The organism is Mesorhizobium sp. M0768, assembly GCF_040320195.1.
Taxonomy (GTDB): Bacteria; Pseudomonadota; Alphaproteobacteria; order Rhizobiales; family Rhizobiaceae; genus Mesorhizobium.
Genome location: NZ_JAMYPD010000001.1, coordinates 1 through 57,242, shown reverse-complemented (window position 1 = coordinate 57,242; position 57,242 = coordinate 1). Strand labels below are relative to the sequence as shown.

The following is a 57,242-nucleotide window of genomic DNA, read 5'->3' as shown; positions in this document are numbered from 1 at the left end:
GAACGCCCAGTGTTTCGGGGCGCACCGAAACGCGTCACACGCACGATGACGAGGACCAGATGACGGTGAAGCCCCTCTACCGACGTGTCTTGCTGAAAGCGTCGGGCGAAGCGTTGATGGGCGAGCAGCATTTCGGCATCGACGTATCGGTGGTCGACCGCATCGCCGCCGACATCGCCGAGGCCCGCGCATTGGGCATCGAAGTCGGTGTCGTCATAGGCGGCGGCAACATCTTCCGTGGCGTCGCGGTTGCGTCAAAAGGCGGAGACCGCGTCACCGGCGACCATATGGGCATGCTTGCCACGGTTATCAATTCGCTGGCGTTGCGCACCTCGCTCAACAAGATCGGTGTCGACGCCGTGGTGCTGTCGGCGATCGCCATGCCCGAGCTTTGCGAAAGTTTTTCGCAGCGTCAGGCGACCGCCTACATGAACCAGGGCAAGGTCGTCATCTTCGCCGGCGGCACCGGTAATCCGTTCTTCACCACCGATTCGGCTGCAGCCCTTCGCGCTGCCGAGATCGGCGCCGATGCTCTATTCAAGGGCACCCAGGTCGATGGTGTCTATTCGGCTGATCCCAAGAAGGACCCGCATGCGACACGTTTCGAGCGGATCAGCCATGACGAAGTCATCAAACGCGGGCTTTCGATCATGGATACGGCGGCGATTGCACTTGCGCGCGAAAACAACATTCCGATAATCGTCTATTCGATCCACGAGAAGGGTGGCTTCGGCGATATCCTGAGGGGCGGCGGCCGTTGCACGGTTGTCGCAGACGATTGACCGGACCATGAACCCGAAAGGGACCGGTTGCGGATGAGGCTCGAACAGGGGCCTAAGCAGTGAACCCGGGTTAACGGGTCGAGGAGACGATGATGAGTGGCGAGTACGACGATCTCAAACGGCGCATGGACGGGGCGATCGCCGCGTTCAAGCATGATCTGGCTTCGCTGCGCACCGGCCGCGCGTCGAGCAACCTGCTCGATGCCGTCCAGGTGCAGGCCTATGGCACCACCATGCCGATCAACCAGGTGGCAACAGTGTCGGTGCCGGAACCGCGCATGATTTCGGTTTCGGTCTGGGACAAGTCGATGGTCAGCGCAGTCGACCGCGCCATCCGTGAAGCCAATCTCGGCTTCAATCCTATCGTCGACGGTACCAATCTCAGGATTCCGCTGCCCGAGCTCAACGAACAGCGCCGCAAGGAGCTGGTCAAGATCTCGCACGGTTATGCCGAGAATGCCCGCGTCGCCGCACGCCACGTTCGCCGGGACGGCATGGACTTTCTGAAAAAGGCGGAAAAGGACGGCGACATCAGTGAGGACGACCATCGCAAACGGGCCGACCAGGTTCAGAAACTGACCGACGAGACAATCAGCACCATCGACCACCTGCTTTCCGACAAGGAAGCGGAAATCATGCAGGTCTAGGGTCTGGCCACGCCTGGCCCGGAAGCGAGAATATGGCAACGCCCGCGCATGTCGCGATCATCATGGACGGAAACGGACGCTGGGCCAAGGCGCGCGGCTTGCCGCGGCTGGCCGGTCACCGCGCCGGCGTCGAGGCGCTGCGCAAGACAGTGCGCGCCGCCCCCGGCCTCGGCATCTCCTTCCTGACCGTCTACGCTTTTTCGTCGGAAAACTGGTCACGGCCGAAATCCGAAGTCAGCGACCTCATGGGCCTGCTTAAGCTTTTCATCCGACGTGACCTCGCCGAGCTGCACCAGAGTGGGGTGCGGATCAGGGTCATCGGTGACAGGGCAGGCCTGCAGCCCGACATAAGGGGGCTGCTCGAGGAAGCCGAAACGCTCACTCTCAGCAACGAGGCGCTGACACTGGTCATTGCCTTCAATTACGGCGGGCGCGACGAGATCGTGCGCACCGCGCGCAAGCTCGCAGCGGCGGTGGCGCGCGGTGAGATCGAGAGCGAGGCGATCACGGCCGATTCCTTTGCCAGCTCGCTCGATACAGAGGGCATTCCAGACCCGGAACTTGTCATCCGCACCAGCGGCGAGCTTCGGCTGTCCAACTTCCTGTTATGGCAGGCAGCCTATAGCGAACTCGTTTTCCTGCCTTGCTACTGGCCCGACTTCAGTCGCGAGCACCTGTCCGATGCACTGCGCGATTTCGCCGGCCGCGAGCGCCGCTTCGGCGGACTTGCCGCCCAAGATGTCGCCTCAGGCTGAGGAATGAGCAACCTCCAACTCCGGGTCATTTCGGCCGTCGTGCTTGCCATCGTCACGCTTGCCCTGACCTGGCTCGGCGGACTGTCCTTCCGGTTGCTTTGCGCTGCCATGGCGGCGGTCATCTTCTACGAGTGGACGCGGATGAGCCGCCCCGTTGCCCCGGCAGGTGCTGGTGCTACGGCAGGTCTCGGCTTTCTGCCCGAGGCGCTGATCGTGGTCTTTATTGGTGCCCTCGTCGCCGGCCTGCCTGCGTCTTTGCTGCTGCCGCTCGTCGCGGCTCTGGTTGCTGTCACTGCCGTCGCTTCTTCCATGCGCAGGGCAGGACCGTGGGAAGCATCCGGCCTTGCCTATGCGGCCGTGTCCGGCTTGTCGCTGGCCTTCCTGCGTGACGGCGACCATTCAGGGCTGCTGGCCATTCTGTTCCTATTCGCCGTGGTTTGGGCGACCGATATCTTTGCCTATTTCGTCGGCCGCTCCATCGGTGGTCCAAGGCTGGCGCCGTCGATCTCGCCGGGCAAGACGCGGAGCGGGGCGCTCGGTGGGGTGGTCGGCGGCGTAGTGGCCGGGCTGCTTCTGGCCGCCGTAGCCGGAACGGGCAACCTCGTCGTGCTTGGCGTGGTCGCACTGGTGCTTTCGATTGTCGCGCAGGCCGGCGACCTGTTCGAATCATGGGTCAAGCGACGCCACGGCCGTAAAGATTCCGGCACGCTGATACCCGGCCATGGCGGCATCATGGATCGGGTAGATGGGCTTGTCGCGGCGGCTTTCGCCCTATACGTCATCGGCTGGATTTCCGCGACCGCCGACCATCCGGCACAGGGGCTGTTTCCGGTTTGAACGGCATCGTCGGTGGGCCGGCGCGGGGCTGCGTCATGGATTCGCCTGGATTGATGTCACAGTCGCGGCGTGATCTGTGCCGTGGATGAATTTGAGGGCATGAATTGAACGAGATTTTTCACGCGGTTTTCAGCACAGAGGGCTTTGTCCTCGGCACGCTGGTGCCTTTCCTGTTCGTGCTGACCGTGGTCGTTTTTGTCCACGAAATGGGCCATTACCTCGTCGGGCGCTGGTGCGGTATCGGCGCAAAAGCCTTTTCGATCGGTTTCGGCCCAGAGATCATCGGCTTCAACGATAGCCGCGGCACGCGCTGGAAGCTTTGCGCCATACCGCTCGGGGGCTACGTCAAGTTCGTCGGCGACATGAACGCGACGTCGAGCCAGCCCAGCTCCGAGGAGATCGAGGCGCTGAGCGACGAGGAACGCAAGGTCGCCTTCCACACGCAGCCGATCTGGAAGCGGGCGGCGACCGTCGTGGCGGGGCCGCTGTTCAACTTCCTGCTGACGATCGCCGTCTTTGCCGTGCTGTTTTCCGTCCATGGCCGGCCCGTGCTGGAGCCGATGGTGGCTGAGGTCACTGTCGGCAGTCCGGCCGCCGCGGCCGGCATCATGCCCGGCGACCGATTCGTCAGCGTCGACGGCAGCAAGGTCGAGACCTTCGCCGACGTCCAGCGTCTGGTCTCTGGCCGCGCGGGCGACAGCATCACCTTCGTCATGCTACGCGCCGGCAAGGAAATCACCGTCACGGCGACGCCGCGCTTGATGGAACAACAAGACGCGCTGGGCAACAAGGTCCAGGTGGCCGTGATCGGCGTCGTCAACAACAAGGAACTCGGCCAGCCGCGGCTGATCACCTATAGTCCGGCCGGGGCGGTCGGGGCAGCGGTCCAGGAAACCGGACACGTCATCCAGCGTACCGGCCAGTTGCTGCAACGTTTCGTTGTCGGTCGCGAGGACAAGTGCCAGCTGGGCGGCCCCATCAAGATCGCCAAGATGTCGGGTCAGGCGGCAAAGCTCGGCTTTGAATGGCTCGTGCAGCTTGTTGCATTCCTGTCAGTCGGGATAGGGATTCTCAACCTTTTGCCGATTCCCCCCCTCGACGGAGGGCATCTTCTGTTCTACGGCGTGGAGGCTGTCATCCGGCGGCCGGTGTCCGAACGCATGATGGAAATGGCTTACCGAAGCGGCCTCATATTGGTGCTCGGGTTCATGGGCTTTGTTTTCTGGAACGATCTGTTTGGGTGCTGAAATCATGAAGGAATTTGGCTTCGGCACGAGCAATGTTGAGACGCCGTTTACCATGCGTGGGGATATGCGTGACGCGAAAGCCACGCCGCAGGGTTAAGTAAATACAAATTAACCAGAAGCCTTGCGTGTAGGGAAAATCCGGTTAATACGGTAGGGGAAATTACCGCACGTCCGGTTTTCTCGCCGTGGGGACTTCGAGAAAAGGTACAAAAGCCCGATGAAGGCAGCATCCAAGTTTCTGAGCGCCGCGTCCGCGGTGGCTATGTCCGCCGCTCTGGTTGTACCAGGCGCGCTCGCAGTGCAGTTCGTTGCCACATCGGCCGCCGAGGCGGCTGTCGTCTCCAGAGTCGAAGTCACCGGCAATCAGCGTGTCGACGCGGACACCATCCGCAATTACGTGACGATCAAGCCCGGCAAGGCGTTTTCCAGTTCGGATATCGACGATGCGGTCAAGGCGCTGTTTGGCACCGGGCTGTTTTCGGATGTGCAGATCAACCAGGTCGGATCGACGCTGGTCATCAAGGTGTCCGAATACCAGGTCGTCAACCAGGTGCTGTTCCAGGGCAACAAGAAGCTCAAGGACAACGCGCTTGAGGCCGCGGTGCAATTGAAGCCGCGCGGCACCTTCTCGCAACAGCAGCTCGATGCCGATGTCGAGGCGGTCAAGGCCGCATACCGGCGTATCGGCCGCGACGATGCCGCCGTGACCACCCAGATCATGGATCTCGGCGACAACCGGGTAAACGTGGTCTTCAACATCAACGAAGGCGGCCGCACCCAGATCGCAGCGATCAATTTCGTCGGCAACAGCGCCTATTCGAGCCGCCGGCTGTCGGACATCATCTCCACCAAGCGTTCGTCCTTCCTGTCGTTCGTGCTGCGCGACGACGTTTATGACGAGGACAAGCTGCGCGCCGACCAGGAGCTGCTGCGCCGCTTCTATTATAATCACGGCTATGCCGACTTCCAGGTCGTCTCGGCTGTCGGCGAACTCGACGACACCACCAACAAATACACCGTCACCATCACGGTACAGGAGGGCGAGCGTTATACGTTCGGGGATGTCAGCGTCGAAAGCACGATCCCCGAGGTCGACGCCAAGTCACTTGAATCGGTGGTCGAGACCCACAAGGGCGATGTCTACAACGCCAAGAACGTCGAGGACACGATCATCGCCTTGACCGAAAAGGTCGCTGGATCCGGCTATGCCTTCGCCCAGGTGACGCCGCGCGGCGACCGCAACTTCGAGAACCACACGATCTCGGTCGTCTATACGGTCGATCAGGGGACCAAGGCCTATATCGAGCGCATCGAGATTCGCGGCAACGATCGGACGCGCGACTACGTCATTCGCCGCGAGTTCGATGTCAGCGAAGGCGATGCTTTCAATCAGGTGCTCATCCAGCGCGCGAAGAGGCGGCTGGAAGCGCTCGATTATTTTGAAAAAGTCGAAATTTCCACCGTTCCGGGTTCTGAGCCGGACCAGGTTGTGCTGGTGGTAGATGTGGTCGAGAAATCGACCGGTGAGTTCACGGTCGGCGCCGGTTATTCGAGCGGCGGTGAAACGTCAGGTCCGTCCGTCGAAGGTTCCGTCAGTGAGCGCAACTTCCTCGGTCGCGGCCAATTCATCAAGGTGGCGGCGGGCGGTGGCAAGAACTCGCGCGACTACAGCTTCTCTTTCACCGAACCCTATTTCCTCGGCCGCCGGATCGCGGCCGGCTTCGACATCTACAAGCAGAGCCGAAACTACGACCATTACGACAGCGACACGACAGGCGCGACCGTCCGCTTCGGTCTGCCGATCACCGACAATATCTCAACGCAGCTGGCTTATAATATTGCGCAAGAGAAGTACGAGTTCGACGAGGGCTGCGTTCCCGTTATCAATGGTGGCACCTGCGACGTCTCCCAGGCGATCGTAAACGGCGTTGAAGAGAGCCCATGGCTCAAGTCCTCGGTCAGCCTCGGCCTGATCTACAATACCATCGACGACATGAAGAACCCGCATGACGGTATTTATGCCAATGTCGGCACCGAAGTGGCTGGCGTCGGCGGCGATGCCAAGTTCATCAAGGTCACGGCGCGCGGCAGCATTTATCAGACGCTGTCCGAACAATTGGACCTGGTGGGCCTCATTTCGGGCGGCGCCGGCCATGTCCAAGGCTATGGCAACGGCGATCTGCGCGTCTTCGACCATTTCCAGAGCAGCGATCGTATGATCCGCGGTTTCGAATACGGCGGCATCGGCCCGGTTGCTTCGGACAACAGCAATGACCATCTCGGCGGCACCACCTACTTCAATGCCTCGGCGGAAGCTCAGTTCCCGCTGCCGGTCATCCCCGAAAGCTTCGGTTTGCGTGGCGCTGTGTTCGCCGATGCGGCAACGCTCTACGGCAGCAAAATCGCAAGTGGCCTTGTCAATTCTTCGACAACCGGCATGGAATGGCGCGCTTCCGTCGGTGTCGGTTTGATGTGGGCATCGCCTTTCGGCCCGATCCGCATCGACTATGCGATCCCGGTCAAGAAGGAAAAGACCGACGACGTGCAGGAATTCAACTTCGGCATATCGACCCGCTTCTGATGTGCGGGCAATGATGCTTCCGGCTCGTTTGGATCCGGATGGCAGTGATCCGACACTACAGCGCAGCGCGTCCTATCGGACGCGCAAAGGACGTTGTAGCATTTTGATTTGCGCATGATCCTTTCCGAGGGTCGATTTCCGATTTCGGGGTCATGCGCTAGCTGGATATTGCTTCTGGAATGACCGATCCGGTGTTCTTCGCGCCCTCACGCCGGTATACGGCCGGCGAAGTCGCGAATCTGACCGGCTCGACGCTTGTTGATTCCGGTCTCTTCGATGTATCGATCGAGGCTCTGGCGCCCGCCAACGAAGGCGGCGAGAACGCCCTTGTCTTCGTCGATGGCAGGCGCAATTTCGCCCTGATGCAGTCACTGCGGGCGGCGGCGGTTCTCTGCCCTGCCGAATTTGCCGGCAAGGCGCCGGCGGGCATCGCGGTGCTGGTGCATCCGCGCCCGCAGCAGGCCTTCGCAATGGTCGGGCGTCTGCTTTTTCCGGCCGCTGCAACGCCTGGACCGATGACCGGCGAAACCGGTATCTCGCCGCACGCCCATATCGATGCGACCGCCCATGTCGAGGCCGGTGCGATCATCGAAGCGGGTGCGATCATCGGACCGCGCGCTGCCATCGGCAGCGGGACCGTCATTGCCCCGCATGCGGTCATCGGTCCGTCCTCGCAGATTGGCCGCGACGGCTATGTCGGTCCAGGTGCCAGCGTGCAATATGCGTTGATTGGCAATCGCGTCATCATCCATGGCGGTGCCAGGATCGGCCAGGATGGCTTCGGTTTCGTGGCCGGCGCCAAGGGTCCGGAGCGGGTTCCGCAGATCGGCCGTGTCATCATCCAGGACGACGTCGAGATCGGGTCGAATACGACCGTCGATCGCGGCGCCATGTCCGACACGATCATCGGCCAGGGCACCAAGATCGACAATCTGGTGCAGATCGCGCACAACGTTCGCATCGGCCGCAATTGCATTATAGCCGGGCTTTCGGGTATTTCCGGTTCCGTGACGGTAGGCGACAACGTCACCATGGGTGGCGGTGTCGGCCTTGCGGATCATTTGACCATCGGGTCCGGGGCCAAGCTTGCGGCAAGAAGCGGGTTTATGAGCAATGTGCCTGCCGGTGAGATTTGGGGAGGATATCCGGCGCAGCCGATGGCGGAAGCCATGCGCGAGATAGCGGCCTTGCGCAGACTTGCACGGACGCGCAAACAGGGTGAGGGGGGAAATGGCTGACATCGCAGCGGCGACGCTCGAAGCGGTTGACATAATGCGGCTGATGAAGCTCCTGCCGCACCGCTATCCGTTCTTGATGATCGACCGTATTGTCGACATAGATGGCGATGAATCCGCCATCGGCATCAAGAACGTCACCATAAACGAGCCGCATTTCCAAGGTCATTTCCCCGACCAGCCGGTCATGCCCGGCGTGCTGATCATCGAGGCGATGGCGCAGACGGCCGGCGCCATCTGCATCCGCAGCCTTGGTACGGAAAAGCCGTCGCTGGTTTATTTCCTGACCATCGACAATGCCAAGTTCCGCAAGCCGGTCGTTCCAGGCGACCAGCTGAAAATTCATGTGAAGAAAATCAAGAAACGCGGCAATCTTCTCAAATTCGCTTGCGAGGCCCTCGTCGATGGCGCCAAGGCGGCGGAAGCCGAGATCTCGGCGATGATGGTCGCAAGCGGCTGACAAACGAATGCTAATGAAAATCCAGACAGTCATCCATCCATCCTCGGTCATCGAGGCAGGCGCCCAAATCGGCGAAGGCGCCCGCATCGGGCCCTTCTGTCACGTCGGCCCCGACGCCGTGATCGGCGACCGCGTCGAACTGGTCAGCCATGTCTCGGTGATTGGCGCGACCACGATCGGTGCATCGACCAAGGTCTATCCGATGGCGATACTGGGCGGGCCGCCGCAGAACACCAAGCACAAGGGCGGCCGTACCACGCTGGTGATCGGCGAGAACTGCACGATCCGCGAAGGTGTCACCATGCATGTCGGCACCGATTCCAGCCGCGGCGAGACGACGATCGGCGACAACGGCAATTTCCTTGCCTATGCCCATATTGCCCATGACTGCGTGGTCGGCAAGAACGCCACCTTCGCCAATCAAGCGACGTTAGGCGGGCATTGCGAAGTCGGTGACAATGTCTACATCGGCGGCCTTACCGCGGTTCATCAGTTTGTCCGCATCGGCGATAACGCCTTTCTCGGCGGTTGCTCGGCGATCGTCGGCGACGTCATTCCTTACGCCATCGCTGTTGGCAACCGTGCCAGCCTTCGCGGCCTCAACATCATTGGCCTGAAGCGCGCCGGCCTGCCGCGTTCGGAGATCCACTTGCTGCGCAAAGCCTACAAGACGATCTTCGATCGCTCCCGGACCGTCGGCGAAAACATCGAATTTGCCAAGGCGGAATTCGCCTCGTCGCCGACTGCCATGAAGATCGTCGACTTCATCGCCGGTCGCGGCAAGCGGCACTACGCCGTGCCGTCCCTCAAGGGTAGCGACGGCGACGACACCGATGATGAAGACTGAGGGCAGATGACGAAGATTGAGGCTGCCGGAAAAGGCCTTGATCTCGCGCCAGATGCCAAGGTCGGCATCATCGCCGGCGGCGGCAGTCTCCCGGTCGAAATTGCCCGAGCGCTCGCCCGGCAAGGCAAATTGCCCTTCGTCGTGATGGCGGCCGGCGAGGTCGATCGCATAGCCGATTTCGAGCCCTATGAGCAGGCAACCTTGAGGCTGGAAGACGTCGGCTCGCTGCTGCCGATCCTTAAGCGGCACCGCGTCACGCATCTCGTAACCGCGGGTCATATCACGCGCCGCCCCAGGCTGAGCGCCATGCGCCTCAATTTGGGCCTGCTCGCGTGGCTACCCAGCCTCTTCGTCGGTGTAACCCGGGGGGACGATACGGTGCTGAAACTGTTCGTGCGCAGGATCGAGCGCAGCGGCATCAAGGTCGTCGGTGCTCACGAGATCGTGCCGGAGCTGGTCGCCGCCGAAGGCCTGCTGACCAAGACGGCGCCACGCAAATCCGACTGGCGCGACATCGAGGCGGCGCACGCGGCGGCAAAAGCCATCGGCGCGCTGGATATCGGCCAAGCGGCTGTTGCGGTCGGCGGCCGCGCCATTGCGTTGGAAGGCGTCGAAGGCACCGACGGGCTGCTCGAGCGGACAAGGGAGTTGCGTGGGCACGGCAGGCTGGCCGGCGGGAGCCGCGGTGTTCTGGTCAAATGCGCCAAGCCCGGTCAGGAACTGCGTGCCGATCTACCCTCCATCGGTCCGCTGACCGTCGAGGCGGCGCATGCCGCCGGACTGGCCGGCATTGCCGTCGAAGCCGGTCGCTCGCTAGTGCTCGAAGGTCCCGCCACCATCGGACGTGCCAATGCGCTCGGCCTGTTCGTGATCGGCCTGCCTGCTGCGGAGCCGGCGCATGGCGAATGAGCGGCCGTTAAAGATAGCCATCGTCGCCGGCGAGGAGTCCGGCGACCTGCTTGGCGCCGACCTTGTGCAGGCGCTCAAGCGCATGACCGGGCGCGAAGTTCGGCTTGTCGGCATCGGCGGCCGCCATTTGCAGGCGCTCGGCCTGGCGCCATTGTTCGACGGCAGCGAGATCGCACTGATGGGGCTTAGCGCCATCCTGCGCGACCTGCCGCGCCTGATGCGGCGGATCGGCCAGACGGCAAACGCGATTGCTGGTGAAAAGCCCGATTGCCTTATCACCATCGACAGTCCGGATTTCTCGCTGCGCGTCGCCAAGAAGGTGCGTGCCGCCGATCCGACTATCCCGATCGTCCACTATGTCTGCCCGAGCGTGTGGGCGTGGCGGCCGGGCAGGGCGGCGGCGATGAAGCCATATGTCGATCACATTCTTTGCATCCTGCCGTTCGAGGTGAAGGAACTCGCTCGCCTGGGCGGGCCGCCCGGCACCTATGTCGGGCATCGCCTTGCACACGATCCGGGCATAATCAGTGCCGCCAGGGCGCAGGCGCAGCCGCGTGACCTGTCCGCAGATCACGTCAAAACGTTGCTTGTACTGCCAGGTTCGCGTCGTGGTGAGGTGCGACGCATGGTCGGGCCGTTCGGCGAGACGGTGTCGATCCTGCGGGCGCGCGGACACCGCTTGCGCCTGCTGTTACCGACGGTGCCGCACGTCGCCGACCTGGTCAGGACCTCGGTCGCGAGCTGGGACGAGAAGCCGGAGGTCATCCTTGATGCCGAACGCAAATGGCAGGCCTTCGGCAAGGCCGATGCGGCGCTGATCGCATCGGGGACAGTATCGCTGGAACTGGCACTGGCGAGTGTGCCGATGATCTCCTGCTACCGGCTCGATCCGGTCATGCGCATGGCGCAGCCGCTGATCAAAGTATGGAGCGCAGCCTTGCCCAATCTCATTGCCGACCGGCCGGTTGTGCCGGAACACTACAATCAATATGTGCGGCCGCATTATCTGGCGCGGCAGTTGGAAGCGCTGTTCTCCGATACCGCCTACCGCACCTGGCAGAAGCACGGTTTTGCCGACATTGCCGGGCGTATGGCAACCGCCAAGCCGTCAGGCGAGATTGCCGCGGGTGTGGTGATGGGGATGGTGAGGAACTGAGTGAATTGTGAATAGTGAATTGTGAATAGTGGTTTCTATGGACAGGGAGCGACGCTTCGCTACTCCCATTCACCATTCACCATTCACCATTCACCATTCACCATTCACCATTCACCACCTTCACCGCTTCGCGATTGGCACGTAGTCCCGTTCCGGCGCGCCGGTATAGAGCTGGCGCGGGCGACCGATCTTCTGGTGCGGGTCCTCGATCATCTCCTTCCACTGCGCGATCCAGCCGACGGTGCGGGCGACCGCGAACAGCACGGTGAACATGGTGGTGGGAAAGCCCAGCGCCTTCAGCGTGATGCCGGAATAGAAATCGACGTTCGGATAGAGCTTCTTCTCGATGAAATAGGAATCGGTCAGTGCGATCCTTTCCAGCTCCATGGCGATGTCGAGCAGTGGATCGTCCTTGATGCCGAGCTCGCCCAGGACCTCGTGCGCGGTCTTCTGCATGATCTTGGCGCGCGGATCGTAATTCTTGTAAACGCGGTGGCCAAATCCCATCAATCGGAACGGATCGTTCTTATCCTTGGCGCGCGCAATGAATTCCGGGATGTGATCGACATGACCGATCTCGCCCAGCATGTTCAGGGCTGCCTCGTTGGCGCCGCCATGTGCGGGACCCCACAGGCAGGCGATGCCGGCAGCGATACAGGCAAAAGGATTGGCGCCCGACGAGCCGGCCAGGCGGACGGTCGAAGTCGAGGCGTTCTGTTCGTGATCGGCGTGCAGGATGAAGATGCGCTCCATCGCGCGGGCCAGCACCGGATTGATCTTGTATTCCTCGCAAGGCACGGCGAAGCACATATGCAGGAAATTGGCTGCGAAATTCAGCTCGTTCTTCGGGTAAATGAATGGCTGGCCGATGTGGTATTTATAGGCCATCGCCGCGATCGTCGGCATCTTGGCGATCAGCCGCATTGACGCGACCATGCGTTGATAGGGGTCCGAGATATCGGTGGAATCGTGATAGAAGGCCGACAGCGCGCCGACCACGCCGCACATCACCGCCATCGGATGCGCATCACGGCGGAAGCCGGTGAAAAAGCGCGACATCTGCTCATGCACCATGGTGTGGCGCGTCACCCGGTAGTCGAAATCGTCCTTCTGCGCCTTGGTCGGGAGTTCACCATAGAGCAAGAGATAGCAGACTTCGAGGAAGTCGCCGTGCTCGGCCAATTGGTCGATCGGGTAGCCGCGGTGCAAAAGAATGCCGGCATCGCCATCGATGAAGGTGATTTCCGATTCGCAGCTCGCCGTCGACGTAAAACCGGGATCGTAGGTAAAGACGCCGGCGGTGTTGTAGAGCGAACCGATATCGATGACGTCAGGTCCTACCGAACCACTTCGTATCTTGAATTCATGGGTTTTGCCGCCGAGTTCCAGCTTGGCCGTCGATGCCTGGGTTTTGCCGCCAAATTCCATTTTTGTCGCAGGTTCGGTCATAGCAAACTCCTTTTTGTTTCCTCAGGCCGGCAAAGGCAAAATATCTGAACCCAACACGTCAAAAGCATCGGAATACGCACATTTGCGCCCGCAATTGAATCTGCGCGGCAGATTAGGCCAAGACCCAATGTTGCACTGCGAAACACACCTTTCAATGCCAATCTTCTTGGGCCAGTTTGCTAATCGATTTGATCAGCGATCCGCGCCAGGCTTTCCTCGCGGCCAAGCACGGCAAGCACATCAAAGACACCTGGCGAGGTACTTTTGCCGGTGAGCGCGGCGCGCAAAGGTTGGGCCACGGCGCCGAGTTTATGGCCGGCGGCCTGCGCATAGTCGCGGATCGCGGCTTCGGCTGAGGCGGCAGACCACTCCGAAACCGTGGCTAGTGCCGCATGAGCGCCCCGCAGGATCGCGCGCGCCTCACCGCTGAGCAGCGCCGCCGCCTTCTCGTCGACCGGCAGCGGCCGTTCGACGAAAAGGAATGCAGCCCCTTCAACAAGTTCGACCAGCGTTTTGGCGCGCTCCTTCAGGCCCGGCAACGCGGCAAGCAGTTGCGCCCTGCGTCTGTCGTCGAGGCGAGCGGCGATTGCCGGGCCGCCTTCTAGATAGGGCAGAGTGGCGATGAAGATGTCGAGCAGCGCCGCGTCGTTCATCCGGCGCATATGCACGCCGTTAAGCGCCTCGAGCTTGGCGAAGTCGAAACGGGCGGCGCCCTTGTTGACGTCGCCAATGTCGAACCATGTAATCATGTCGGCGATCGACATGATCTCATCGTCGCCGTGGCTCCAGCCAAGCCTCGCCAGATAGTTGAGCAGCGCCTCCGGCAGGTAGCCCATGGCGCGATAGGCTTCGACGCCAAGCGCACCGTGCCGCTTCGACAGCTTGGCGCCGTCGGCACCGTGGATCAACGGGATATGCGACATCGACGGCACCTCCCAGCCCATGGCGTGATAGATTACGGTCTGGCGTGCGGCGTTGGTCAAATGATCGTCGCCGCGGATGATGTGGGTGATGCCCATGTCGTGATCGTCGACGACGACGGCATGCATGTAGGTGGGATTGCCGTCCGAGCGCAGAATAATGAAATCGTCGAGATCCTTGTTGGGAAAGCGCACGTCGCCCTGGACGCGGTCATGCACCACCGTCTCGCCGTCTGTCGGCGCCTTGATGCGGATCGCCCCCTTGGCGCCGGGCGGCGCCTCCGACGGGTCGCGGTCGCGCCAGCGCCCATCATAGCGGGGCGGAAGCCCCTTGGCTCGCGCTGCCTCGCGCATCGCCTCCAGCTCCGCCGGCGTCGCGTAGCAGTAATAGGCCTTGCCCACGCGCACCAGCTCCTCGGCCACCTCGCGATGGCGCGGCGCGCGCTCGAACTGCGAGACAGGCGCGCCGTCCCAGGTGAGTCCGAGCCAGGAAAGCCCGTCGAGAATGGCTGCCGTCGCCGCATCCGTCGACCGCTCACGGTCGGTATCCTCTATACGCAGCAGCATCGTGCCGCCCGTGTGCTTGGCGTACAGCCAGTTGAACAGCGCCGTGCGCGCGCCGCCAATGTGCAGATAGCCGGTGGGCGAGGGGGCAAAACGGGTGACGACCTTATCGGGCATGGAACTCTCAGGCGGGCGAAGGAAGTGGGTTTGCGGACTTTCGCGCGTTGCGCGTTCATGTAGCATAGGAGGTCGAGGGCGCAAGGGGCAGACCCGATGGCTGTGCGAGGCCGTGGTGCGGGCGAGGGCGAGGACGTTGGCAGCGACGTCAGCGAACGCTTGCTGTTTGCCGCTCCCCCGCCTGTCCCGCCGGCACCGGCATTGCTACCTGCTCCGCGCTTCGATGCTCCGTCGCTGCCGGCCAGCGACCCAGCAACGGTTCTCGTGCCCGCGGGCGAGCCTATCGTACGCCTGCGCAGGCGTTTCCGCCTCCCGTCACCGTCCCGTATCCGCAACAGCGTAACCACAGCGGCCGGTCTGGAACTCGACCGCGGCATCGCCTTCCTGCTGGTGCCGGTGTTCCTCGCATGCGGGGTGGTCGTTTATTTCGGGCTGTCGGTGGAGCCGGCCTTTCCACAGCCGATCGCAATCGCGCTCCTCGCGACCCTTTGTGCCGTCGTCTCGCGGTCATGGCCCAGGACGCGCCTGTGCTTCATGGTGGCACTGCTCTGCGCGCTTGGCGTACTTGCCGCCAAGTTCGAAACATGGCGTGTCGGAACGCATATGCTCGGCTCCGAAATCTCGACGCGGCTGACGGGTCGCGTCGTATCGTACGAGCCCATGGCGAGCGGCCGCATCAGGCTGACAATCGATGTGATCTCAACCGCCAGGCCGACACTGCGCTACATGCCGGAACGGGTCCGCGTTTCGGCGATGAAGATACCGGCTGAGCTGACCGCCGGTTCCGAGATCACCGGCTATGTGCGGCTGCTGCCGCCGACCGGCCCGGTGCGGCCCGACAGCTATGATTTCTCCTTCGACAGCTATTTCGCCGGTATCGGCGGCAGCGGCTTTTTTCTCGGCAATCCGAAAATCGTGTCGTCGGACAGCATGCCGCTTGCCGCGCAGCTTTCTTCCGCGATCGAAGACGCGCGCGAATCCATCGCCGACCATATCCGCAGCCGCATCGGCGGTGCCGAGGGCGAGATTGCTGCTGCGCTGATCGTCGGCGTGCGCGCCGGCATTCCCGAGGAGATCAACGAAGCGATGCGGCGCACCGGCATCTACCACATCATCTCCATCTCGGGGCTGCATATGGCGTTGGTCGCCGGCACCATCATGGCGCTGCTGCGGGGTGCCTTTGCGCTGTTTCCCGATTTCTCATCGCGACGGCCGGTCAAGAAATATGCCGCGGCCGCCGCGCTTTTTTCGATTGCGGCCTACCTCGTCTTTTCCGGCATAGTCGTGGCGGCCGAACGCAGCTTCATCATGCTGGCGGTGATGCTTATCGCCGTGCTGTTCGACCGGGCCGCGCTCACCATGCGCAACCTGGCGATCTCGGCCATCGCGGTCATCCTGGTATCGCCGCACGAGGTGGTCGGTCCGAGTTTCCAGATGTCCTTCGCCGCGACGGCGGCCCTTGTCGGCGCCTATGCAGGCTGGTCCGATTACCGCGCCGGCAGGGCCACCACGCCGCCGCCGCGGCGGTCGCCGCTACGCTTTGCCACGCGAAAGGTCCTGCTGGGCATGTGCGGTCTGGCGATGACCTCAATCATTGCAGGGAGCGCCACAGCGCTTTTCGCCATATGGCATTTCCAGCGCGTGGCGCCGCTCAGCCTGTTCGCCAATCTGGCCATCATGCCCATCGTCTCATTGGTCGTCATGCCCTTCGCCGTTCTCAGCGCGCTGGCGATGCCGTTCGGTGCGGATGGCCCTTTCCTCTATGTCATGGGCAAGGGGCTGACGGCGATGATCGCCCTGTCCGGGTGGATCTCGGAGCGCTCGCCCATCGATGCGGTCGGGCTGATTTCGCTGAGATCCGTCCTTCTGGTGACGATCGCCCTCGTCATTGCCAGCATGGCGACGACGTGGTTGCGGCTGGCGGCACTTCCTTTTGCGCTCGCCGGCTTGCTGACGACAACGCAGACACGCATACCCGACGTATTGGTCTCGGAGGACGCACGGCTGGTCGCGCTGCCGATCGGCAGCGGTGAACTCGCGGTCAACCGGGCACGCCCGAATGAGTTCACCATCGACAACTGGAAACGCGCGCTCACATCAGAGGCTATCGTCGCGCCGGAAACACCTGGAAAGAACGACCCGCAATTCGATATTGCCGATCCGGCCGACCTACCGCCGGGCATGCCGTTCATTTGCACGGACGGCCTCTGCCTTGCCAGGCATCCATCCGGCGCGATCATCGCGCAAGCCAAGGACCGCGATACTGCGCGGCCAGCCTGCGCCTTTGCCAGCTTGGTCGTCATCGACGACGCCACCGCCCATAACCCCTGCTACTACGACCGGCTGGTCCTCGTCGTCACCAAACGGCAACTGGCGCGCGCGGGAAGTGCCGCCGTCTATTTCGATCCACAAGCGGCAACACGCGCCGAGATCCGCTTCGCCGTCGAAAAATCATACCGGCCCTGGCACGTGCAGCGGAAATTTTCACGCGCGGCACGGGGCCTGCCGCCATACCGCAGGGCCGACAAAGCCGGCGCCAAGGGCGGAGCTCAGTAGCGGCGGATCAGTCCGACGAGCTTGCCCTGCACCTTGACCCTGTCTGGTCCGAAGATGCGCGTCTCGTAGGCCGGATTGGCGGCTTCCAGGGCGATCGAGGCGCCCTTGCGGCGGAACCGCTTCAGCGTCGCTTCCTCCTCGTCGACCAGTGCCACCACGATCTCACCGGGGCTCGCCGTATCGGCATTGCGGATGATCACCGTGTCGCCGTCGAAAATGCCGGCCTCGATCATCGAATCACCTTTGACCTCGAGCGCATAATGCTCGCCGCCCATGATCATATCCGGCGGCACCGAAATCGAATGCGTCTGGTGCTGGATGGCGTCGATCGGCACACCGGCAGCGATGCGGCCCATCACCGGGATCGAAACGGCGGCGACGACATCGTCGTCATTTCCGGCTGCGGGCACGCGCGACGATGTCGGCTTGCCTTGCCGAGGGGCGCCTTGCCCAAGACTACCCTGGATGACACTCGGCGAGAACTTGCGTGCCGCATTGAGGCCGGGGGCGATCGAGTCAGGCAGGCGTAGCACCTCCAGCGCACGGGCCCGGTTGGGCAAACGGCGAATGAAGCCGCGCTCCTCCAGCGCCGTAATCAGCCGGTGGATTCCGGATTTGGAAGCCAGGTCGAGCGCTTCCTTCATCTCGTCGAATGAAGGCGGGATACCGCTTTCCTTCAACCTTTCGTGGATGAACATAAGCAGTTCGTGTTGTTTGCGTGTCAGCATAGCGACCCCCAACAGAATCAGAAAAACAAACCCAGAACAAACACTATCTGTTCCAGTTGTGTTCCGCAACTGTTTAAAGTTTAATGAATGCGTTAAGGCTCGGGAAACAAACGACGTCCCCTACCGGCGTACCGCATTTTCACCGCCGCGAGCCTCATCGCCTTGATTCTGCTTTCGTTTGCGCCCTTCTGGCCTCCTAGAAGGCAGCACTGGCATCGGCCGTCGGTCGGCAAAAGGCACGGAATTGAACCCGTATCGACTGTGCGGTTTGGTCGATGCACCGTGAACGAAACGAACTCAAAACGCCAACCTCGGGTTAAGTCCCAGTTTCCACCGCCTGGTCAGGCTGCTTCTCGCCGGTGGAGCCTTGCTGCGCGCAACCAGGTAATGGAAGAACAGTCGATGCGTGTCCGGCGTTGCGTTGGATCTTGGGGGAGCAGACAAATCATGACAGGAATTCCCGATCTCGTGGCCATAAAGGCGATGGATGCCGCGGATCCGCTGCGCGCGATGCGCGACCGCTTTGTGTTGCCGCAAGGAGTGATCTATCTCGACGGCAATTCGCTAGGAGCTGCTTCACGTGCCGCTTTCGATGAACTGCACAAGGCCGCGACCGAAGAATGGTCGCATGATCTCATCCGCGCATGGAACACGGCCGGCTGGTTCAACATGCCGCTTGAACTTGGCGACCAGCTCGGGCGCCTGATCGGTGCCGCGGCCGGCCAGACGGTGGTCTGCGACACGACATCGGTCAACATCTACAAGCTGCTGCACGCCGCCATGGCCATGCGACCGGAGCGGCAGGTCATCGTCGCCGAGGACGATAGTTTTCCGACGGACCTCTACATGGCCGAGGGTGTGGTTTCGACGCGAAAAGATACGCTGCTGCGCCTCTCGGGGGTCGACGCGCCGACCATCGAAGAGCTGATCGACGAACGCACCGCCGTGGTGCTGGTCAACCACGTCAACTATAAGTCGGGCGAACTGCGCGACATGCCGGCGCTGACGCGCAGGGCTCAGGAAGCCGGGGCGATGATCGTCTGGGATCTCTGCCACACCGCCGGCGCGATGCCAGTCGAGCTCGACAAGGCAAACGCCGATTTTGCCGTTGGCTGCACCTACAAATATCTGAATGGCGGCCCGGGCGCGCCTGCCTTCATCTATGCGGCTGAGCGGCATCTTTCCTACATCCAGCAGCCGCTCACCGGCTGGTGGGGCCATGCACGGCCCTTCGCCTTCGAGCCAGGCTATGCGGCCGGCACCGGCATCCGCCGGTTTCTGTGCGGCACGCAGCCGGTCTTGTCGATGCGCACGCTGAAGGGCGCGCTCGACATCTGGAACGATGTCGACATGACGGCGGTGCGCAAGAAGAGCATCGCGCTGGCGGATCTGTTCATCGAGCTTGTCGAGGCAAAGTGCGGCACTTACGGGCTCACGCTCGAAAGCACGCGCGATGGGGAAAAACGCGGCAGCCAGATTTCATTCATGCATGAGCATGGCTACCAAGTCATGCGCGCGCTGATCGAACGTGGCGTGATCGGCGATTTTCGCGCGCCATCGACCATGCGCTTCGGCTTCACCCCGCTCTATATCGGCTATGCCGATGTCTGGCAGGCCGTCAAAGTGCTTGAGGACATCCTGCACACCAGTGCGTGGAAGGATGCGCGCTTCGCCATCAAAGCAGCTGTCACTTGAGATTGATGCGAGAGCTGGAACCGTGAGGCTGGCGACGACGCGCCGCGCGATGCTTACGGCTACGTTGCAAGGCCATATGCCAAGGAGGGCGCAGGGTGTTCGAACGTCACATTGCCGATTGGGACAACGCCTATGCCAACGGCGCCAACATAGCCGGCAGCGATCGCTGGCCGGCGGCCTGGATCGAGCCCGCGCGGGTTTTCCGCGACGTGCTTTCGACCGAGGGCAGGGCGCGGCTCGACATGGCCTATGGCGACAACCCACGCAACCGGCTCGATCTTTTCCTGCCGGCCATCAAGCCCAAGGGACTCGTGGTGTTCGTCCATGGCGGCTACTGGATGGAATTCGACAAGAATTTCTGGTCGCATCTTGCCGCTGGCCCTGTTGATCGCGGCTATGCGGTGGCGATGCCGTCCTACACGCTCTGTCCGCAGATACGCATTGGCGGCATCGTCAAGGAAGTCGGCGCGGCGATCGGCAAGGCGGCGGCGATGGTTGCAGGGCCGCTGATGCTGACCGGGCACTCGGCCGGCGGCCATCTTGTTAGCCGGATGGTTACGGCGACGACGCCGCTGGCGACCGAAGTGGTCCGGCGCGTTCGTCATGTGGTGTCGATCTCGGGGGTGCACGATTTGCGCCCGATCATGCGCACCGGCATGAACGAGACGCTGGCGATCGATGAGGTCGAGGCGCAGGCCGAAAGTCCGGTGCTGCTGCGCCCGATGGACAAGGCCCGCCTGACCTGCTGGGCCGGCGGCGGCGAGCGCGCCGAATTCCTGCGTCAGAGCGCGTTGCTGGCCAACATCTGGATCGGCCTGGGTACCGCGACCAGCTCGGTGGTCGAGCCTGACCGGCATCATTTCAACATCATCGACGGTTTGGCCGATCCAGACCATCCGCTGACCCGGACCTTGATTTCGGAGTGAGGCAGGTTCAGCGTAGCATCAGTACGTCGCAGGGGGAGCCCGCCGCCGCGGCAGGCGCGAACGGCGCGCGAACGATCAGCCCGTTGGCATCGGCCAGCATTTTCAGCATCGAGGAGTCCTGGATGCCGAACGGCGTCGCCACGGGCGTACCGGCGTCATCTATGACAACAGCCCGCACATAATCTTGCCTGAGATCATTGGCCGGCATGGCGGCACCGAGCCGTGCCCGACGTATATCCTGCTGAAAGGCGCGGCCGCCGAGCCGCGCCAGCAGCGGCTTCAGGAAGAGCTGAGTGCAGACCAGGCTTGCCACCGGATTGCCGGGCAGGCCGATGCAGCGAATGTCTCCCAGCCGCCCGAACATCAGTGGCTTGCCCGGCCGCATGGCGATCTTCCAGAAATCGAGCGTCATGCCTTGCCCGGTCAGCACCTCATGGACGAAGTCGTGGTCACCGACCGAGGCACCGCCCAGCGTGACGATGACGTTCGCGCCAGCCTTCACGGCCTTTTCAACCAGCGCAGCGATCGCCTCCCTGCGGTCCGGCGCGATGCCAAGGTCGAGCGCGCGCGCACCGACCGACTGTGCGGCAGCGGCGACACCATAGGCGTTGGAGGAGATGATCTGGTCGGGGCCAAGATCGCTGCCCGGCGGCAGTAATTCGTCGCCGATGGCGATGATGGCCACCAGCGGCCGTTTGACCACGCGCACCTCGGGGTGATTGGCCGATGCCGCCAGCGACAAGGCCGCCGGGTCGAGCAGGCGGCCTTTGGGCAGCAGGACATCGCCCTTGGCGAAATCGAGCCCGAGGCGGCGGATGTTGCGCCCCTGCACCGTCCGTTCCGTCACTTCGACGCTGCCGCCACCGAGATCGCGGACGTTCTCCTGGATGACGATAGTGTCGGCGCCTTCGGGAAGCGGCGCGCCGGTAAAGATGCGCACGGCCTGCCGCTGCTGCACCGTTCCGGCAAAGCCGCGTCCGGCCGGCGCCATGCCGACCACCGAAAGCCTTGCCGGTACGGACGCGATATCGGCCGCCCGCACGGCATAGCCGTCCATGGCGGAGGCGTTGAACGGCGGCTGGGTGCGGAGCGCCACAACCGGCTCCGCCAGCACGCGGTCGGCGGCATCCAGCAGTGCGACGCGTTCGCCCGGCAGCGCTGCTGCGCCGTCCAGCAGGCGCTCGAGCGCCTCGGCAACTGGGACCAGCACCATTATCGGCCTGCCTCGGTGGCCCCGTCTCCGGTGATCTTGTAGTCGCCGGATTTGCCGCCGGTCTTTTCAACCAGCCTTATGCCGGAGATGACCATGGCGCGGTCGACCGCCTTGGCCATGTCGTAGATGGTCAGGCAAGCGACCGAGACGGCACTCAGAGCCTCCATCTCAACGCCGGTCTTACCGGTGACGCGGGTCAATGCTGTCACCTTCAGGCCGGGCAGCGCGGCGTCCGCCTCGATATCGACAGATATCCTGGTCAGCAGCAGCGGATGGCAAAGCGGGATCAGTTCATGCGTCTTCTTGGCCGCCATGATGCCGGCAATGCGCGCGGTGCCCAGCACGTCGCCCTTCTTGGCGTCGCCGGCGAGGATCATGTCCAGCGTCTCGGGCCGCATCGCGACAAAGCCTTCTGCGACTGCCGTGCGCACCGTCACAGCCTTGTCGCCGACATCGACCATGTTGGCTTCGCCCTGCGCGCCAAGATGGGTGAGGGTGGCCGCCATCCTCAAACGGCCTCTGCCGGCGCCTTGCCCGTCAACAGCAGGCGCGTTGCCGCGGCCACGTCCTGCTGGCGCATCAGGCTCTCGCCGACCAGGAAAGTCGCAATGCCGCTCTGCTCCAGCCGGCGGCAATCGTCGTGCGAAAAGATACCGCTCTCGCTGACCAGATGGCGGTCGGCCGGCACCATCGCTGCCAGCCGCTCCGAGGTCTGCAGGCTGGTTTCGAAGGTCCGGAGATTGCGGTTGTTGATTCCGATCAGTCGCGACGACAGCTGCAGCGCGCGTTCCATTTCAGCCTCGTCATGCACTTCGACCAGCGCGTCCATGCCGAGCCCGAACGCTGTCGCTTCGAGTTCTCTTGCCAACGCGTCGTCGACGCTGGCCATGATGATCAGGATGGCATCGGCGCCCCATGCCCTGGCCTCGTAGACCTGATAGGGGTCGAACAGGAAATCCTTGCGCAGGGCAGGCAGCTCGACGGCAGCGCGCGCAGTGGTGAGGAATTCGGGCGCGCCTTGGAAGGAGGGTGCGTCGGTCAGCACCGAAAGGCAGGCGGCACCGCCCTTCGCATAGGCCCTGGCCAGCGCCGGCGGATCAAAATCGGCGCGGATCAGGCCTTTGGATGGGCTAGCCTTCTTGATTTCGGCAATCAGCGCGAACCTGCCGGATTTGCGCTTTGCTTCAAGGGCGGAAAGAAAGCCGCGCGGCGCGTCGGCATCCGTCGCCCGTGCCTTGATCTCGGCCAGCGGCACGCGCGCCTTGGCCGCCGTGATCTCGTCGCGCTTGTAAGCCTCGATCTTGCGCAGGATGTCGGACATGGTTTTAACCGTTCGAAATCTCGATCAGCCTGTCGAGCACTTTCAGCGCGCGGCCGCTGTCGATGGCCTGCGCCGCCGTTACCATGCCGTCGGCGAGGGTCGTCGCTTTGCCGGCCACCACCAGCCCGGCGCCGGCATTCATCAGCACCGTATCGCGAAAGGCGCCGGCGGCGCCGCCCAGCATGTCGCGCAGTGCCTGGGCGTTGTGGGCGGCGTCGCCGCCGCGCAACTCGTCCTTGGTGTGCCGCTTCAGTCCGACGGCTTCCGGGGTCAGCGTAAAGCTGCGGATCTCGCCGCCGGCCAGTTCGGCGACAAGTGTCTCGCCGGTGGTGGTGATCTCGTCATAGCCGTCGCCATGGACGATCCAGGCATGGTCGGCACCAAGTTCCTTCAACGTTTCTGCCACCGGCATGATCCATTCGGGCAGGAACACGCCGACCATCTGCCGTCTGACACTCGCCGGATTGGAAAGCGGGCCCAGCAGGTTGAAGATGGTGCGGGTTCCGAGCTCGACCCGGGTCGGGCCGACATGCTTCATCGCCGGGTGATGCGCCGGCGCGAACATGAAGCCAACGCCGGCCTCGTGGATGCAGCGGCCGATCGTCTCCGGAGGGATGTCGATCTTGACGCCCAATGCGATCAGCACATCGGCGGCGCCGGTCAGCGAGGACAGTCCGCGATTGCCGTGCTTGGCGACGGGCACGCCGCTGCCGGCGATGACGAAAGCGGATGCGGTCGAAATGTTGACGCTGTGCGAATTGTCGCCGCCGGTGCCGACAATGTCGATGGCACCCTCGGGAGCTTCGACACGCAGCATCTTGGCGCGCATGGTGGCGACGGCGCCGGCGATCTCGCTGACGGTCTCACCGCGCACGCGCAATGCCATCAGGAAGCCGCCGATCTGGCCGGGGGTAGCATCGCCGGACATGATGATGTCGAAGGCCTCGCGCGCCTCCTCGAAGGAAAGAGCGCTGCCGGCGGCGACCTTGGCGATGTGGATCTTCAGCGCGCTCATCTGGCCAGGGCTTGGGTTACGGCCGCCTGATCGATGCGGACGTCATATTGCGTCTGCAACTGCGCCACCAACTGGTCGAGCAGGTCGTCGGACATGCCGGAGGTGAAGGACTTCTGTGCGTCCTGGGGCACTGAGCTGGCATCGGCCCCGGCAGGCTCGAACACCTCGGCAACCTTGAACAGGATCTGTCCGTCGCCCGTAGGTGAGGGGATCAACCCGGTGCCGCCTTCGCCGACGCCGAACATCGCGGCGGCGCCTTCCTTGCCGAAATCGACGTCGTCCGCATCGCGCTTGACGCCGCGCTTGGTCTGCTTTTCGAGCTTGAGCTCACCGGCGATCACCTCGAGCGTGACGCCAGCCTTGAGACGCTTCTCGAGCTCCTGTGCTTTTGCGGTGAGCCGTTTGGTGGTCTCCGCCGCGGTCCAGTCGGCCACGACCTTCTGGCGGACTTCGTCCAATGTGCGGTCGCGGGCAGGCGTGATCGCGCTCACGTCGTAGAAGACGAAGCCGTTATCGGCGGTGGTGAGGCCTTCATTGTCGGTTCCGGGTTCGGATTCGAACACCGCCTTGATGAGTGCCGGCGATTCCGGCAGGTCTTTGACGATGCTTCCATCCGGCCGTTGGCCGGTGCGGTCGATGGCATCGATGGTGATGACCTTCAGCTTCAATTTGGCGGCTGCCTCGGCGAGCGAACTGCCCGAGGCGCGCGTATCCTCGTAATTGTCGTGCACGTCCAGCAAGATGCGGCTTGCCTCGCCCAGTGCCAGGTCCTTGCGGATCTGCTCGGACACTTCGGCCAGCGGCTTCACCACTTCGGGCTTGATCTCGGTGACGCGCAGCAGAACGGGACCAAAGGCGCCCTGTACGACCGGGCTGACCTCATTGACGTTTAGTTTGAAGGCAGCATCGGCGACCGCCTTGTCGGCGATCTTGTCCTTGGCCAGCGTGCCGAGCAGCGTGTCGGCCGGCGTCTTGCCTTCGGCAGCGACGATCTTGTCGAAGGTCGCGCCGGTCCTGAGCGAATCGAGCGCCGCCTTTGCGGCATCAGGTGTCTTGAACACAAGCTGCTCGATGGTGCGCATCTCCGGCGTGGTGTAGCGCGCCTTGTTCTTATTGTAGTCGTCGCTGACCTGTTGGTCGGTCACCGCGCTCAAATCCATGATGTCTTCCGGTTCGAGCCTGACATAGGAGAACTTACGGTATTCGGGCGCGGCGTAGGTTTTCTTGTTTTCCTCGAAATAGGCCGAAAGCGCGCTGTCGGACGGCGCTTCTATCGGTTCGACCAGCGATTTCGGCAAGGTCAGGTAGTCGATGGTGCGATCTTCGCCGCGATAGAGCGCGACCGCCTTGAAGAAAGTATCCGGGGCCTTGAGGCCGTCCGAAACCGCCTCGACGATCTGCTGGCGGACCGCGACCTGGGCGCGGTTCTTCAAATAGTCTTCCGGCCGCATTCCGATCTGCCGAAGCAGGTACTCGAAGGTTCTCCTGTCGAAGCTTCCGGCAGGCCCTTTGAACGCCGGGTCTTCACGCGTCAGTTCGGCGAGCCGGTCCTTTGACAGGCCGAGTCCGAGCTTGCGGGCCTGCTCGTCGAGGACGGCGCCCGACACGAGTTGCGCCAGCACCTGGTTGTCGATGCCGAGCGCCGTCGCTTGCTCACGGCTGATGCGCTGGCCGAATTGCTGCGACATGACGCTGAGCTGGCGATCGTAGGCGAGGCGGTATTCGTTGATCGAGACCTTGGTGCCTCCGGCCGTGATCACGGCATCATGGCCGGCAAGACCGCCCATCAGGCGGCCCGAGATGCCCCAGACGGCGAAGCTCAACACCAACAATGACAGCAGCAGTTTAGCGACCCAGGTCCCCGCCGCGCTTCTCAACATACCAAGCATGAGTACTTCCGATTTTTGCGCATTTCGCATGCGCCGAGTCTGAAACAAGCGCAATAGCGCCCTTCCTGCCCACTGTCGATTGCTTTGTGGCCTGATTTTGATAGTGAGGGCCAGCTGGAAATTGCCCGGAGAAACAAATCCCATGACGCCTGGAATCCGCCCGCTCGTCGCCGGCAACTGGAAAATGAACGGCACCAGCGCCTCGCTCAACGAGCTCAGGATGATCGGCAACGGCTTCATGAGTGGGCTCGACGCCGAGACCGAAGCGGTGGTCTGCGTGCCGGCGACCTTGCTTGCGCACGCCGCCGAGATTCTGTCGCGCACGCCGGTGCGGGCCGGCGGAGAGGATTGCCACACCGAGGAAAGCGGCGCCTACACCGGCTGCATTTCGGCCGAGATGCTGAAGGATGCAGGTGCCAGCCATGTCATCGTCGGCCATTCCGAATGCCGCGCCGATCGCAAGGAGGACGATGCCTTGGTCCAGGCCAAGGCCTCCGCCGCATGGCGCGCCGGGCTGGTGGCCATCATCTGCATTGGTGAGACAAGAGCCGAACGAGAAGCAGGAGCCACGCTCGACGTGCTGTCGCGCCAGGTCGCTGGCTCGGTCCCGCCAAACGCCACGGTTTCCAACACCGTCATTGCCTATGAGCCAATATGGGCGATTGGGACCGGCTTGACCCCGACCGCCGCCGACGTCGCCGAGGCACATGCGCATATCCGCGAAGAACTGGCACGGAAGCTCGGCAATACGGCGGCCAAGATGCGCATTCTCTACGGCGGCTCGGTCAAGCCGTCCAACGCCGTCGAGTTGCTCGGCGTCAGGAATGTCGATGGCGCGCTGGTCGGCGGCGCCAGCCTAAAGGCGGCGGACTTCCTCGGCATCGCGGAAGCCTATCGAAACATCGCTTGATACAAGGGCTGGTTGCTGCATTTGAGCGGACGGCCGGCGCCGAAATCGTTGCAAAGGACGCATTGCTTCCCATATTCCGGCCACGGGCTTGGAAATGCCGTCAAAGCATTGTATTGAGCCGCCTCCAAATCAGCGGCCGCACAAGGCCTTGCCAGGGTAAATTATGGAAACCGTACTGATCGTCGTCCACCTCATGGTCGTGCTCGCGCTTGTCGGCGTGGTGCTGCTGCAGCGCTCCGAAGGCGGCGGCCTCGGCATCGGCGGCGGATCGGGCTTCATGACCGCGCGTGGCGCCGCCAATGCGCTGACGCGGGCGACGGCGATCCTGGCTGCCGCTTTCTTCGTCACTTCGCTGACACTGTCGATCGTTGCGCGCTATGGCGAGAAGCCGATCGACATTCTCGATCGCGTGCCGGCGACCTCGGACGGAGCAGGCAAGGGCGTACTCAACCAATTGCCTGGAACCACGACGCCGACGCCGCCGTCGGGCACCACGGCGCCGACCCCGCCGTCCGGCAATGGCGCGGCAACGACGCCGCCGGCAACCGCTCCGGCGACGCCGCCAGCGACAAACGGCGCCACCGCGCCGGCCACACCGCAGGTCCCCAACCAGTAATAGGGCAACTTATGCCGCGATCTGTTGTCGTTTGAACACAGTCGCGGCAAATGCCGCACGATCACGAAGATTCGACTGCGCCTCACGCTTGAGGCGCTTCCGGCTAATCGATTATACGTTGCACGCGGCATTCTCGGCGTCCTTGGGGGGCGCCGGGCGACGCCGTGGGCAACAAGCATTGAACGATCGGATCTTCCCCATGCAGCTTCGCAGCTTCATTTTTGCCGGCCTTTGTGCCGTGCTCAGCCTAGGTGCGCCCGCTTACGCGGCCATGCCGACGGCAAACTCGGCCCACAAAGCCGCAACAACAACCGACGTCGTCAAGGTCGCTGCCAAAAGCGATGCAGCGCAATTGAAGCTTCTCAAGAAGAAGAAAGATCCGACGCCGGACGACCTTGCGCAGATCCGCAAGATCGAAGCCAAGATCGCAGCCGACAAGGAAGCCGCTCGCGCCAAGGCACTCGAAGCCAGGAAGCTGGCGATGCGCGAGGCGGCGAAAGCCAAAGCCGATGCGGAACGGCAGGCGTTCCTTGCCAAGAAGAGCCAGCCGCTCGCAACGGCCAAGGTGGCTGACGCCACGCCGGCCAAGAAGAAGACCGTCAACATCATCGAACCGATTACGCCCACTGCGCCGATCCAGTCGGCCGAGCCGATCCCGGCCGAGGCCATGAACGTTGCGCTGACCGGCAACAATGGCGAGTTGCGCAGCGAACCGGTGGGGCAGAAGCCGCAGAGCGTCGGGCTGTTCGCGGGACTGTTCGGCGGCACATCCTCTTCGTCGATGTCGCTGCTTCCGGAAACACGCGCGCTCGACGCCGCGCTCGAAAGGAAGCAGGCCAAGCGGCAGTTCAAGGTCAAGGCGGAATTCGTGCCGCAGGAGGTCGAATTCACCGGCTACAACCCCGGCACCATCGTCATCGATACCAGCGCCCGTCGTCTCTACCTCGTCGAATCATCGTCAACCGCCCGCCGTTATGCCATCGCGGTCGGCCGGGAAGGCCTGCAGTTCAAGGGTACGGTTGCCGTCGGCGACAAGCAGGAATGGCCGCGCTGGATTCCGACGCTGGATATGCAAAAGCGCGAACCCAAGCACTATGGCCAGTACAAGGACGGCATGCCCGGCGGCGGCGACAATCCGCTCGGTGCGCGCGCCATCTATCTTTACGACGGCAAGAAAGATACCCACCTGCGCATTCACGGCACCATCGCGCCGCAGTCGATCGGAACCAGCGCCTCCAATGGCTGCTTCCGCATGATCAACGAACACGTCATGGACCTTTACCGCCGGGTGAAAGTAGGCACCAAAGTCGTCATCATCTGACGCTTTGACAGATCGTGCCAAAAGGGCCGGCCTCGCCGGCCCTTTTGTTTTGATACGCCAACGACCAGAGCGCCTTCTTGGGAAAAAGCCTTCGCGGCGGTTTTTTCTCTGGCGGAATCAATTCGGCCGCGTTAAGCGATGACTCCCATGGCGCGATATGTATTCATCACAGGCGGCGTGGTTTCCTCACTTGGAAAAGGCATTGCTGCAGCGGCCCTTGGGGCTCTCTTGCAGGCGCGGGGCTATCGCGCACGCATCAAAAAGCTCGATCCCTATCTCAATGTCGATCCCGGCACGATGTCGCCCTATCAGCACGGCGAAGTCTTCGTGACCGATGACGGGGCCGAGACCGATCTCGATCTTGGCCATTATGAGCGCTTCACCGGCCGCTCGGCCAACCAGCAAGACAACATCACCACCGGCCGGATCTATAAGAACATCATCGAGCGCGAGCGGCGCGGCGACTATCTCGGCGCTACCGTGCAGGTCATTCCGCACGTCACCGACGAGATCAAGAATTTCGTCCTCAACGGCAATGACGACTACGATTTCGTGCTGTGCGAGATCGGCGGCACCGTCGGCGACATCGAAGCGATGCCGTTCCTGGAGGCGATCCGCCAGCTCGGCAACGACCTGCCGCGCAACAACGCCGTCTACGTCCACCTGACCTTGATGCCTTACATTCCGACGGCAGGCGAACTGAAGACCAAGCCGACGCAGCATTCGGTCAAGGAGTTGCGCGGCATCGGCATTGCACCCGACATACTGCTGGTCCGCGCCGACCGGCCGATCCCCAAGGAAGAGCGCAGAAAGCTGTCGCTGTTCTGCAATGTCCGCGAAAGCGCCGTCATCCAGGCGCTCGACGTCCCGCATATCTACGACGTGCCGATGGCCTATCACAATGAAGGGCTGGATTCGGAAGTGCTGGCGGCCTTCGGCATCGATCCGGCGCCGAAGCCGCGCATGGAACGGTGGCAAGCGGTGTCCAACCGCATCCACAATCCGGAAGGCGAAGTGACCATTGCCGTCGTCGGCAAATATACCGGCCTCAAGGACGCCTACAAATCGCTGATCGAGGCGCTGTCGCATGGCGGCCTCGCCAACCGGGTCAAGGTCAAGCTCGACTGGATCGAAAGCGAGATATTCGAGAAGGAAGACCCGGCGCCGTGGCTGGAGAAGGTCCATGGCATTCTCGTCCCCGGCGGTTTTGGCGAGCGCGGCTCGGAGGGCAAGATCCTGGCGGCGAAGTTCGCGCGCGAGCGCAAGGTGCCGTATTTCGGCATCTGCTTCGGCATGCAGATGGCCTGCATCGAGGCGGCGCGTTCGCTGGCCGGCGTCGAGCACGCATCATCGACCGAGTTTGGTCCAACCGAGGAGCCGGTTGTCGGCTTGATGACCGAATGGCTGAAGGGCAACATGCTGGAAAAGCGCAGGGAAACCGGCGACCTTGGTGGTACCATGCGGCTCGGTGCCTACCAGGCCGACCTCGCCAAGGGATCGAAGATCGCCGAGATCTATGGCGATACTCAGATTTCCGAACGCCATCGCCACCGCTACGAGGTCAATGTCGACTACAAGGAGCGGCTCGAGGATTGCGGCCTGGTGTTTGCCGGCATGTCGCCGGACGGCGTGCTACCGGAAACGGTCGAATATCCCGACCACCCCTGGTTCATCGGCGTGCAGTACCATCCCGAGTTGAAAAGCCGGCCGCTCGATCCGCACCCGCTGTTTGCCAGCTTCATCGAGGCGGCGGTAGAGCAGTCGCGGCTGGTCTAGACTAGCCGCCCATGCAAACTTACGTCGCGCTGCTCTACAGCATTGTCCTGGGCGAGGGGCGGCGGGTCGTCATGTCCGATCTGAAGGCGATGGCCGAAGGCCTGGGTCTGAATAAGCCGCGCACGCTGGTGGCGACCGGCAATCTGGTCTTCGAGGCGCAAGAAACAGAACTTGCGGCGTTGGAGCAGCGGCTGGAGGCGGCGTTCGCAAAGACTTTCGGCCGCCACGTCGACATCATCGTGCGCTGCGCCGACGGCTGGCTAAGGCTGGCGGCCGGCAATCCGTTCCCAGCCGAATCGGCCGAGGCCGCGGACCAGGTGGCGGTGCGCGTGATGCGGGCGCCCGTTCCCGCCGAGACCGCCGCGGCGCTTGAGGCATATGCCGGCAAGAACGAGAAGCTGCGGATTGTCGGCGGCGACATCTGGATCGTCTTTTCCCGCGAGATGCCGAGTTCGCGGCTGCTTGCGGCGGTCAGTCACAAACGTCTCGGCATCGGCACCTCGCGCAACTGGAATACAGTGCGCCGCCTGGCCGAGATGGTCGCAGAATGAACGGGGCGGCTTGCGCCACCCCGACTCCGTTCAGGCCTTGGCTATCCTGGCTCCGGCACCGAGTGCCATGGTGCGCAGCACGTAATAGATGACGCCGGCAATTGCCACGCCGAAGAACCAGCCATAGACGCCCCACCATGACGGCAGCAGGCTGGTGAAGTTGGGCAGGATCGAGGAGAAGACCGCGCCGATACCGGCGGCAATGAAGGCATTGACATGCCAGCCGCCCTGAAAGCGGAATTCGCCATTCTCCCTGTAGAGCGCCTCGACGTCGACCTCGCCCTTCCGGATCAGGTAATAGTCGACCATCATCACGCCGAAGATCGGCCCCATCGTCGCGCCAATGATGTTGACGAAGGAGGCGGCACTGCCTTCCCAGGGCGCGAATGGATAGAGCACCAGCGCGATCAGCGCCGCGATATAGCCGCCCTTCTTGAAGTCGATCTGGCGTGGAAAGACATTGGAGAAGTCGAAGGCCGGCGACACGAAGTTCGCCACCACATTGATGCCGAGCGTCGCCACCGCAAAGGTCAGGGCTGCGAGCGCCGCCAGGAACCAGCTGTCGAATTTCGCCGAAATCTGGTCGGGATGCAGCAGCACCTCGCCATAGACGTCGAAGGCGGCGATCGTGGTGACGCCGGCGACCAGCGAGAACAGGATAAGATTGACCGGCAGGCCCCAGATGTTGCCCTTGCGCAGCGATGCCTTGTCCGGGGCGTAGCGCGCGAAATCGCAGAAGTTGAGATAGAGCGCGGAGAAATAGGTCACCCAGATCGCGGCCACCGCAAACAGCGAGGTCCAGGAGCCCGGCGTGCCCGGCACGCCCGCGTCCTTTGTCTTTTCCAGCAGCACATCCATCGGGATGTCGCTGGTGAAAGCGAAAGTGCCTGCCTTGATGCAAAGATAGATCGCCAGGATCAGCATCATCACCCACACCGCCGGTCCGGCCCAATCCTGGAAGCGGCGCACCGTTTCCATGCCTCTCTGGATGATCAGGAGCTGCAGCGCCCAGATGACGGCGAAGCAGATCACCTCGAGCCCGGAGTGGCCGAGGAAATGGGTGCTCTGGTTGAAGTCGGCGAACCATTGCGAGCGGATCAGCAGGGCTACGATCGCCCCGGAGGCCGCCGCCGTCTGCGCGCCGTACCAGAAGCAGGCGACGATGGCGCGCACCAGCGCCGGTATGTTGGCGCCCCAGATGCCGAAGGAGGCACGCGCCAGGACAGGGTAGGGCACCCCGGTCTTCACGCCGGCATAGCCGACCATGTTCATTAACGCATAGATGATCAGCGAGCCGATACCGATGGCGATGAAGTTGACGAAGCCGCCGCAGAACAGGAACAGGCTGGCAGCGAGATAGTAGCCCCACAGGCTGTGGACGTCCGACGTCCAGACGTTGAAGATCGAGAACGGTCCCCAGTTTCGAACCTTCGCCGGTGCGAGATCCTCATTGTACAGGTCCGGTGATGCGTCTTGTATGGTCATTGCTATGTCCTCCCCTTGTTACCGCACGCGCCTCCACGCATGGCACGCAGGTTAAGCCTGACGCAGGGGAACCGGCAAGCAGACGATTTGCCGGCGTGGGCTTAAAGTCATTCAATGAGAAACGCGCTTATCGGCGTGGCGTCGTTGAGCTTCTAGCGCCGACGATTCGGGGGGTGACACCGATCGCTCGACCTAAGCTCCCGAGTCCACCTTGTACGTGATCAGGACGGCAAGCTTTTTGGGCGCTTGTGCGCGATAACTCTCATCGAGCCATGACTTCAGTTGTCCGATCGGTGGCAGTTCGTCCGGTGCTGGTTCGAATGTCACCCATCCGCTCTTGCCAAGGCCGTACTCCGTCGGCGACGCATAGTGGAGCTTTCTCGCCTCGTCGCCGCTGTAGGGGAGTTTGAGGGAGATGCTGAACGGTTCGCCTTCAAGGCTCAAATAAGCAAAGGTCTTGCCTTTCACCGCGAGATCGTCGTGACCAGGCCACGGACTCTTTGTCTCGGCGCCTGGATAGGTGAGGCCGAAGGCGCGTAGTTCCTTGAGAACGGCATCGGTCGAAGCGCGCGATTTCCTACTCATCAACTCTCCTCCATCGCTGTCGGTGGCTATCCTGGCAGACGAGCCGACGGGGAGCCTCGACAGCAAGAGCTCGGAGCAGGTGTTCACAATCCTGCAGAATCTGGTGCGCGAACGCGGCAAGACGGTCGTGGCAGTCACGCATGACCTCGACATGGCCGCACGCATGGATCGCCGCATTCACATGGTGGACGGGAAGATCAGCTGAACCGGGCCACGGCGCGATCAGGCCACCGCCGACGTCTCGAAACTGGCCTCGAGCCAGGCTATTGCGCCCGTCACGTCGTCGAGGACATAGGTTGCGGCCGTCGGTCCGTTCGGCTTCACGCGGATGGAGATGCCGCCAATTTCATTGATCGCCTCGAAACCGTGTTCGTCCGATGTATCGTCTCCGAGGAATATCGGCCGCCGGCCAACAAAGGGCGGAATGTCCATGAAACGCCGGATGGCAGCACCTTTGACGGCTTCCAAAGGCATGAGCTCGACGCCGGCGTTTCCCGGAAGCACCCGATAACCCTTCGGAAGCCGGGCCAATGCCTGTTCGACGAGCTGGATTGCGGGTGCAAGCAGTTGCGGTGCTGCTCTTGTATGAACGGCAAGGACCGGCCCCTTGCGCTCGACATAGACCTTGCCGCTGCCCAGTTCGGCCTCGATCTCGTCCGCAAGGGCGGCGATGTCGGCCGGCGCGTCGGCGGCATCGATCGGACCGCTCGGCGTCAGCCGATGCTCCAGCCCATACAGTCCGGCAATCCGCAGCTTCAGCGGGTGGAACAGCTTGTCCACGGCGGGAATCGATCGGCCGGTGATGAAGGCGACCGCACCATCCAGCCGCCGCTCGATGCGTTCGAGCAGATTGCGCAATTCCTCGCCGACGAACACCGCGTCGGGATGGGCAGCGTGTTCCAGCAGGGTTCCGTCGATGTCGAGAAAGAGCGCCCATTGCCCTTCCGACAGGTTCAACGCCGGTGGTTGTTCAAAGCTTTTCACGACGCTGCCTTCCGAGCCCGCTCGAACATCGAGATGACGTTGTTGGTGTTCGATGGCGGGCGCTCGCCGGTTCCGGTCACCCTGTCGAGATCGCCGCGTTTGCGCAGGCGCGCGGCGTCCAGCAGCATGCTGCCGGCCCAGCGGTAGACATTGTTGTCGCGGACCATCTCGCGCATCGGCCGCAAACGTTCGCGCTGCTCTTCCGGCGTCATCGTCAGCGCCTGCAACAGCGCCTCGCTCATCATGGCCGCATCGTAGGGGTTGACGATCAGTGCTTCCAGCAATTCGCGCGAGGCACCGGCGAAGGTGCTGAGCAAAAGCACGCCCTGTTCGTCGTCGCGCGCTGCGACGAATTCCTTGGCGACAAGGTTCATGCCGTCATGCAGACTGGTGACCATACAGATGTCGGCGGCACGATAGACCTCGTAGACCTGCTCCTGCCGATGATGTTCGGCGACCATCAGGATAGGGCTGTATGTCTCGCTGCCATAGCGCCGGTTGAGCTCCTCGGCACAGCGGCGGCATTCGTCGTGGAGTTGCTGGTAGGCGGGCAATGTCCCCCGGCTCGGCGCGGCGATCTGCAGGAAAACCACCTTGCCTATCCATTCGGGATATCTCGTGAACAATTCGTCCAAGGCATGGAAGCGATCGAGAATGCCTTTCGTGTAGTCGAGGCGCTCGACGCCAACGCATAGTTTGGTATCCGCAGACAGGCCGAATCTGTCGCGCACGCTGGCGCGGCACTCCTCCACAGACGGCAGTTTTGCCAGCAATTGGGCCGGCCATTCTATGGAAATGGGATAGGCGTGGACCAATGTGGTCTGCCCACCATAGGAGATTGCCGCGTCTGCCCGTTCGATCCGGCTCTCCAGAAAGCGGTCGACACTTTCGGTGAAGTTGTTGGCATGGAATTGGGTATGAAAGCCGATGATCGAACTGCCGAGCAGTCCTTCCAGGATCCGCTCACGCCACGGACAGATGCTGAATACTTCCGAATTAGGCCACGGGATATGCCAGAAGGTGATGACTATCGCGTCCGGCAGGCGCTGGCGGATCATGCGCGGCAGCAGCGCGAAATGATAGTCCTGCACCAGCACGATCGGCCGTTCGTTGCGGGCTTCGGCAACCACCGTATCGGCGAATTTGCGGTTGACGGCCTCGTAGGCGTCCCAGTCCGAGGCGCGAAACACGGGGCGGGTGAAGGCGATATGGCAAAGCGGCCATAGGCCCTCATTAGCGAAGCCCAGATAATAGCCCTGATATTCCTCCTCCGTCAGCCAGACCCTGCGCAGCGTGTAGGACGGATTGCCCGGCGGCACCTGCACCCGGTCGTCCTTGTCGACGGTGAGGCGGTCTGCCGTGCCGCCGCCATAGGCGATCCAGGTGCCGGCACAGGCGCGGGTGATGGGCTCGAGTGCCGAAACCAGCCCGCTGGCCGGCACCAAAAGTTGGACCCCGTCATCCTTGATGTTGTGGATGTAGGGTTCGCGGTTGGACACCACGATGACCTGTGCGTCCGGCAGGTCGTCGGCCAGGATCTTGCGCAAAGTGTCGGGCGACCACGTGACCAGTGCCGCATCGGCCGACTGGCCGTTCTTTTCGAACTCGCGCAGCACCTTGCGTGCCGCTTCCGACGCGACATCCTCGCTCGGCGTGTATGCGGCGGCCGTTGCGCGACCGCGGCGCTGGCGGGATATCGACAGGAGAATGGCAAAAGCGGAAAAGCCAAAACTTGCAATCAGCAAAACCCAGAGCAGGTTTACAGTATAATCTGACATGGAATGTGATCTCGCCTCCGGCCGGCCGATAGCCGTTTTTTTTATTTGTTTTCTGGTTCGCCGCCGTATGACAACGACAGCGTCCCCACCCCGCCCATTTTTGCAACGCACAAAGAGGCTATCGGTTCCGGACGATTGCAACGCGCGCGTCATTTTCGATGCGCCGCAGCGCGGCGGCATCAAGTGCGCACGATGAGCGGCACCATCCCCTCATACCGGTCGGCAAGAAAGGCGACGACCCGGTCGCCGACACGCTGGAATGTGAGGTCGACCACTGTCGAGCCGACACCCAGATGCCGCAATGTCAGCGTGTCGATGCCGATCGGCAGCCTTGGGCGGGTGACCCGGATTTCGCTGTTCCAGCCGTCGATTTCGAGCCCAAGGCAGGCCTGCATCAGCATGAAGGCCGATCCCGCTGACCAGGCTTGCGGCAGGCACGCGACGGGATAGGCGATGGGCGCTTCGCCCGGCGACCGGGTAAAGCCGCAGAACAGTTCCGGCAGCCGCATGTTGAAATGGACAGCCGATTCGAACGTGCCGCTCATCAGCCGGACCACGCTGTCGCGCACGCCATAACGTGCCAGGCCTGCACCGCACATGGCGGTGTCGTGCGGCCAGATCGAACCATTGTGGTAGGACATCGGATTGAAGAATATCGCATCGTCGGCCAGCGTCCTCACGCCCCAACCAGAGTGGAACGACGCGGAGAGCAGCTGATCGGCGACCATCTGCGCCCGTTCCGGCTCGGGCAGCCCGACAAAGAGAAGATGGCCGGCATTCGACGTCCGTACCTTGCAGAGCTCGCCTGCACCGTCGATCGCCAGTGCATAGAAATTGAGATCGTCCATCCAGAAATGGCGTTCCACCGCGGCGCGCATGGTTTCGGCGCGTTCCTCCCAATGATCGGCCTTGTCGTCCTCGCCGCGGCGGCGGGCGAGCGCCGCCAGCCCACGGAACGCGGCAAAGACGTAGCCTTGCACCTCGACCAGGGCGATCGGCCCCTTGGGCATGCGGCCATCGGCATGGAAGACGGAATCGAAACTGTCCTTCCAGCCCTGGTTGGCAAGGCCGGTCTCGGCGCCGCGCTGGTAGGTAACGAAGCCGGTCGCGCGGCTTGTCTCCTCCGTCCATTCGGCCGCTGCACAGAGCGATGGCCACAGGCTGTCGACGAACGCCATGTCGCCGGTACGATCCGCATAGGCGCAAGCGAGATGAATATAGAGCGGCGTGGTATCGACGCCGCCGTAATAGCGGCCGAACGGGAGCTCCCGCAGTGCCGCCATCTCGCCCTTGCGGGTCTCGTGCATGATCTTGCCGGGCTGCGAATCGCTGAACGGCGACGTTTCGGTCGCCTGATGCTGGGCGAGAAAGGCGAGTACGCCGCGCGCCAGCCCAGGATTCAACCACAGCATCTGCAATGCGGAAATCACCCCGTCACGGCCAAATGCCGTCGAGAACCAGGGTATGCCGGCATAGGGGTAAGGTCCGGTTGCAAGCTCGGTGGTCAGCAGCGCCACGTCCGCGCGCGCGCGTTCGATCCAGTCGTTGAAGACGCGGCCAGAACTGTGCACCGTCGCGCCGTGGCGGCGTTTGGCGCGCATGCCGAAGCGAGCGCGGGCGGCTGCAGCCCGAAAACGGTCGCGGTCGGGTGTCTCCGCCACTTCCGGGCCGACCTCGATATAGAGGACCTCGCTGCTGCGCTTCGTCACCGCAACCAGGAAATCCGCGCGGCTGGCGGTCAAATTGTCCGGCGCCTGCGAGAACGAGATCGCCGACAGGCGCACGAGTTGGTCCAGCCCGTCATATCGAAGCACCACGGATGTCGGACTGGTCTCGGCTGCGTGGGCTATTCCGCGCTTGAGCCGGGTCGAACCGCGCACCTCGAACATGTCGCGGAAATCTGCTGCGAAATGCAAGGAAACCCGAATGGCCGACGATTCCTGGCTGTAGTTGGAAAGGGTGATGCGCTCGAACAGCCGGTCCTGCCAAAGCAGCCTGACGCGTTCTATGTGGATCGCGCCCTGCGGAATGTCGCGACCACCGACACTCTGGATCGGCAGATTGGTCAGGTTCGAGGTGAAAAGCACATTGTCCTGGCTGAGCGAGGCGCCGAGCAACGACATTTGCCGGCCACCGACCGTCAGCCGGAATTCCGAAAGCACACGCGTGTCGTCTCGGAAAAAGCCATCGCCGGCGCCGCGGATGTCGCCATAGGCGTCGGCCACCGCGAAGCAGTCGGCTTGCTTGAGGGCGAACAGCCGGTGCGGCTCCCGGGGCGCAACCTCGTCGAGGGAGGCAAGGGCTACGGCGGGATCAAGCTTACGCTCGTCGAGTTGATTCATACGTCACAAGCTCTGTCGTTTCGTTTCCAACGTCCACAATGACGCCGATCAGGACGCTCTCGCTTCACCGGGAGTACCGATCAGGCGCGCATAGGCAGCCACATAGTCGTGGGCCATTCTCGTGGCAGAAAAACGGTTTTCGAACACGGCTCTCACCTGTTGCCTGTCGAGGCGCAGCAATTCCGGTATCGAGGCGACCGCAGCATCGACCGTATCGACAAGGAAACCGGTCACGCCGTGGTCGATGATCTCCGGCAGGGCACCGCATTTCCAGGCGATCACCGGCGTGCCACAGGCCATAGCCTCTATCGCGGCAAGACCGAACGGCTCCGGCCAATCGATCGGAAACAGCAGGCCGGCCGCCTTGCCGAGGAATTCCGCTTTTCTGTCCTCTTCGATCTCGCCGATATAGTCGACACGGTCGCCGTCGATCAGCGGCTCGACCGTGTCGTGGAAAAAAGGGCGGTCGTCGTCGCCGATCTTTGCCGCAAGCTTCAGTTTCAGCCCGGAGCGCAAGGCGATCTCAATGGCACGGTCCGGGCGCTTGTCGCGCGACAGCCGGCCCAGAAAGGCCAGATACGGCTCGTCCACCTCCGTCTCGAAAGTCGGCTCATACGTATTGATCGGTAGCCCGTGATGGATGGTCGCCAGCCAATTTGCCCTGGGTAGCCCGGTTCTCTGGCTACACGAAATCGAGATCATCGGAAAGCGCGGAAAATGTTCGTAGGCCGGGGCCAGGTCGACATAGTCGAGCCTGCCATGCGGTGTCGTCACCGTCCGGTCGGGCATGTGTTCGAAGAAAGGAAAATGCAGGAAGTGGCTGAGATGGAAATGGATGATGTCGAACTGTTGCGCACGGCTCCTCACCTCGGCGAGCATCGAGAGATGCGCCGCGGTTTCGGATTTGTGCGGGCGCGGATCGAGACGGAGCGCGCGCTCGCGACACGCCACCAATTTCGCCGACGTCTTGGTATCGCCGCTGGCGAACAGGGTCACGTCATGGCCAAGCTCGACCAATCCTTCGGTCAGATAGGAGACGATGCGCTCCGTCCCTCCATAGAACCGGGGTGGCACGGATTCATGGAGCGGCGCCACATGGGCTATTCTCATGTTTTGGCATTTCCCTCAAAAAGACTGCTCGTGGCATCGAAATGCATCAGCCGCGCTAACGTTCCCGTACAATGGCAAGATGCCACCCAATTGGGGCAAGATGTCACCCAATTGGAGCTGCCGGGCGCGTCGACCGTTGCTCGTCTCGTCCAGCAAACATTTTTCAGGCCAAGCCATGTTTTGCCGGGAACCAAAGTCGGGTTCGCGAGTTTAGTGGGGTTCGATCGCACGCATCCGGTCGACGGGGAGGAAATGATGGACCGCTTGCAATTCTTTTCGCCCGTGCGGATTTTGCGCGGACAGGGACAGCCCGTGGAGGAGATCGACAGCGTTGCCGAAGCGATGGCATTCTTGCGAAAATGGCCGGCCGGGCGGCGCGGGCCGGTTTACCAGTGCGCCGTGAATTGCTGCGCTGCGGCCATGGCCGGCCGGATGTCGGCCGAGGAAGCGAGAAAGGCTTTTGCCGGCTTCGCCCGGATCACCCGCCTGCTCGAGGGCGATCGGCCGTTGCCGATGAGCGGCGAGGATCGGCATCGCGATCACGCCTTGAGGCGATAGGCCAGCTGCCGCAGATGTCCGAGCAAGGGCATTCAGCCTGAGCGCCTGATCGGCGACCGACTCGCTTTCGCGAACAGTCGTTTGAGCTGAGCAACGGCGCCGTTTTCGCTGATGTAATCGCGATAGGCGACGTAATCGGGGTCGCGTGACAGATGGCATTCCTCGGTGATGGCGCGGAGTGCGTAGATGGCATTGAGCGCGAGCAGGATGGCGGAGTGCCGCAGCGCTTCAGCGGGTCCTGCGGCGGTGAGGAAAGGTAGGGAGACCAGCCACCAGGAGAGGTTTTTCGAAACATAGGCCGGATGCTTGATCCAGCGATACGGTCCGCAGGTGATGATTCCGCGATTGGTGAGATTGGAAAATCTCAGGCCAAAGCTCACGGTGGACCAGACAAAAATCAAGATGCAGAAGAGGATCGCCGACCCCCAGAAAACCTGGAGCGCCGGTGAGGGCATCACCGCCGTCCAGTTGGCGCCCGTTTCGTAGTTCAGGTAGGCACGGGTGGCGGCGTTGATGGGTTCATAACAGGCAAGACAAACCAGCCAGCCGAATACGGTGGGCTCGACGGTGCGGATATGATTGTCGAGGACGCGCAGCGTGAAGACGTAGCCGACGACCGCGACAAGAACATCCACCATGAACAGGAGATCGATTGCAAAAGCGTGCCAGCGCATGATGTCGAATCGATACGGTTGTTCCAGCCCGGCAAGGATCGAACCCAGTGTGGAGCACAGATAGACGAACATCAGCGGCAGGAAGAAGCCTTTGACGATCCAGCCCCGCACGTGCTGGCGTATCTGCTCGGTCCTTTGCGGCACGGCGCCGCTGAGGACGAATGCACCGATTTCGGCATATGAATCTTCCGGATCGGTCTGCCGGCGGTCGACATAGGCAACATAAAACGGCGCGGCGACGAGCAGCGCCGGCAAGGTGTCGTAAAGCGCCGCCCAGTAGGGGGCGTAAAACCCGCGCCGGTATTCCGGCACTATCCAGTAGACTGCGGCAATGGTCGTGAGCGTGACGATGAAGCCGATGAGCTTGCGCACGACGCGCTCGACTTCAAGCGCTCGCATCGGCTTCGCCTGAAATCCCGTCGAACGCCTCCGGAACGTCTGGAAATAGGCCGTGTCGACCGCGATCATCGCTGCCGCGGTAGCTGCAATGACAGTCATGGCCTGCAAATGCACAGGCCAGCTTCTGTTGACGAGCACTCCGACGGCCAGCGCATAACCAAACAGTCCTGCAAGGCCGGTTAGGGGCGCGGTCGCGGATTTCGGTTGGAGCGTCAAGCTGCTACTCCCGTTGTCATGAGGGTTGATCGTCGTCGGCGGCCGCCACGGGTCACGTAGTGTGCCCACCCGCCGCCGCTGGTGCCACTTGAGCAGCCGCTACACTCCACCGCTGCCGTTGGATCCGCTGCTGCTTGTCCCGTCGTTGCCGCCGCTGGATCCGCTGCTACTGCTCGATCCGCTTGAGCCGCCGCTGCTTGTTCCGTCATTGCCGCCGCTTGAACTGCTGGTGCCACTCGAACCGCTGCTGCCGCTGGAGCCGCTGCTACCGCTCGAACCGCTGCTGCCGCTTGAACTGCTGGTGCCACTCGAACCGCTGCTACCGCTCGAACCGCTGGTGCCGCTGGAACCGCTGGTGCCGCTCGATCCGCTGCTGCCGCTCGAACCGCTGCTGCCGCTCGAACTGCTGGTGCCGCTCGAACCACTGCTGCTGCTTGAGCCGCCGATGGGCCTGTTGTTGAGGTTGTGTGGGGAGCGATGGTTGTTGGCGCCCTCGTTTACATTTTCGCAGGTGCACTTGCGCTGATATTTGGTGCCGAAGGCACTGCCTTCATTGCTCGCCTTCTGGCAGACCGACCCATGGCAAATCAAAGTCGCTTCGGTTGTCACGGGGGTAAGGCCCGTGATGACTAGTGCGGTTGTCGTGGCCGCCATGGCCATGATCGAGAACCGGAGTAAATTCCGAGAATTTTGCATAGATACCTCGCTTTCTGACGCCTCGCTTCTCGGGCTCGCGCCCAAGCTTCCTGATTGTCGAGTGGGTATTTGCAACAAGGCCGCATACGGATCGCTTACGCCTCAGCGGTCGGGCTCAGGGGCGGCGAAAAAAGTTGAACAAAGCGCAGACAATGCTGCCGCATTGCGGTATTTCGACCAGAAAAAAGGAAGATGCACTTTGGGGGAAACGGAAAATGTCGAAACGGCTTAGACTGGTGCTGGGAACGGCCGGCGCAATTGCCGTCGCCATTGTCTGGGGGATCATCGCCACGTTAATGGGTGTGCCATCGATTCTGATCACTGTAGGAGCGGTCGCGATCGGCGCGGGCATCTACAACTATGTCGATCGAAGCCGAGGCTGATCCGGTTATCAGGCTACGGGCATAACGCAAAAATCCCACCGTCGCAGACTGTCTGCGGCAATGCTCAGTGTACGAAAATTACCAACGACAGCGGTCTGTGGAACGAGTGGCCTGCCGAAGCTATTGTGGTGTCGGTCCGAGACACCCCCGCCTCGGGTCATTGGCTCACCCAGCCGAGTGGTCCGCTGCTACCCAATGGCAGCGGACCTTCATCCGGAGGACAGACCCGGAAGACGGATTGTGCCGAATCGAGGGAGAACGATGGTCGTTGACGAGATTGCCGCGCGGCGCCTGAAAATTCTGCTCGAGCAATACATGGAGACCAGGAAGAGGCGCCACGATGCGGTTTCCACCGCAGCGGCTGAGATCGCGATCAGGGCTGTCATGCCGAATTGCCCGGCCTCCGGAAAAGTCCTGGACGACATGATTGCGGCATGTGCGTTCGAACACGGGCTGGGGGTGCTGTTCGATCGACCTGACGCATGAAGGCCTAAATGCCATGAATCCCAACGCCAAAATCGCACGTTGCTGTCGTGCACAAATCCGACGCTGTTCCTGAGGCGCTCGCGACTAATGCGCATCGCGTCGATCGGCCTCATGCGATGTGCTGTAAGTGCCTGTTTTTGTGCATGTCGTTGCCGCAAAACCGCTGCACAGTTTTGCGCGACATGCATTAGAGAAACCGACCGACCGGAGCAGCCATGCCGAGATATTTTTTCCATTTCCGAAACAATGAGGGCCGCTTGACGGAAGATTTCGAGGGTCAGGAGTTGGACGGTTTGTCCGCGGCTCAGGATAACGCAATGGCCTCGGCCAAGGAAATCCTGGCCGAGGGCCTGCTCAGCGGCAGCCCGGTCCTGACAGGTCTTTCCTTCGAAATCTGCGACGAGAACCGGAAGCTGCTTTTCCGATTTCCATTCTCGGAAGCTGCCGAAAAGGCCGGCGCTCGACCGTGATTGGCCAAAAGCCCCGCGATGCGGGCGAGCTTTGATCGAGCCTGGCTGAAAAACCGCATGTCGCGGCAAGACGGTCGTTGGTGCAAATGAGCACCATAGGCAAATTAGTAGCATAGCTGCCGGCACAAAGCAAGAACAAATACGGCTTGCCTTGCCTACGGGGGCGCCAAGCGACGTTGCCATTTCCAACCAGTATGTCGATTTGTCGGGCCGGGTGTTCGTCAACTTACCGAAACGTCTTCGCAGGATGCTGTGATCAGGAGTTCCTTTCTCCCGCGGTTGCGTTTACAGGACGCTCAGGACAGTGTCGTTTGCGCGCCAGCTACTAGACCGAGTTAGGCCGGGCGCACAGTCCCCCTCCGTCAAGGAAACCAGTCCGGCGCCGTTTTTGGAGAACAATGATTTGTGGTGGTCAAATAAGCAAAAGAGATTCAAGGGAACGTGGGACGACCGACTGGACGGCCTATTCTCAGCAGAGGTCGACTACGCCGGGAAATCCATTCTCGATGTTGGCTGCAACATGGGTATTGTCGCCTATGAGATATCCAAGCTAGGACCGAGTTCGATCCATGGGATCGACATTCTCAAGCCGCATATCGAGACGGCCAGGATGATCTTCCTGGGTTGTCCGGTCCAAAGCCAGTTCGATTGTCTCGATCTTGGCAGCCGGAAGCTGCAAAATGTTCTCAAACCGCAGTACGACATCGTCATGCTGCTGGCGGTCTACCATCACATGCAGTGGAGCCTCGGCGCGGATAAGGCGCGACGCGTGCTGTGCGATATCGCCGGGCGTGCTCAAACGATCGTTGCCCGCGTCCCTCCTGGCAAGGATAAGGAGATGATCGCGGTGCTTTCGGATGTGGGCTTTTCAATCAAAAGCAATCACACATCGCCTCTTGGAAGCCATCTCATGGTCCTCGCGAAACACTGACCAGGCATAGCGCGGCCGACGGCGAATGGCGCAAGAGCCGCGTGGCTGGGATCCGCTATGCTCGGACGCGAGGAACCGACAGTCATAAGCCGATGACGTGCAAGGATCCGGTTCGGCATTGACTGCGGTCGGGAACGAAGCCACAGACAGGTGATCGAAACCGTCTCGTGCTTCAAGACAACACGAAGACCGGACGGGATCGCAACGGGCGGCGACAAGATGATTGCAAAGAAACGAGTGTCAACGGTCCCGGCATATCCGCTGATCAAGCGTCTGATTGGCGAAAATCTGCCGCCGCACAAGATGCTGTATGTGACAGGTTTGCTGTGCTCGATCGCTGCTGCTGCCGCGGTCGGCGCGACGGCCTGGATCATGAAAGTCATGATCAACACCATCTATGTCGAGCGAGATGCTGCCGCTGTATCGGGTATCAGCGTCGTCATCATCGGCATTTTCCTGGTCAAGGGCATAGCTGCCTACTGCCAGACCGTCACAACGGGAAAGATTCGCCGGGCTATCGTTTCGGACCTGCAAAACCGGCAATTTTCTCGAATGGTGCGTTTCGACATCAGCCGTTTCGCGAACCAGCATCCGGCAAAATTCATCTCCAAAATCATGTTCAACGCGCGCGCCGGGGCGACCGTTATTCTCACCCTCACGAGCAGCGCCGTCTCTGATCTGCTGACCCTGATTGCCTTGGCCAGCGTCATGGTCAAGCAGGACCCGGTGATGTCGCTGATATCCGTGGCGGTTCTGCCGATGCTGTTCCTGTCAGTCGGCGCGATAACCAGGAAGCTCAAGGCGCTGGCGAGGGGCGAGACGGAATTGGCCGCGCAGGTCCAGTCGATCGGCACGGAAGCCGTCGAAGGCATCCGCACCATCAAGTCCTTCCAGCTCGAGGACAAGGCCGTCGCCAGCTTTGCAAAGGCCGTCCGCAAGATGGAAAGACGTGGCATCCAGATCAACCGGACGTCAGCATTGATGAGCCCATTGATGGAGACCGGCGGCGGCGTGATCATCGGGCTTTTCGTTATGTACGCCAGCTGGCAGACCCTCGGCAACGGCAAGACGCCCGGCGAATTCATGGCCTTCATTACCGCGTTCCTGCTTGCCTATGAGCCTGCCAAGCGGTTGGCCCGGGTCAATGTCGACATTCAGAAGCAAATGGTCGCCGTCGAGCAGATGTATGACTTGATCGACACGCCCGAGCAGCGGCGACTCGCGATTGCGGGCGAGCGTCTGACCGACGTCGATGGTGGTATCCGCTTTGAAGATGTGGCCTTTTCCTATGACGGCAACAGCCCCGCGCTCGAGGGTGTTTCCTTCGACGTGCGACCTCGTGAGAAGCTGGCGATCGTCGGCCGCTCCGGCGCCGGCAAGACCACCATCGTCAATCTGATCCTGCGTCTGATGGAGCCGGACAAGGGCAGGATCCTGATCGACGGAAAGGACATTTCGAAGATCAGCCTGGCCGACGTTCGCGATAACATCGCACTGGTATCCCAGGACGTCTTCCTGTTCGAAGGCTCGATTCGCGACAACATTCGCGACGGCCGCCCGAATGCCACGGATCAGGAAATCGAGTCCGCTGCGAACCTCGCCCGGGTCACCAGCTTTGCTTCGGCGCTCGAAAACGGGCTCGACACGCTTGTCGGGCCAAGCGGCACCAACCTGTCTGGCGGCCAGAAACAACGCGTTGCCATCGCGCGCGCCCTGCTCAAGAATGCTGCGGTAATCGTCTATGACGAAGCGACATCCGCGCTTGACGGTGAAAACGAACGGGCGGTTATGGAGGCAGCCTTCGACAACACATTTCAGCGCACGGTGATCTGCATTGCGCACAGGCTGTCTACAATCAAGGCGGCCGATCGTATTCTCGTGTTTGACGCCGGACAGCTTGTCGATGCTGGAACGCATGACCAGCTTGCCAAGCACAGCGAGATATATCGTTCGATATTCCACCTGGAGACGCCCGATCCGATGGTCGAAAGCGGCAAAAAGCTGCGGCAGAGCGTATTGCGCTGAAGGCCGATGACCAGCTTTTATCACGGTTCCTATGTCCGGTATGTAATTGGTGGACTGGGCCTTCAGGTGCGCCGGTACAAAAAGGCGGTGCGCAGGTTGTTTTTCAGTCCCAGGCAGCCTCGTTCCATTCTTGAGCTGCAGGCCAAGGTTGAGGCCCTGATCGTGCGCAGGGACTGGAAAGGCCTTGAAGTCGGTACCAATGAGATGGCTGTCACGGCCGATCATAATCGCGACCCGGAGCTGATGCAGAAGGCGGGCCAGGCGTTCGAACGCCTTGGCAACTTTGCGCGGGCAGCTGAGCTTCGGCTTTCCGCTCGCCGGCTGCGGAAAGGGAAAAGCGCCAACGAGTGGACCGGCGAGAATCTCGGATCGGATACACTGCTGATCGATCTTGTGGAGGATGATCCGCGCAGCCTTGGCCGGGTTATCCGCCACGCGCGACTGGCCGGCGCTGCCGCTGCCTATGCCCAAAGCGCAACAATTCGGGTCGAGCCGCGCCTGGTATCAATTCTGCAGCGAACGTTCCCGAAGGCGACCGTGGTCCCGGCGCAGCGGGATGTGGTCGGCGACAAACACGCGACTTTCGAAGATCTCGCCTGGGTGTTCGGACGCGACGCCGAAAAGCTTGCTGCCGACTTCGTACCGCTGCGGGCAGATCCTGAACTCGTCGAGGCATTCCGCAAGCGCTATCGGGCGATGACGGATCTGCCGCTGGTCGGTCTCTCCTGGGGCAGCAAGTCCCATACCAAGGACGTGCCTGATTTTCCTGAATGGGCACGGTTCATCGCCCAGACGCCAGCGACATTCGTTTCGCTCCAGTACGGGCAGATCAAGCCGGCGTTGCGGCGCCTTCGCAACGGCAACGACGCGCGTCTGATCTTTGACGACAGCGTCGACCAGATGGTCGACATGGACCGTTTCGCCGCACAGGTCGCTGCACTCGATGCTGTCGTGACGATCAGCAATACGGCGGCCCATCTTGCCGGAGCCCTTGGCGTGCCGACTGTTTTCCTCATCGACGATAATTTTCAGACGGCATGGCCGGTGACCGGCGACCGGACACCCTGGTATCCGAATGGCATTGTCATTCGCAAGGAGGGGCGCCCTTGGTCGCTGGTGCTCGACGAGGCCGGCCGGCGGCTCTCGTCGATCCTGACGACGCTTTCCGACGCTCCCCGGGGACGATAGAACATCGCCGTGCAGAACAGACGAACCATCCTTCAGAAGGCAAAAACCGCCGATCTGCGCCCGCAGGGCGCCGTCGGCAAGCGGCTGCAGAAAGTCCTCGAGCGGGCAAAGGAACTTCTTAGACGTCCCTCGCGCCACGCCGACGAAAGCGCCGAACGGCATATGAGGCTGATGGAGGAAAGCGTGCAGCGTGGTGATTGGCAAACTGCTCGCGACCATGCACTGGCGCTTGGCGTGCTTGGTGAGCAGCTTGGCGATCTCGGCCTGATCAAGAAAGCGGGGCGTGGACTGAGGCGTCTCGACGGAGGAAATCGCATCTGGCAGTTGATGGCGGCGAGCAAGCAGCTGCGCGGCAGGCCCGATTGGGATGGCAGTGATCTTGCGGGTCGCACGCTTCTCGTCGATCGTCGCGAAGGCGACCTGGCGATCTTTTTCCAGTTCGCGTCTTTGCTTGGTCCAGCAGCTGCGGCTGCCGGTCGATGCATCGTCTTCGTCGAGCCGCGACTGGCACCGCTTTATCGCAGAACATATCCTGCGCTTGATGTCAGGATTGAAGGGGAAGAGGACATGGCGGCAGTGGACGCCGATGTCGTTGCCGGTTTCGAGACACTCGCAAAGCATTTCTGGCCGGACGACCCGGCGGCACGCGCGCCCTTCGTTCCGCTGGAGCCGGACCGCCGACTGGTTGCCGAGCTGCGCGGCACCTATCTCGATGGCGGCCCAGGTCCCCTGATCGGATTTGCCTGGGGAAGCCTGAACAAGAGCAAGGATCTGCCGGCTCTGGACGATTGGCGGACGCTGTTCAGCAGCCTGCCGGGGCGCCTGGTCAGCTTGCAATATGGCGATGTCGGGCCGGCCCTCTCCGAGTTCGAGCGCCACACTCCGGGGCGCATCATCCATGACGCTTCAGTCGACCAGTTGACGGACATGGACCGCTTTGCCGCCCAAATTGCGGCGCTCGACGCGGTGGTCACGATCAGCAATACCGGCGCCAACCTCGCCGGGGCGCTCGGCGTGCCGACGATTGTCATGCTCGACGATGGATTTCGGCTGTCCTGGCCTGCTTTCGGTGAGACCGTCGCCGCATATCCGAGCGTTCGACTGGTCCGAAAAGGCGGCCGAGCCTGGGCGTCGGCAGTCCAGGAAGCAGGCGGACGGGTCATGCAAATCATCGGCGGAGCTGGCGATGGAGCGTAGCCAACTTCTCGGCCGGTTGCGCCGCGCTGTCGCGCTTGCAGGCTACAGATACAAGGTCTGGTTCCGACGTCACCGGCGGCAGCTCTTCCTTCGCTGGCGCGACGGCGACATTGCCGATCAGATGGCGGATTATCGGCGAAGCGTCGAGTCCCGCGATTGGCCGGCGGCACTGCCGAAAGCCCTGGCTCTTGGATCCATTGCGAAGTCGAGGGGCGAGGTCCACCTGATCGACGAGCTCAGCAAGGCGCTGATGCGGATGGGCGCCTATGGCGCAGCCGCCGAACTCAGGATCGCCCGACGCCACATCGTCAACGGCCGCGTCGATGGCGAGTGGCTGGGCCAGGATATTTCGGGCCAGACACTGCTTGTCGATCTGATGGAAACCGAAAAGCAGGGTCTGGCCACCGCGATCCATCATGCGAGTTCCGTCGGCTGTGCGTTGGGGCGCGCCGCCCGTTCGATCGTCCTGGTCGAGCGCCGCCTGGTACCGCTCTTTCAGCGCACTTTTCCGACCGCCGATGTGCGGCCGGTCGGCGCTGACGGCAAGGCTGCCTATGGCGAGGCGCAGGCCTTCGCCGGCGTCCAGCATCTGACTGCCGTTTTCGAGACCGACGAGGCGACGATCCGCGAGCATTTCGTGCCCCTTAAGCCGGATCCGGCCCGGGTCGCTGAACTTCGCGCCCGCTACCGGCATGAAGGACGGCCGTTGGTCGGTATCGCATGGGGCAGCTCCAATCCTGGCAAAGACCTGCCGCCGCTTGCCGCCTGGCGAAACCTGATAGGCCGACCGGACCTCCGGTTCGTCTCGCTGCAGTACGGCCAGATCGAGACCGATCTGAAGTTCCTGACCGACGGTGAGCCGAAGCGCATTCTTCATGACAGATCGGTCGATCAGCTCGTCGACATGGACCTTTTCGCCGCGCAGGTTGCCGCGATGGACGCCGTGGTGACCATCAGCAATACCGGAGCGCATCTGGCGGGCGCGCTCGGCATCCCCTCGATTTTCATTCTGGGCGACGGCTTCAAGCGCTCCTGGCCGGTCGAGGGCGACCGCACGCCCTACTATCCATCGGCCGTGCTGGTCTCGAAACGGGAACGCCCCTGGTCCGTGGTGATGGGCGAGGCCGAGGCCATCCTGGCGCCATGGCTCACAAAAGTGAGTGGCTAATGCATGTCGTCCGAAAGGGCGTCACTGAAGACGCTTCGACGCGATCCGCATTAAGGGTTCGGCCGACGGATCGTGGAATGGAGCGCCCGCGTCGAACAGTCGTCGCAACAGGCCAAAAAACATAAGGCATTCCGAACCGGGATATAGTAAAGGCCAATTCGCCCCGCAGAGGATCGCAATTCTTGCTGGCATTTCTGCCTTGTGTTCGAATTAGCCGTAGGCTTAGGCGCCCAGTAATGGGGTTGGTCTGGCCGGCAGCGGTTCGGGCGCCAGCTCTGATAATCTAAAGGAGGTCTCTCCCATGTCCTTTCTAAAATTTTTCCAGGCCAAAGCGCCGCCTCTTCCTCTTATCGTATCCTTTCCAAAATCGGGGCGCACGTGGCTACGTGTCATGCTGGACGATCTCGGAGTTGAAGTTCAATACATTCACGACGGAACTGACCACAAGTTACTTCGACCGAAATCGAGCCTCAAGGAGAATAAATCTCGATACAAGAAGAGAAGAACAATAATGCTTGTTCGCGATCCAAGAGATACGGTGGTCTCAGGGTACTTTCAGGTTCAGAAGCGCCACATGCTTCCAGCGGGATCGTTCAGTGATTTTATCAGAAGCGACAATCATGGGATTGAAAAGATCATCAGATTCAATCTGCATTGGTTCTCGGCCATGCCCCGGATGCGCGAAATCCGGTATCTTCAATATGAAGATATGCATCGGGATACCGCTGGTGTCCTTCGCGCGATCCTTGGATTCCTGAACCAGCAGGCTGACGATCGGACGCTTGTCGAGGTGGCGAACAACCGAACGTTCGACAAGATGAAAGTGAGTGAATCGACCGGTGATCTGTCCGATCGATACGGCAAGATATTACAGCCGCGCGATGCGAATGATCCCGAAAGCTTCAAGGTGCGCAAGGGCAAGATAGGCGGTTACGGCGAATATCTTTCCGAGGACGATGTGGCCTATTGTGACGAGCAGTTGGCTAAGTTCGAATATTGGGAGAAGCTGGACAAGGTTTTTAGCACGAACGGCTTGTGCTACGCTCGCGTCGATAACCGCGCCCGGGTCGCCTTGGGTTAGGGAGCATTGCCGACATGGTGATGCGGACCGGATTCATTTGCGGCTGCGGCCATAGCGGGACGACGTTGATTGCGACGATCCTTGCGTCGCATCCCGACGTCTACCTGCCGCTCCAGGAAACCAACATTTTCTTCAAGTGGACCCCACTGGCCATGTTCCGCTTCTGGAAACTGAAGCGGGCGGCGCTCGATGCTGGAAAGAACGTGCTGCTTGAAAAGACACCGCGGCATATCCGCCGTGTCGCCCGCATTCGCCGGCTCGTCCCCGGTGCGCGTTTCGTCATGCCGGTGCGAGATGGGCGCGACGTCGTAGCGTCCCTGATCAAACGACTTGGCGACCCAACGGAGGCTCTCGACCGCTGGATCAACGACAATGCGCTGGTTCTTGCGGAACGGGGAAAGCCGGATGTGCTGATCTATCGCTATGAGGACCTAGTCGAGAATCCGGCCAAAGTCGTCGAGCAGATATGCAGCTTTCTCGATGTAACTTTCAGGCCGGATCTCCTCGACTATCACAAGAACCCGCAGCAGTGGTTCAAGCCGACCGACGCCAGCGGCGAGACGCCACATGCGGTGCTCCGGAACCAACAGGTCAATCAGCCGATCTATGACGGGAGCGGAAGATGGCGCTCCGAACTTGGAAACGCCGAGCTACAGGACCTGGTACAAGGACGAGGTGCCCAGCTTATGAAAGCATTCGGTTATGCATGATGTCGGCTCGGCATCTGCTTGAAATGCCGTCTACCAATCAATTTTGTCGATCAAACCCGTTTTGAACAGGCTGTGAGCGCCTTCGTACAGCATTGACTGTTCGCTCATCGCGCTGAGAGCGGCTTTACCGCTCGATACCTCATGATACTGGCGATATTTGGAAGCGCCGTTCCAATACTGACCTTCCGCCACCGCGACCTGCGCCTTGTCGTTGAAATCGGCGAAGAACTTGAAATGAAGCAGGCCAGCCAATCCCTTTATATAGTTTCGCCAGTAGGGCAGCGGTGAGTGAATCGACGTAAAAATCGTCTGGCGATCAACATATATCAGAGGAAACTTGGTCAACTTGTGCTGCCTGGCGAAAAGCCGGGTTCTCGGGCCGCCTGTGATCTTGAGATGCCGGGGGCTCCTCGTCACCTCATAGCCGCTGCCGTCGAAATGGTCTGCAACTTGCCATGGCGGCACGATGGGATCGAAGGGTACGTCCCAGATGCTTCCGCTCGGATACATGTCGATCATCGGCGCCAGCAGGCGTGTCATTCCGCGCCGCTTCAGCCAGTCGGCCATCGCACCGAGCGGATGCTGATCCATGCCGTCATAGACAAGATATTCGTCCGCATCCACGGTCAGATACCAGCGAGGCTGACCATAGATCTGCACAATCCGCTGTCGCCAAAGGTTTCCCAGGTCCGACTGCGAATAGGTGATCGGCGAGCTGAATAGATCGACATCTGGCTGCTCGGCCAGAAGCTCAGCTGTGCCGTCGGTCGAGCGATCATCGAGGACGGCGAATCTGGTGACGCCGAGTTCGCGATAGTGCTTCAGGAACGGGGGTAGCCTGTCCGCCTCGTTGCGGATGACGAGGATCAAAGGCAGGTCATTCGCTTTAAGGGGCGTTATCGGCCGCAGCGATGACACTTCTGCCCGTCTTCCGAAGGTGTGTCTCAGCCGATATATGGCGGTGTCGGTAATCGTCCGGCGGACAATGGCGGGCCAGGTTGCTTTGCTCAAGCCATCGATTCCCCTCATGGCGGTCACCGGCTGGAGCTGGCGCTGATCCGCTGTTTGCAGTTAATTTCTACATGCAGCACCGTTAGGCAAATCGCAAGCAGTTGCGGACAATGGACACAGGCCTGTTCTGAGTTCCGGCGGGGGAGCTTTCCAAGTGTTGCCGATGCGAGCTGGCCTCTATAGACATCGTCAGATGGCAACAAGGCCGGAGCCCAGACCCTATGTACGCCGGCATTCGTGGCACCGAAATTCAATTCGACAGGCCGATCCTGTTCGTGCGCCAGCGTTATGCGCCTTTTGGCGGAGGCGAGATCATGCTGGAAAACATCATGGCCGCATTCGCCGCGCGTCAGCGGCGGGTGGCCGTGCTGTCCGGCGACTGGCCGCGTTATGAAGGCATCGAGTTCATCCATTGTGCCGGCCGCCGGTTTCCGCGTTCGCTGCGGGCGACGTCCTTTGCTCAAGCTGCCTGCCGCAAGATCGCCGAGATGCCGCCGGCGCTGGTGCAGAGCAACGATCGTCTCCCGTGCTGCGATGTCTTCCGGGCCGGGGAGGGCGTTCATGCCGCCTATCTTGCCGAGCGGCGGCGTTTCGAAACGCGGCTTGGCAGGGCGGCAATGGCGCTGAGCCCCTTTCACCGCCAGACGCTGCGCCTCGAGCGCGCAACCTATGCCAGCCCACGGCTCAAAGCTGTCATAGCGATTTCGAAGATGGTCGCCGAGGACATTGTCCGTCACTACGATTATCCGGCGGAAAATGTGCACCATATTCCCAACGGGGTGGATCTCGACCGCTTCAACCCGCAGCTGCGCCAGCAGCATCGGGCGACAATCCGCGCGCGGCTCGACGCCGACGAAAACAGGCCGGTCGTCCTGTTTGTCGGCTCGGGCTTTGCGCGAAAAGGACTGCTTGCACTGATGAAGGCGGCCGCCAGGCTCGATGGCGGGCCTGAATTGTGGGTCATCGGCCATGATTCGCGCGCCAACGCCTTCAGGCAGGCCGGTGACAGGCTCGGTCTCGGCACACGGCTCAAGATGCTGGGGCCGCAGAAAGACATGCTGCCGTGGTACGGCGCGGCCGATGTTGCCGTGCTGCCTTCCATCTATGATCCTTTCGGCACAGTGGTCATTGAAGCGATGGCCAGCGGCTTGCCCGCCGTGGTAAGCACCGGCTGTGGAGCGCGCGAGCTTGTCGAGCGGTTCGAGCCGACGCTCGTTTGCGATGCGGCCAGCGAAAGCGACCTCGCTGCAGCGCTCGCGCACGCGCTGCAGTTGTCGTCACGACCTGACACCGCAGCCCGGGTGAGAGCGGCGGCCGAACACTATGATTTCAATGTCATGATCAAGCGAATGATGGCGCTTTATGAAAGCCTTGATCTGAAATGATTTTCGACTTTGTTGAATTAGGTTAGTACCCTCAGTTTGCTAACGGGCCGGGAACCGATGCTGCAGATGCATTCGAATGACGGTGGCAGCCTTGATGCCGGAGCATTCTGACCGTGCCGGCGCTCTCGGTCATTATCATCACCCGCAACGAGGAGGCGTCCATCGCGCAATGCCTTCAGTCTGTCCATTTTGCCGATGAGATCGTCGTTCTCGACAACAACAGCAGCGACAGAACCAGGGAGATTGCCGGTGCTCTGGGGGCAAAGGTTCTGATGACCGTCGATTGGCCCGGTTTTGGCGCGCAAAAAAACCGTGCGCTGGCCGCGGCAACGGGGGATTGGATCCTGTCGCTGGATGCCGATGAGTGGGTGGAGGCGCCGCTCGGCGCGGAAATAAGGGCCGCAATCGCCGACCCAAAAGCCAATGACGGCTTCGAAATACCGAGAAGATCGCGCTTTTGCGGGCACATTGTCCGCCATAGCGGCTGGTCGCCCGATCTGGTGCTCAGGCTCTTCCGTCGCCGCTCCGGGCGGTTCAGCGACGACACCGTGCACGAGAAGGTATTGGTGAACGGGAAGGTCAGCCGATTGTCCCAGCCGATCGAGCACGATTCCATTACCGACTTGGCAGATGCCCACGACAAGATCGGCCGGTACGCAGAAGCGTCCGCCGCGCAACTGCTTGCCGAGGGCAAAAAAAGCTCGATAGGCAAGGCGGTCTTGCGCTCGGTCTGGGCCTATGTGCGCAGCTATATTTTCCGGCTGGGATTTCTGGACGGTTCCATTGGTGCGATGGTGGCCGCGTATTCGGCCAGCTACACCTATCAGAAATGGGCTCGTGTCGCATTGGGAATGCGAGGCCAGGTCCACCCAAAAACGCAAGGCTGAGGCCAGGACAAATCTGTGAGAAACCGGCTTGGTTGACCGCAATTGTTGCCGAGCCATCGCCAATTAGTTAGTGTACGACCGTAAAAATCGAAGGCCAGGGTAGTGAATATGACTGATGCGTTTAGGGTATTTATCGGATGGGACAGTCGTGAGCCGATCGCGTACGACGTCGCGCGACACTCGCTGCTCAAACATGCGTCGGCGCCTGTCTCCGTCATTCCAATCAAACAGGACGAGATGCGTGCCCGCGGGCTATATTGGCGGGAAAAAGACCCGCTCGCCTCAACGGAGTTCACCTACACGCGCTTCCTCACGCCCTTTCTCGCCGACTACACGGGTTGGGCCCTGTTTTGCGATTGCGATTTCCTGTGGCTTGGTGACGTCGCAGGCCTGCTGAAATATACGGACTCAGACAAGGCGGTCTATTGCGTCCAGCATGACTATACGCCGAAGGCCACAACCAAGATGGATGGTGTGGTCCAGACGTCCTATCCTCGGAAAAACTGGTCGTCGCTGATGCTGTTCAATTGCGCGCATCCTTCGGTCAGATCGCTCACGCCAGAGGTCGTGAATCAGGAAAGTGGCGCCTATCTTCACCGAATGCAGTGGGTTGCCGACAAAGATTTGGGCTCATTGCCGGTAGAGTGGAATTGGCTCGAAGGTTGGAATGAAAAGCCTGCGGTCGGCACACCTAAGGCGGTCCACTATACCAGCGGCGGCCCGTGGTTTGCCGAATGGCAGAATGTCGACTACGCCGATTTGTGGATAGCAGAACGCGACGAGTTCCTGGCTTCCGATCAAGCGGAATCTTCTCAGAGCGCCGTTCGATAAGAACATCGTGTTTGGCAGGTGACCTGGGCGCTTCCGAAAGTGGCATTGATTTTCGTGTCGCCATGGGCGCAGCAACCAGCCGTCAGGCGCGGGGCGTCGACAACAATGCGTGTTGCCGCTTGGGGGCGGGACCGGGGCAGATTGCGCCTACGAATCTGGCGGCTCCGGCCGGGTAAACATGCCGCGCTGAGATAAGGATCAGCTCGCGGCAATATGATCGGTTTTTTGGGTCCGTCAGCTCTTTCATCGGCCTAGCCGGCACGCGAAAGTCGACCATGCCGTCACTGCGAAGACGCCTCGATCGTTTCCTGGAGAACCGCGGGCCTAAAATACCGCGGCTGCAGCTGAACCATGTCGAGCGCCTGGCGCTGGTCCGTCGCCATGGTGATTTTTCCCTTGCCTATTCGACCGCCGTGCAGAAGGGGCTTCACTACTTCGGCGATGCCCAGGGCTACATCGCTTACGGCAGCAAAACGCGACATCATTTCGCGCTCGGTGATCCAGTGGCTGCCCCGGCCGATTGGCGCGACTATATCCGACGTTTCATCGAGGTTGCCGGCAGCCCGTGGTTCGTGCAGATCGGCGACCAGACGGCGCGCGTGCTTGCCGGGCTTGGCTATCAGGTCAACCGCCTCGGCGTCGATACCAGGCTTGTCCTGCCCGGACACGACTTTTCCGGAAAGCGCAATGAGACAGTGCGCTATTCCGAACGCTGGCTCTTGAAGAAGGGTTTTTCCTTCGCAGAGGACAACGGGACTGTCTTCCTCGACGAGATTGCCAGGCTCTCCCAAAATTGGCGGGCCGACCGCATTGTCAAGCGCTGGGAGATGAGATTTCTCAACAGGCCCTTTGCCGATCACCTTGGCGTCGATATGCGCCGTTTCGTCCTGCACGGTCCGGATGGGGAACTCGTGGCCTTGCTGGATTTCGATCCGCTGTTCAGCGACGGCAAGGTCATCGGCTACACCACTTCGTTCAAGCGCAAGCACATCGATGCCTCGGCGCATGCCGAGATCGGCCTGACCAAATTCGCGGTTGACCGCTTTCGCGATGAAGGTGTTTCCGTCGTCACCCTAGGCCTGTCGCCGCTTGTCGAAATCGGACCTAGCGGGTTTGCCGAAAGCGATTTCTGGCGGCACGCCTTCCAGCGTGCCTATGACTCGCCCTGGGTCAATCGCACCCGCTTCAATCTGCAGGGGCAGGCGGCCTTCAAGCGCCGGTTCCATGGTGTCGAAGAGCCGACCTATCTTGCCTTTCGCAAGGGGACCTTTTTCGAAGCGCTTTCTCTGCTCCGGCTGATCAGGGCCGTCTAGTGCCTGGTGGCTGAGCGCTCGTCGCCTCCTGGTATGGTTGACCTCACACCGGTCAGGCTTGGTTGTTTAGGTGGGAAAGGAATGCCGCGGCGGGAAGCAAAGGACCGGCTGCGAACCGCCGGCCTATTCTGCGGCGTCCCCCAGTCCCGCCGGGGCACGTTTGGCAGCCTGAGAACGGATAGTGTGCTGAAGGTTCTGCAAAAAGTTTTGGAGAGAGAACGGAGCTTGCTCTGAGGGGCGAGCGGCCATGGCACGGTGGTGACGTTGCGATCACCGATTCCCGTGGAAGGGGAAGTGCCATGACCAATCGAGACGTTAGACTGAGC

52 protein-coding genes and 1 pseudogene are annotated in these 57,242 nt (G+C 61.7%); 37 read left to right on the top strand and 16 right to left on the bottom strand.

Going from position 1 to position 57,242, the window contains the following annotated elements; genetic code table 11:
- Positions 1-59 precede the first annotated feature (59 nt).
- The 11 genes from pyrH (at position 60) to lpxB (ending at position 11,456) form a co-directional block, all read left to right on the top strand.
- Positions 60-782 carry a UMP kinase gene (gene pyrH, locus NKI08_RS00265; RefSeq protein ID WP_023674934.1) on the top strand — a complete coding sequence of 241 codons (723 nt, stop codon included), beginning with the start codon at positions 60-62 and terminating at the stop codon, positions 780-782.
- Positions 783-874: 92 nt separating this feature from the next.
- Positions 875-1,429 carry a ribosome recycling factor gene (gene frr / locus NKI08_RS00260; RefSeq protein WP_084640965.1) on the top strand — a complete coding sequence of 185 codons (555 nt, stop codon included), beginning with the start codon at positions 875-877 and terminating at the stop codon, positions 1,427-1,429.
- 32 nt (positions 1,430-1,461) lie between these two features.
- The gene (locus NKI08_RS00255; RefSeq protein ID WP_023674936.1) at positions 1,462-2,184 is read left to right on the top strand and encodes an isoprenyl transferase; all 723 of its coding nucleotides are present in this window, start codon (positions 1,462-1,464) and stop codon (positions 2,182-2,184) included.
- A gap of 3 nt (positions 2,185-2,187) precedes the next feature.
- Positions 2,188-3,021, top strand: coding sequence for a phosphatidate cytidylyltransferase (locus tag NKI08_RS00250; protein ID WP_352474281.1), 834 nt, complete (start codon positions 2,188-2,190; stop codon positions 3,019-3,021).
- Between the two features lie 104 nt (positions 3,022-3,125).
- Positions 3,126-4,268: an RIP metalloprotease RseP gene (rseP, locus tag NKI08_RS00245; RefSeq protein ID WP_352766604.1), complete on the top strand. Its 1,143-nt coding sequence runs from the start codon at positions 3,126-3,128 to the stop codon at positions 4,266-4,268.
- 217 nt (positions 4,269-4,485) lie between these two features.
- Positions 4,486-6,849, top strand: a complete 2,364-nt coding sequence (gene bamA / locus NKI08_RS00240) for an outer membrane protein assembly factor BamA (RefSeq protein ID WP_352474279.1) — start codon at positions 4,486-4,488, stop codon at positions 6,847-6,849.
- 179 nt (positions 6,850-7,028) lie between these two features.
- Positions 7,029-8,087 carry a UDP-3-O-(3-hydroxymyristoyl)glucosamine N-acyltransferase gene (lpxD, locus tag NKI08_RS00235; protein WP_352474278.1) on the top strand — a complete coding sequence of 353 codons (1,059 nt, stop codon included), beginning with the start codon at positions 7,029-7,031 and terminating at the stop codon, positions 8,085-8,087.
- On the top strand, positions 8,080-8,544 hold the full coding sequence (gene fabZ / locus NKI08_RS00230) for a 3-hydroxyacyl-ACP dehydratase FabZ (protein ID WP_023674942.1): 465 nt from the start codon (positions 8,080-8,082) through the stop codon (positions 8,542-8,544). Before lpxD ends, fabZ begins: the two co-directional genes overlap by 8 nt.
- 13 nt (positions 8,545-8,557) lie before the next feature.
- Positions 8,558-9,391, top strand: a complete 834-nt coding sequence (gene lpxA / locus NKI08_RS00225; RefSeq protein WP_352474276.1) for an acyl-ACP--UDP-N-acetylglucosamine O-acyltransferase — start codon at positions 8,558-8,560, stop codon at positions 9,389-9,391.
- 6 nt (positions 9,392-9,397) lie between these two features.
- A complete protein-coding gene (locus NKI08_RS00220; RefSeq protein ID WP_352766601.1) occupies positions 9,398-10,300 on the top strand; it encodes an LpxI family protein in 903 nt (300 codons plus the stop codon).
- Positions 10,290-11,456, top strand: coding sequence for a lipid-A-disaccharide synthase (gene lpxB, locus NKI08_RS00215; RefSeq protein WP_352766599.1), 1,167 nt, complete (start codon positions 10,290-10,292; stop codon positions 11,454-11,456). The genes NKI08_RS00220 and lpxB overlap by 11 nt, the downstream gene beginning before the upstream one ends.
- A gap of 120 nt (positions 11,457-11,576) precedes the next feature.
- Here lpxB and gltA read toward each other — a convergent pair whose 3' ends face one another.
- Both gltA and gltX read right to left on the bottom strand, forming a co-directional pair.
- Entirely contained in the window at positions 11,577-12,905 is a 1,329-nt protein-coding gene (gltA, locus tag NKI08_RS00210) for a citrate synthase (RefSeq protein ID WP_023674946.1), read from the bottom strand.
- Between the two features lie 179 nt (positions 12,906-13,084).
- Positions 13,085-14,506, bottom strand: coding sequence for a glutamate--tRNA ligase (gltX, locus tag NKI08_RS00205; protein ID WP_352474272.1), 1,422 nt, complete (start codon positions 14,504-14,506; stop codon positions 13,085-13,087).
- Positions 14,507-14,602: 96 nt separating this feature from the next.
- Here gltX and NKI08_RS00200 point away from each other — a divergent pair, with 96 nt between their 5' ends.
- Positions 14,603-17,062, top strand: coding sequence for a ComEC/Rec2 family competence protein (locus tag NKI08_RS00200; protein WP_352766596.1), 2,460 nt, complete (start codon positions 14,603-14,605; stop codon positions 17,060-17,062).
- Here the strand turns inward: NKI08_RS00200 and lexA are convergent.
- On the bottom strand, positions 17,056-17,790 hold the full coding sequence (lexA, locus tag NKI08_RS00195; protein WP_023674949.1) for a transcriptional repressor LexA: 735 nt from the start codon (positions 17,788-17,790) through the stop codon (positions 17,056-17,058). The genes NKI08_RS00200 and lexA overlap by 7 nt on opposite strands.
- Positions 17,791-18,237: 447 nt before the next feature.
- Between lexA and kynU the strand changes: the two genes are divergently transcribed.
- Together kynU and NKI08_RS00185 are read left to right on the top strand one after the other, a co-directional pair.
- A complete protein-coding gene (gene kynU / locus NKI08_RS00190) occupies positions 18,238-19,485 on the top strand; it encodes a kynureninase (RefSeq protein WP_352766594.1) in 1,248 nt (415 codons plus the stop codon).
- 95 nt (positions 19,486-19,580) lie between these two features.
- Positions 19,581-20,411 carry a hormone-sensitive lipase gene (locus NKI08_RS00185; RefSeq protein ID WP_352766592.1) on the top strand — a complete coding sequence of 277 codons (831 nt, stop codon included), beginning with the start codon at positions 19,581-19,583 and terminating at the stop codon, positions 20,409-20,411.
- Between the two features lie 7 nt (positions 20,412-20,418).
- Here NKI08_RS00185 and NKI08_RS00180 read toward each other — a convergent pair whose 3' ends face one another.
- The 5 genes from NKI08_RS00180 to NKI08_RS00160 are packed head-to-tail and all read right to left on the bottom strand — an operon-like array spanning position 20,419 to position 25,849.
- Positions 20,419-21,624, bottom strand: a complete 1,206-nt coding sequence (locus tag NKI08_RS00180; protein ID WP_352766590.1) for a molybdopterin molybdotransferase MoeA — start codon at positions 21,622-21,624, stop codon at positions 20,419-20,421.
- On the bottom strand, positions 21,624-22,130 hold the full coding sequence (gene moaC / locus NKI08_RS00175; protein WP_352474267.1) for a cyclic pyranopterin monophosphate synthase MoaC: 507 nt from the start codon (positions 22,128-22,130) through the stop codon (positions 21,624-21,626). The genes NKI08_RS00180 and moaC overlap by 1 nt, the downstream gene beginning before the upstream one ends.
- Positions 22,131-22,132: 2 nt before the next feature.
- The gene (trpC, locus tag NKI08_RS00170; RefSeq protein WP_352474266.1) at positions 22,133-22,945 is read right to left on the bottom strand and encodes an indole-3-glycerol phosphate synthase TrpC; all 813 of its coding nucleotides are present in this window, start codon (positions 22,943-22,945) and stop codon (positions 22,133-22,135) included.
- Between the two features lie 4 nt (positions 22,946-22,949).
- Positions 22,950-23,960, bottom strand: coding sequence for an anthranilate phosphoribosyltransferase (gene trpD / locus NKI08_RS00165; RefSeq protein WP_352616138.1), 1,011 nt, complete (start codon positions 23,958-23,960; stop codon positions 22,950-22,952).
- Positions 23,957-25,849: a SurA N-terminal domain-containing protein gene (locus NKI08_RS00160; RefSeq protein ID WP_352766588.1), complete on the bottom strand. Its 1,893-nt coding sequence runs from the start codon at positions 25,847-25,849 to the stop codon at positions 23,957-23,959. Before NKI08_RS00160 ends, trpD begins: the two co-directional genes overlap by 4 nt.
- Before the next feature lie 142 nt (positions 25,850-25,991).
- Here NKI08_RS00160 and tpiA point away from each other — a divergent pair, with 142 nt between their 5' ends.
- The 5 genes from tpiA (at position 25,992) to NKI08_RS00135 (ending at position 31,023) form a co-directional block, all read left to right on the top strand.
- A complete protein-coding gene (gene tpiA / locus NKI08_RS00155; protein ID WP_352742726.1) occupies positions 25,992-26,759 on the top strand; it encodes a triose-phosphate isomerase in 768 nt (255 codons plus the stop codon).
- A 163-nt stretch (positions 26,760-26,922) separates the two neighbouring features.
- Positions 26,923-27,375, top strand: coding sequence for a preprotein translocase subunit SecG (secG, locus tag NKI08_RS00150; protein ID WP_254817294.1), 453 nt, complete (start codon positions 26,923-26,925; stop codon positions 27,373-27,375).
- A gap of 199 nt (positions 27,376-27,574) precedes the next feature.
- Positions 27,575-28,696 (top strand): L,D-transpeptidase, encoded by a 1,122-nt coding sequence (locus NKI08_RS00145; RefSeq protein ID WP_352766585.1) that lies wholly within the window; start codon positions 27,575-27,577, stop codon positions 28,694-28,696.
- Positions 28,697-28,843: 147 nt separating this feature from the next.
- Positions 28,844-30,472: a CTP synthase gene (pyrG, locus tag NKI08_RS00140; RefSeq protein ID WP_352448839.1), complete on the top strand. Its 1,629-nt coding sequence runs from the start codon at positions 28,844-28,846 to the stop codon at positions 30,470-30,472.
- 11 nt (positions 30,473-30,483) lie between these two features.
- Positions 30,484-31,023: a DUF1697 domain-containing protein gene (locus NKI08_RS00135; RefSeq protein WP_352766583.1), complete on the top strand. Its 540-nt coding sequence runs from the start codon at positions 30,484-30,486 to the stop codon at positions 31,021-31,023.
- A gap of 30 nt (positions 31,024-31,053) precedes the next feature.
- Here NKI08_RS00135 and NKI08_RS00130 read toward each other — a convergent pair whose 3' ends face one another.
- Positions 31,054-32,508 carry an NCS1 family nucleobase:cation symporter-1 gene (locus NKI08_RS00130; protein ID WP_352766581.1) on the bottom strand — a complete coding sequence of 485 codons (1,455 nt, stop codon included), beginning with the start codon at positions 32,506-32,508 and terminating at the stop codon, positions 31,054-31,056.
- 192 nt (positions 32,509-32,700) lie between these two features.
- Entirely contained in the window at positions 32,701-33,093 is a 393-nt protein-coding gene (locus NKI08_RS00125) for an MmcQ/YjbR family DNA-binding protein (protein ID WP_352766579.1), read from the bottom strand.
- On the opposite strand from NKI08_RS00125, the pseudogene NKI08_RS00120 reads away from it, so the two are divergent.
- Positions 33,089-33,298: pseudogene (locus tag NKI08_RS00120) on the top strand (ABC transporter ATP-binding protein); the annotation flags it as partial. The gene NKI08_RS00125 and the pseudogene NKI08_RS00120 sit on opposite strands and share 5 nt — an antisense overlap.
- Before the next feature lie 17 nt (positions 33,299-33,315).
- On the opposite strand, the gene otsB reads toward NKI08_RS00120, so the two are convergent.
- The 4 genes from otsB to NKI08_RS00100 all read right to left on the bottom strand — a co-directional run bounded on the left by otsB (position 33,316) and on the right by NKI08_RS00100 (position 39,307).
- On the bottom strand, positions 33,316-34,077 hold the full coding sequence (otsB, locus tag NKI08_RS00115; RefSeq protein ID WP_031211298.1) for a trehalose-phosphatase: 762 nt from the start codon (positions 34,075-34,077) through the stop codon (positions 33,316-33,318).
- Positions 34,074-35,855: an alpha,alpha-trehalose-phosphate synthase (UDP-forming) gene (locus NKI08_RS00110; protein WP_023674969.1), complete on the bottom strand. Its 1,782-nt coding sequence runs from the start codon at positions 35,853-35,855 to the stop codon at positions 34,074-34,076. Before NKI08_RS00110 ends, otsB begins: the two co-directional genes overlap by 4 nt.
- A 179-nt stretch (positions 35,856-36,034) precedes the next feature.
- Positions 36,035-38,197: an amylo-alpha-1,6-glucosidase gene (locus tag NKI08_RS00105; RefSeq protein ID WP_352540550.1), complete on the bottom strand. Its 2,163-nt coding sequence runs from the start codon at positions 38,195-38,197 to the stop codon at positions 36,035-36,037.
- Between the two features lie 48 nt (positions 38,198-38,245).
- A complete protein-coding gene (locus tag NKI08_RS00100) occupies positions 38,246-39,307 on the bottom strand; it encodes a glycosyltransferase family 4 protein (protein WP_352766576.1) in 1,062 nt (353 codons plus the stop codon).
- On the opposite strand from NKI08_RS00100, the gene NKI08_RS34660 reads away from it, so the two are divergent.
- Positions 39,293-39,865 carry a DUF982 domain-containing protein gene (locus tag NKI08_RS34660; RefSeq protein WP_502893790.1) on the top strand — a complete coding sequence of 191 codons (573 nt, stop codon included), beginning with the start codon at positions 39,293-39,295 and terminating at the stop codon, positions 39,863-39,865. The two genes, NKI08_RS00100 and NKI08_RS34660, sit on opposite strands and share 15 nt — an antisense overlap.
- 32 nt (positions 39,866-39,897) lie before the next feature.
- Here NKI08_RS34660 and NKI08_RS00090 read toward each other — a convergent pair whose 3' ends face one another.
- A complete protein-coding gene (locus NKI08_RS00090; RefSeq protein WP_352502406.1) occupies positions 39,898-40,911 on the bottom strand; it encodes a methyltransferase family protein in 1,014 nt (337 codons plus the stop codon).
- A 331-nt stretch (positions 40,912-41,242) separates the two neighbouring features.
- On the opposite strand from NKI08_RS00090, the gene NKI08_RS00085 reads away from it, so the two are divergent.
- From NKI08_RS00085 to NKI08_RS00030, 12 genes are all read left to right on the top strand, one after another.
- Positions 41,243-41,680 (top strand): hypothetical protein, encoded by a 438-nt coding sequence (locus NKI08_RS00085; RefSeq protein WP_352766574.1) that lies wholly within the window; start codon positions 41,243-41,245, stop codon positions 41,678-41,680.
- A 6-nt stretch (positions 41,681-41,686) separates the two neighbouring features.
- Positions 41,687-42,082, top strand: a complete 396-nt coding sequence (locus NKI08_RS00080; RefSeq protein ID WP_352766572.1) for a hypothetical protein — start codon at positions 41,687-41,689, stop codon at positions 42,080-42,082.
- Positions 42,066-42,233 (top strand): hypothetical protein, encoded by a 168-nt coding sequence (locus NKI08_RS00075; RefSeq protein ID WP_352766570.1) that lies wholly within the window; start codon positions 42,066-42,068, stop codon positions 42,231-42,233. The genes NKI08_RS00080 and NKI08_RS00075 overlap by 17 nt, the downstream gene beginning before the upstream one ends.
- Before the next feature lie 261 nt (positions 42,234-42,494).
- On the top strand, positions 42,495-42,719 hold the full coding sequence (locus tag NKI08_RS00070; RefSeq protein ID WP_352502409.1) for a hypothetical protein: 225 nt from the start codon (positions 42,495-42,497) through the stop codon (positions 42,717-42,719).
- A 215-nt stretch (positions 42,720-42,934) separates the two neighbouring features.
- A complete protein-coding gene (locus tag NKI08_RS34655) occupies positions 42,935-43,189 on the top strand; it encodes a DUF6894 family protein (protein ID WP_502896501.1) in 255 nt (84 codons plus the stop codon).
- Between the two features lie 388 nt (positions 43,190-43,577).
- The gene (locus NKI08_RS00060; RefSeq protein WP_352502411.1) at positions 43,578-44,120 is read left to right on the top strand and encodes a class I SAM-dependent methyltransferase; all 543 of its coding nucleotides are present in this window, start codon (positions 43,578-43,580) and stop codon (positions 44,118-44,120) included.
- A gap of 237 nt (positions 44,121-44,357) precedes the next feature.
- Positions 44,358-46,145 (top strand): ABC transporter ATP-binding protein, encoded by a 1,788-nt coding sequence (locus NKI08_RS00055; protein ID WP_352685742.1) that lies wholly within the window; start codon positions 44,358-44,360, stop codon positions 46,143-46,145.
- Between the two features lie 6 nt (positions 46,146-46,151).
- The gene (locus NKI08_RS00050) at positions 46,152-47,333 is read left to right on the top strand and encodes a glycosyltransferase family 9 protein (RefSeq protein WP_352766566.1); all 1,182 of its coding nucleotides are present in this window, start codon (positions 46,152-46,154) and stop codon (positions 47,331-47,333) included.
- A gap of 9 nt (positions 47,334-47,342) precedes the next feature.
- Positions 47,343-48,530, top strand: coding sequence for a glycosyltransferase family 9 protein (locus NKI08_RS00045; protein ID WP_352766563.1), 1,188 nt, complete (start codon positions 47,343-47,345; stop codon positions 48,528-48,530).
- Positions 48,520-49,698 (top strand): glycosyltransferase family 9 protein, encoded by a 1,179-nt coding sequence (locus tag NKI08_RS00040; protein ID WP_352766560.1) that lies wholly within the window; start codon positions 48,520-48,522, stop codon positions 49,696-49,698. Before NKI08_RS00045 ends, NKI08_RS00040 begins: the two co-directional genes overlap by 11 nt.
- 301 nt (positions 49,699-49,999) lie before the next feature.
- Entirely contained in the window at positions 50,000-50,779 is a 780-nt protein-coding gene (locus NKI08_RS00035) for a sulfotransferase domain-containing protein (protein ID WP_352766557.1), read from the top strand.
- Between the two features lie 14 nt (positions 50,780-50,793).
- Entirely contained in the window at positions 50,794-51,489 is a 696-nt protein-coding gene (locus NKI08_RS00030) for a sulfotransferase family protein (protein WP_352613686.1), read from the top strand.
- Between the two features lie 30 nt (positions 51,490-51,519).
- Here the strand turns inward: NKI08_RS00030 and NKI08_RS00025 are convergent, their stop codons facing one another.
- Positions 51,520-52,500, bottom strand: coding sequence for a glycosyltransferase family 2 protein (locus tag NKI08_RS00025; protein WP_352471921.1), 981 nt, complete (start codon positions 52,498-52,500; stop codon positions 51,520-51,522).
- A 221-nt stretch (positions 52,501-52,721) separates the two neighbouring features.
- On the opposite strand from NKI08_RS00025, the gene NKI08_RS00020 reads away from it, so the two are divergent.
- The 4 genes from NKI08_RS00020 (at position 52,722) to NKI08_RS00005 (ending at position 56,916) form a co-directional block, all read left to right on the top strand.
- Entirely contained in the window at positions 52,722-53,885 is a 1,164-nt protein-coding gene (locus tag NKI08_RS00020) for a glycosyltransferase family 4 protein (protein WP_352766553.1), read from the top strand.
- Between the two features lie 113 nt (positions 53,886-53,998).
- Positions 53,999-54,772, top strand: coding sequence for a glycosyltransferase family 2 protein (locus NKI08_RS00015; RefSeq protein WP_352502417.1), 774 nt, complete (start codon positions 53,999-54,001; stop codon positions 54,770-54,772).
- A 108-nt stretch (positions 54,773-54,880) separates the two neighbouring features.
- A complete protein-coding gene (locus NKI08_RS00010; protein WP_352448862.1) occupies positions 54,881-55,603 on the top strand; it encodes a glycosyltransferase in 723 nt (240 codons plus the stop codon).
- A 275-nt stretch (positions 55,604-55,878) separates the two neighbouring features.
- Positions 55,879-56,916 carry a phosphatidylglycerol lysyltransferase domain-containing protein gene (locus NKI08_RS00005; protein WP_352766549.1) on the top strand — a complete coding sequence of 346 codons (1,038 nt, stop codon included), beginning with the start codon at positions 55,879-55,881 and terminating at the stop codon, positions 56,914-56,916.
- The last annotated feature ends 326 nt before the right edge of the window (positions 56,917-57,242 follow it).

What these genes read in the sequence shown, in the direction of transcription:
- pyrH (WP_023674934.1), top strand. Translation starts at nt 60, where the DNA reads ATGACGGTGAAGCCCCTCTACCGACGTGTCTTGCTGAAAGCGTCGGGC.
- frr (WP_084640965.1), top strand. Translation starts at nt 875, where the DNA reads ATGAGTGGCGAGTACGACGATCTCAAACGGCGCATGGACGGGGCGATC.
- NKI08_RS00255 (WP_023674936.1), top strand. Translation starts at nt 1,462, where the DNA reads ATGGCAACGCCCGCGCATGTCGCGATCATCATGGACGGAAACGGACGC.
- NKI08_RS00250 (WP_352474281.1), top strand. Translation starts at nt 2,188, where the DNA reads ATGAGCAACCTCCAACTCCGGGTCATTTCGGCCGTCGTGCTTGCCATC.
- bamA (WP_352474279.1), top strand. Translation starts at nt 4,486, where the DNA reads ATGAAGGCAGCATCCAAGTTTCTGAGCGCCGCGTCCGCGGTGGCTATG.
- lpxD (WP_352474278.1), top strand. Translation starts at nt 7,029, where the DNA reads ATGACCGATCCGGTGTTCTTCGCGCCCTCACGCCGGTATACGGCCGGC.
- fabZ (WP_023674942.1), top strand. Translation starts at nt 8,080, where the DNA reads ATGGCTGACATCGCAGCGGCGACGCTCGAAGCGGTTGACATAATGCGG.
- lpxA (WP_352474276.1), top strand. Translation starts at nt 8,558, where the DNA reads ATGAAAATCCAGACAGTCATCCATCCATCCTCGGTCATCGAGGCAGGC.
- NKI08_RS00220 (WP_352766601.1), top strand. Translation starts at nt 9,398, where the DNA reads ATGACGAAGATTGAGGCTGCCGGAAAAGGCCTTGATCTCGCGCCAGAT.
- lpxB (WP_352766599.1), top strand. Translation starts at nt 10,290, where the DNA reads ATGGCGAATGAGCGGCCGTTAAAGATAGCCATCGTCGCCGGCGAGGAG.
- gltA (WP_023674946.1), bottom strand. Translation starts at nt 12,905, where the DNA reads ATGACCGAACCTGCGACAAAAATGGAATTTGGCGGCAAAACCCAGGCA.
- gltX (WP_352474272.1), bottom strand. Translation starts at nt 14,506, where the DNA reads ATGCCCGATAAGGTCGTCACCCGTTTTGCCCCCTCGCCCACCGGCTAT.
- NKI08_RS00200 (WP_352766596.1), top strand. Translation starts at nt 14,603, where the DNA reads ATGGCTGTGCGAGGCCGTGGTGCGGGCGAGGGCGAGGACGTTGGCAGC.
- lexA (WP_023674949.1), bottom strand. Translation starts at nt 17,790, where the DNA reads ATGCTGACACGCAAACAACACGAACTGCTTATGTTCATCCACGAAAGG.
- kynU (WP_352766594.1), top strand. Translation starts at nt 18,238, where the DNA reads ATGACAGGAATTCCCGATCTCGTGGCCATAAAGGCGATGGATGCCGCG.
- NKI08_RS00180 (WP_352766590.1), bottom strand. Translation starts at nt 21,624, where the DNA reads ATGGTGCTGGTCCCAGTTGCCGAGGCGCTCGAGCGCCTGCTGGACGGC.
- moaC (WP_352474267.1), bottom strand. Translation starts at nt 22,130, where the DNA reads ATGGCGGCCACCCTCACCCATCTTGGCGCGCAGGGCGAAGCCAACATG.
- trpC (WP_352474266.1), bottom strand. Translation starts at nt 22,945, where the DNA reads ATGTCCGACATCCTGCGCAAGATCGAGGCTTACAAGCGCGACGAGATC.
- trpD (WP_352616138.1), bottom strand. Translation starts at nt 23,960, where the DNA reads ATGAGCGCGCTGAAGATCCACATCGCCAAGGTCGCCGCCGGCAGCGCT.
- NKI08_RS00160 (WP_352766588.1), bottom strand. Translation starts at nt 25,849, where the DNA reads ATGCTTGGTATGTTGAGAAGCGCGGCGGGGACCTGGGTCGCTAAACTG.
- tpiA (WP_352742726.1), top strand. Translation starts at nt 25,992, where the DNA reads ATGACGCCTGGAATCCGCCCGCTCGTCGCCGGCAACTGGAAAATGAAC.
- secG (WP_254817294.1), top strand. Translation starts at nt 26,923, where the DNA reads ATGGAAACCGTACTGATCGTCGTCCACCTCATGGTCGTGCTCGCGCTT.
- NKI08_RS00145 (WP_352766585.1), top strand. Translation starts at nt 27,575, where the DNA reads ATGCAGCTTCGCAGCTTCATTTTTGCCGGCCTTTGTGCCGTGCTCAGC.
- pyrG (WP_352448839.1), top strand. Translation starts at nt 28,844, where the DNA reads ATGGCGCGATATGTATTCATCACAGGCGGCGTGGTTTCCTCACTTGGA.
- NKI08_RS00135 (WP_352766583.1), top strand. Translation starts at nt 30,484, where the DNA reads ATGCAAACTTACGTCGCGCTGCTCTACAGCATTGTCCTGGGCGAGGGG.
- NKI08_RS00130 (WP_352766581.1), bottom strand. Translation starts at nt 32,508, where the DNA reads ATGACCATACAAGACGCATCACCGGACCTGTACAATGAGGATCTCGCA.
- NKI08_RS00125 (WP_352766579.1), bottom strand. Translation starts at nt 33,093, where the DNA reads ATGAGTAGGAAATCGCGCGCTTCGACCGATGCCGTTCTCAAGGAACTA.
- NKI08_RS00110 (WP_023674969.1), bottom strand. Translation starts at nt 35,855, where the DNA reads ATGTCAGATTATACTGTAAACCTGCTCTGGGTTTTGCTGATTGCAAGT.
- NKI08_RS00105 (WP_352540550.1), bottom strand. Translation starts at nt 38,197, where the DNA reads ATGAATCAACTCGACGAGCGTAAGCTTGATCCCGCCGTAGCCCTTGCC.
- NKI08_RS34660 (WP_502893790.1), top strand. Translation starts at nt 39,293, where the DNA reads ATGGGCTATTCTCATGTTTTGGCATTTCCCTCAAAAAGACTGCTCGTG.
- NKI08_RS00100 (WP_352766576.1), bottom strand. Translation starts at nt 39,307, where the DNA reads ATGAGAATAGCCCATGTGGCGCCGCTCCATGAATCCGTGCCACCCCGG.
- NKI08_RS00075 (WP_352766570.1), top strand. Translation starts at nt 42,066, where the DNA reads ATGTCGAAACGGCTTAGACTGGTGCTGGGAACGGCCGGCGCAATTGCC.
- NKI08_RS00070 (WP_352502409.1), top strand. Translation starts at nt 42,495, where the DNA reads ATGGTCGTTGACGAGATTGCCGCGCGGCGCCTGAAAATTCTGCTCGAG.
- NKI08_RS34655 (WP_502896501.1), top strand. Translation starts at nt 42,935, where the DNA reads ATGCCGAGATATTTTTTCCATTTCCGAAACAATGAGGGCCGCTTGACG.
- NKI08_RS00050 (WP_352766566.1), top strand. Translation starts at nt 46,152, where the DNA reads ATGACCAGCTTTTATCACGGTTCCTATGTCCGGTATGTAATTGGTGGA.
- NKI08_RS00040 (WP_352766560.1), top strand. Translation starts at nt 48,520, where the DNA reads ATGGAGCGTAGCCAACTTCTCGGCCGGTTGCGCCGCGCTGTCGCGCTT.
- NKI08_RS00035 (WP_352766557.1), top strand. Translation starts at nt 50,000, where the DNA reads ATGTCCTTTCTAAAATTTTTCCAGGCCAAAGCGCCGCCTCTTCCTCTT.
- NKI08_RS00030 (WP_352613686.1), top strand. Translation starts at nt 50,794, where the DNA reads ATGGTGATGCGGACCGGATTCATTTGCGGCTGCGGCCATAGCGGGACG.
- NKI08_RS00020 (WP_352766553.1), top strand. Translation starts at nt 52,722, where the DNA reads ATGTACGCCGGCATTCGTGGCACCGAAATTCAATTCGACAGGCCGATC.
- NKI08_RS00010 (WP_352448862.1), top strand. Translation starts at nt 54,881, where the DNA reads ATGACTGATGCGTTTAGGGTATTTATCGGATGGGACAGTCGTGAGCCG.
- NKI08_RS00005 (WP_352766549.1), top strand. Translation starts at nt 55,879, where the DNA reads ATGCCGTCACTGCGAAGACGCCTCGATCGTTTCCTGGAGAACCGCGGG.